Annotated in this window: 46 protein-coding genes and 1 pseudogene (1 of these 47 running past the window's edge); 21 read left to right on the top strand and 26 right to left on the bottom strand. The window is 59.8% G+C overall.

Annotated features, from left to right (window positions below; all coding sequences use genetic code 11):
• The 4 genes in view from NKI41_RS12230 to NKI41_RS12215 are tightly spaced (at most 49 nt apart) and all read right to left on the bottom strand, a layout consistent with a single transcriptional unit that may run on beyond the window.
• Window positions 1-992, bottom strand: the 5' portion of a protein-coding gene (locus NKI41_RS12230; protein WP_352449658.1) for an ABC transporter ATP-binding protein. Its footprint begins 100 nt before the window's first position; only the first 992 of its 1,092 coding nucleotides appear in the window; its start codon is at window positions 990-992; its stop codon lies beyond the left edge, outside the window.
• A 49-nt stretch (window positions 993-1,041) separates the two neighbouring features.
• The gene (gene arfA / locus NKI41_RS12225) at window positions 1,042-2,553 is read right to left on the bottom strand and encodes an arabinosylfuranosidase ArfA (RefSeq protein WP_352683184.1); all 1,512 of its coding nucleotides are present in this window, start codon (window positions 2,551-2,553) and stop codon (window positions 1,042-1,044) included.
• An 18-nt stretch (window positions 2,554-2,571) separates the two neighbouring features.
• Window positions 2,572-2,733 (bottom strand): hypothetical protein, encoded by a 162-nt coding sequence (locus NKI41_RS12220; protein WP_352541706.1) that lies wholly within the window; start codon window positions 2,731-2,733, stop codon window positions 2,572-2,574.
• 4 nt (window positions 2,734-2,737) lie between these two features.
• Entirely contained in the window at window positions 2,738-3,664 is a 927-nt protein-coding gene (locus tag NKI41_RS12215; protein WP_352683182.1) for an ArsR/SmtB family transcription factor, read from the bottom strand.
• Between the two features lie 249 nt (window positions 3,665-3,913).
• Between NKI41_RS12215 and NKI41_RS12210 the strand changes: the two genes are divergently transcribed.
• Genes NKI41_RS12210 through NKI41_RS12195 form a run of 4 tightly spaced genes read left to right on the top strand, consistent with a single transcriptional unit; the run spans window position 3,914 to window position 7,943 of the window.
• Window positions 3,914-4,792, top strand: a complete 879-nt coding sequence (locus tag NKI41_RS12210; protein ID WP_352501364.1) for an ABC transporter permease — start codon at window positions 3,914-3,916, stop codon at window positions 4,790-4,792.
• On the top strand, window positions 4,789-5,610 hold the full coding sequence (locus tag NKI41_RS12205) for an ABC transporter permease (RefSeq protein WP_352683180.1): 822 nt from the start codon (window positions 4,789-4,791) through the stop codon (window positions 5,608-5,610). Before NKI41_RS12210 ends, NKI41_RS12205 begins: the two co-directional genes overlap by 4 nt.
• A gap of 22 nt (window positions 5,611-5,632) precedes the next feature.
• Window positions 5,633-6,775 (top strand): extracellular solute-binding protein, encoded by a 1,143-nt coding sequence (locus NKI41_RS12200; RefSeq protein WP_352683178.1) that lies wholly within the window; start codon window positions 5,633-5,635, stop codon window positions 6,773-6,775.
• On the top strand, window positions 6,768-7,943 hold the full coding sequence (locus NKI41_RS12195; protein WP_352683176.1) for an ABC transporter ATP-binding protein: 1,176 nt from the start codon (window positions 6,768-6,770) through the stop codon (window positions 7,941-7,943). Before NKI41_RS12200 ends, NKI41_RS12195 begins: the two co-directional genes overlap by 8 nt.
• A gap of 19 nt (window positions 7,944-7,962) precedes the next feature.
• On the opposite strand, the gene NKI41_RS12190 is transcribed toward NKI41_RS12195, so the two are convergent.
• The 10 genes from NKI41_RS12190 to NKI41_RS12145 all read right to left on the bottom strand — a co-directional run bounded on the left by NKI41_RS12190 (window position 7,963) and on the right by NKI41_RS12145 (window position 18,632).
• Window positions 7,963-8,940 (bottom strand): branched-chain amino acid ABC transporter permease, encoded by a 978-nt coding sequence (locus NKI41_RS12190; RefSeq protein ID WP_352683173.1) that lies wholly within the window; start codon window positions 8,938-8,940, stop codon window positions 7,963-7,965.
• 1 nt (window position 8,941) lies between these two features.
• The gene (locus NKI41_RS12185) at window positions 8,942-9,829 is read right to left on the bottom strand and encodes a branched-chain amino acid ABC transporter permease (protein WP_352501369.1); all 888 of its coding nucleotides are present in this window, start codon (window positions 9,827-9,829) and stop codon (window positions 8,942-8,944) included.
• A 7-nt stretch (window positions 9,830-9,836) separates the two neighbouring features.
• Window positions 9,837-10,547, bottom strand: coding sequence for an ABC transporter ATP-binding protein (locus NKI41_RS12180; protein WP_352472486.1), 711 nt, complete (start codon window positions 10,545-10,547; stop codon window positions 9,837-9,839).
• Window positions 10,540-11,313 carry an ABC transporter ATP-binding protein gene (locus NKI41_RS12175; protein WP_352683171.1) on the bottom strand — a complete coding sequence of 258 codons (774 nt, stop codon included), beginning with the start codon at window positions 11,311-11,313 and terminating at the stop codon, window positions 10,540-10,542. The genes NKI41_RS12180 and NKI41_RS12175 overlap by 8 nt, the downstream gene beginning before the upstream one ends.
• 11 nt (window positions 11,314-11,324) lie before the next feature.
• The gene (locus NKI41_RS12170; RefSeq protein WP_352683169.1) at window positions 11,325-12,533 is read right to left on the bottom strand and encodes an ABC transporter substrate-binding protein; all 1,209 of its coding nucleotides are present in this window, start codon (window positions 12,531-12,533) and stop codon (window positions 11,325-11,327) included.
• Between the two features lie 311 nt (window positions 12,534-12,844).
• Entirely contained in the window at window positions 12,845-13,837 is a 993-nt protein-coding gene (locus NKI41_RS12165) for an ABC transporter ATP-binding protein (protein WP_352472483.1), read from the bottom strand.
• Window positions 13,834-14,859: an ABC transporter ATP-binding protein gene (locus NKI41_RS12160; protein WP_352472482.1), complete on the bottom strand. Its 1,026-nt coding sequence runs from the start codon at window positions 14,857-14,859 to the stop codon at window positions 13,834-13,836. Before NKI41_RS12160 ends, NKI41_RS12165 begins: the two co-directional genes overlap by 4 nt.
• Entirely contained in the window at window positions 14,849-15,823 is a 975-nt protein-coding gene (locus NKI41_RS12155; RefSeq protein WP_352541714.1) for an ABC transporter permease, read from the bottom strand. Before NKI41_RS12155 ends, NKI41_RS12160 begins: the two co-directional genes overlap by 11 nt.
• Window positions 15,823-16,851: an ABC transporter permease gene (locus tag NKI41_RS12150; RefSeq protein WP_352449667.1), complete on the bottom strand. Its 1,029-nt coding sequence runs from the start codon at window positions 16,849-16,851 to the stop codon at window positions 15,823-15,825. Before NKI41_RS12150 ends, NKI41_RS12155 begins: the two co-directional genes overlap by 1 nt.
• 107 nt (window positions 16,852-16,958) lie before the next feature.
• Entirely contained in the window at window positions 16,959-18,632 is a 1,674-nt protein-coding gene (locus tag NKI41_RS12145) for an ABC transporter substrate-binding protein (RefSeq protein ID WP_352683167.1), read from the bottom strand.
• 299 nt (window positions 18,633-18,931) lie between these two features.
• Between NKI41_RS12145 and NKI41_RS12140 the strand changes: the two genes are divergently transcribed.
• The 8 genes from NKI41_RS12140 (at window position 18,932) to NKI41_RS12105 (ending at window position 29,338) form a co-directional block, all read left to right on the top strand.
• Complete coding sequence (locus tag NKI41_RS12140; RefSeq protein ID WP_352683165.1) at window positions 18,932-19,657, top strand: LuxR family transcriptional regulator; 726 nt, start codon at window positions 18,932-18,934, stop codon at window positions 19,655-19,657.
• Between the two features lie 173 nt (window positions 19,658-19,830).
• Complete coding sequence (locus tag NKI41_RS12135) at window positions 19,831-20,730, top strand: proline iminopeptidase-family hydrolase (RefSeq protein WP_352683164.1); 900 nt, start codon at window positions 19,831-19,833, stop codon at window positions 20,728-20,730.
• A 486-nt stretch (window positions 20,731-21,216) separates the two neighbouring features.
• A complete protein-coding gene (locus NKI41_RS12130) occupies window positions 21,217-21,465 on the top strand; it encodes a hypothetical protein (protein WP_352683162.1) in 249 nt (82 codons plus the stop codon).
• Between the two features lie 253 nt (window positions 21,466-21,718).
• On the top strand, window positions 21,719-24,457 hold the full coding sequence (locus NKI41_RS12125; RefSeq protein WP_502901205.1) for an AMP-binding protein: 2,739 nt from the start codon (window positions 21,719-21,721) through the stop codon (window positions 24,455-24,457).
• Window positions 24,454-25,437, top strand: coding sequence for an NAD(+) synthase (gene nadE / locus NKI41_RS12120; RefSeq protein ID WP_352472523.1), 984 nt, complete (start codon window positions 24,454-24,456; stop codon window positions 25,435-25,437). The genes NKI41_RS12125 and nadE overlap by 4 nt, the downstream gene beginning before the upstream one ends.
• A gap of 3 nt (window positions 25,438-25,440) precedes the next feature.
• Complete coding sequence (gene asnB, locus NKI41_RS12115) at window positions 25,441-27,462, top strand: asparagine synthase (glutamine-hydrolyzing) (RefSeq protein ID WP_352683158.1); 2,022 nt, start codon at window positions 25,441-25,443, stop codon at window positions 27,460-27,462.
• A complete protein-coding gene (locus NKI41_RS12110; protein WP_352683156.1) occupies window positions 27,459-29,015 on the top strand; it encodes a class I adenylate-forming enzyme family protein in 1,557 nt (518 codons plus the stop codon). The genes asnB (NKI41_RS12115) and NKI41_RS12110 overlap by 4 nt, the downstream gene beginning before the upstream one ends.
• A 56-nt stretch (window positions 29,016-29,071) precedes the next feature.
• The gene (locus NKI41_RS12105) at window positions 29,072-29,338 is read left to right on the top strand and encodes an acyl carrier protein (RefSeq protein WP_023675628.1); all 267 of its coding nucleotides are present in this window, start codon (window positions 29,072-29,074) and stop codon (window positions 29,336-29,338) included.
• A gap of 99 nt (window positions 29,339-29,437) precedes the next feature.
• On the opposite strand, the gene NKI41_RS12100 is transcribed toward NKI41_RS12105, so the two are convergent.
• Window positions 29,438-30,130 carry a N5-glutamine methyltransferase family protein gene (locus tag NKI41_RS12100; RefSeq protein ID WP_352683154.1) on the bottom strand — a complete coding sequence of 231 codons (693 nt, stop codon included), beginning with the start codon at window positions 30,128-30,130 and terminating at the stop codon, window positions 29,438-29,440.
• Window positions 30,131-30,529: 399 nt separating this feature from the next.
• On the opposite strand from NKI41_RS12100, the gene NKI41_RS12095 reads away from it, so the two are divergent.
• Window positions 30,530-32,281, top strand: a complete 1,752-nt coding sequence (locus tag NKI41_RS12095) for a type I secretion system permease/ATPase (RefSeq protein ID WP_352472473.1) — start codon at window positions 30,530-30,532, stop codon at window positions 32,279-32,281.
• A gap of 239 nt (window positions 32,282-32,520) precedes the next feature.
• Window positions 32,521-33,819 (top strand): HlyD family type I secretion periplasmic adaptor subunit, encoded by a 1,299-nt coding sequence (locus tag NKI41_RS12090; RefSeq protein WP_352472472.1) that lies wholly within the window; start codon window positions 32,521-32,523, stop codon window positions 33,817-33,819.
• A 58-nt stretch (window positions 33,820-33,877) separates the two neighbouring features.
• On the opposite strand, the gene NKI41_RS12085 is transcribed toward NKI41_RS12090, so the two are convergent.
• The 6 genes from NKI41_RS12085 to NKI41_RS12060 form a co-directional block, all read right to left on the bottom strand.
• Window positions 33,878-35,140 carry a polysaccharide biosynthesis/export family protein gene (locus NKI41_RS12085; protein WP_352541721.1) on the bottom strand — a complete coding sequence of 421 codons (1,263 nt, stop codon included), beginning with the start codon at window positions 35,138-35,140 and terminating at the stop codon, window positions 33,878-33,880.
• On the bottom strand, window positions 35,127-36,398 hold the full coding sequence (locus NKI41_RS12080; protein WP_352683152.1) for a hypothetical protein: 1,272 nt from the start codon (window positions 36,396-36,398) through the stop codon (window positions 35,127-35,129). The genes NKI41_RS12085 and NKI41_RS12080 overlap by 14 nt, the downstream gene beginning before the upstream one ends.
• A complete protein-coding gene (locus tag NKI41_RS12075) occupies window positions 36,395-37,399 on the bottom strand; it encodes an SDR family NAD(P)-dependent oxidoreductase (RefSeq protein WP_352472469.1) in 1,005 nt (334 codons plus the stop codon). The genes NKI41_RS12080 and NKI41_RS12075 overlap by 4 nt, the downstream gene beginning before the upstream one ends.
• A gap of 74 nt (window positions 37,400-37,473) precedes the next feature.
• Window positions 37,474-38,148, bottom strand: a complete 675-nt coding sequence (locus tag NKI41_RS12070) for a sugar transferase (protein WP_352472468.1) — start codon at window positions 38,146-38,148, stop codon at window positions 37,474-37,476.
• The gene (locus NKI41_RS12065) at window positions 38,145-39,281 is read right to left on the bottom strand and encodes a DegT/DnrJ/EryC1/StrS family aminotransferase (RefSeq protein WP_352683150.1); all 1,137 of its coding nucleotides are present in this window, start codon (window positions 39,279-39,281) and stop codon (window positions 38,145-38,147) included. Before NKI41_RS12065 ends, NKI41_RS12070 begins: the two co-directional genes overlap by 4 nt.
• Window positions 39,282-39,334: 53 nt before the next feature.
• Complete coding sequence (locus tag NKI41_RS12060; RefSeq protein ID WP_023675619.1) at window positions 39,335-40,057, bottom strand: nucleotidyltransferase family protein; 723 nt, start codon at window positions 40,055-40,057, stop codon at window positions 39,335-39,337.
• A 511-nt stretch (window positions 40,058-40,568) separates the two neighbouring features.
• On the opposite strand from NKI41_RS12060, the gene NKI41_RS12055 reads away from it, so the two are divergent.
• Complete coding sequence (locus NKI41_RS12055; protein ID WP_023675618.1) at window positions 40,569-41,246, top strand: LuxR C-terminal-related transcriptional regulator; 678 nt, start codon at window positions 40,569-40,571, stop codon at window positions 41,244-41,246.
• Between the two features lie 181 nt (window positions 41,247-41,427).
• On the opposite strand, the gene NKI41_RS12050 is transcribed toward NKI41_RS12055, so the two are convergent.
• On the bottom strand, window positions 41,428-43,167 hold the full coding sequence (locus tag NKI41_RS12050) for a PAS domain S-box protein (protein WP_352683148.1): 1,740 nt from the start codon (window positions 43,165-43,167) through the stop codon (window positions 41,428-41,430).
• A 286-nt stretch (window positions 43,168-43,453) separates the two neighbouring features.
• Here NKI41_RS12050 and NKI41_RS12045 point away from each other — a divergent pair, with 286 nt between their 5' ends.
• The 5 genes from NKI41_RS12045 to NKI41_RS12025 all read left to right on the top strand — a co-directional run bounded on the left by NKI41_RS12045 (window position 43,454) and on the right by NKI41_RS12025 (window position 49,452).
• The gene (locus tag NKI41_RS12045) at window positions 43,454-44,164 is read left to right on the top strand and encodes a helix-turn-helix transcriptional regulator (protein WP_352683146.1); all 711 of its coding nucleotides are present in this window, start codon (window positions 43,454-43,456) and stop codon (window positions 44,162-44,164) included.
• 279 nt (window positions 44,165-44,443) lie between these two features.
• On the top strand, window positions 44,444-45,547 hold the full coding sequence (locus NKI41_RS12040; RefSeq protein WP_352683283.1) for an NAD-dependent epimerase: 1,104 nt from the start codon (window positions 44,444-44,446) through the stop codon (window positions 45,545-45,547).
• A gap of 459 nt (window positions 45,548-46,006) precedes the next feature.
• The gene (locus tag NKI41_RS12035; RefSeq protein WP_352472465.1) at window positions 46,007-47,257 is read left to right on the top strand and encodes an oligosaccharide flippase family protein; all 1,251 of its coding nucleotides are present in this window, start codon (window positions 46,007-46,009) and stop codon (window positions 47,255-47,257) included.
• Window positions 47,254-48,303, top strand: a complete 1,050-nt coding sequence (locus NKI41_RS12030; RefSeq protein ID WP_352472464.1) for a glycosyltransferase family 2 protein — start codon at window positions 47,254-47,256, stop codon at window positions 48,301-48,303. Before NKI41_RS12035 ends, NKI41_RS12030 begins: the two co-directional genes overlap by 4 nt.
• 99 nt (window positions 48,304-48,402) lie before the next feature.
• The gene (locus NKI41_RS12025) at window positions 48,403-49,452 is read left to right on the top strand and encodes a class I SAM-dependent methyltransferase (RefSeq protein WP_352501387.1); all 1,050 of its coding nucleotides are present in this window, start codon (window positions 48,403-48,405) and stop codon (window positions 49,450-49,452) included.
• A gap of 295 nt (window positions 49,453-49,747) precedes the next feature.
• On the opposite strand, the gene NKI41_RS12020 is transcribed toward NKI41_RS12025, so the two are convergent.
• From NKI41_RS12020 to NKI41_RS12005, 4 genes are read right to left on the bottom strand one after another with little or no spacing between them, the layout of a single operon-like run.
• Window positions 49,748-51,964 (bottom strand): GumC family protein, encoded by a 2,217-nt coding sequence (locus NKI41_RS12020; protein ID WP_352683144.1) that lies wholly within the window; start codon window positions 51,962-51,964, stop codon window positions 49,748-49,750.
• 1 nt (window position 51,965) lies between these two features.
• Complete coding sequence (gene asnB / locus NKI41_RS12015; protein ID WP_352683281.1) at window positions 51,966-53,960, bottom strand: asparagine synthase (glutamine-hydrolyzing); 1,995 nt, start codon at window positions 53,958-53,960, stop codon at window positions 51,966-51,968.
• 4 nt (window positions 53,961-53,964) lie between these two features.
• On the bottom strand, window positions 53,965-55,221 hold the full coding sequence (locus NKI41_RS12010; RefSeq protein WP_352472460.1) for an O-antigen ligase family protein: 1,257 nt from the start codon (window positions 55,219-55,221) through the stop codon (window positions 53,965-53,967).
• Window positions 55,218-56,438 carry a glycosyltransferase gene (locus NKI41_RS12005; RefSeq protein WP_352501390.1) on the bottom strand — a complete coding sequence of 407 codons (1,221 nt, stop codon included), beginning with the start codon at window positions 56,436-56,438 and terminating at the stop codon, window positions 55,218-55,220. The genes NKI41_RS12010 and NKI41_RS12005 overlap by 4 nt, the downstream gene beginning before the upstream one ends.
• Window positions 56,439-57,379: 941 nt before the next feature.
• On the opposite strand from NKI41_RS12005, the pseudogene NKI41_RS12000 reads away from it, so the two are divergent.
• Window positions 57,380-57,671, top strand: a pseudogene (locus NKI41_RS12000) (calcium-binding protein); the annotation flags it as partial.

The raw sequence follows: 57,671 nt of genomic DNA, 5'->3' as shown, positions 1-57,671 counted from the left end.
CTGTTGCCGGCATCCGAGCCGACGATCTGCTGGCCATCGCCCAGCCGCGCGTAGATCAGGGTGCGTTCGCCGAGCCGCTCGAGCACATCGACCACGCCGCCGGCATTGCCCTGTCCGGCGGCAACGATGCGCACGTCTTCAGAACGGATGCCGAAAGTGTACTTGCCATCGGTCAGTTGGCTGGAGGCGATCTCGGTCTGCACCGAGACGCCGTCCGCAAACCTGGCCGTGGCGTTCTCGCCGGATCTGTCAAGCGTCGCATCGACGAAGTTCATCGCCGGCGCGCCGACGAAACCCGCGACGAATTTGGTCGCCGGGCGTTCGTAGATCTCCATCGGGGTACCGATCTGGTCGATCTTGCGATTGTTCATGACGACGATGCGGTCGGCCAGCGTCATTGCCTCGACCTGGTCATGGGTGACGAAGATCATCGTCGATTGCAGCCGCTGGTGAAGCTGGGCAAGCTCGATGCGGGTGCGGGTGCGCAACGCCGCATCGAGATTGGAAAGCGGCTCGTCGAACAGAAAGGCCTTCGGCTCCTTGACGATCGCACGGCCGATGGCGACGCGCTGGCGCTGACCACCGGAGAGCTGGCCCGGCTTGCGATCGAGCAGATGCGGCATTTCGAGGATGCGGGCGGCTTCGTTGATGCGCGCCTCGATGACCTTGCCTGGAACGCCGATATTCGCAAGCCCGAAGGCCATGTTGTCGCGCACCGTCATGTGCGGATAAAGCGCATAGGACTGGAACACCATGGCAATGCCGCGCTTGCCCGGTGGCAGATGATCGATGCGCTCGTTGTTGATGGCAATCTCGCCGCTATCGACAGCTTCGAGCCCGGCAATCATTCGAAGAAGCGTCGATTTTCCGCAGCCGGACGGGCCCAGGAACACGATGAATTCGCGTGCCCTTATGGAGAGCGACAGATGATCCAGCACCGTCATGGCACCGAACTGCTTGCTCACGTTCCTGATCTCGATATCGGCCGTCACGTCGACGCTCCTCCTCAGCGTTTGCGCTTTCTCGATGATCCGCCTGAACTCAGAGCCTCAGGCGTATGACCTGGTAGGAATAGGCCGGCAGTGACAGGCTCAGCTTGCCGCTGGCGAGCGAGGCGCCCTCACCCTTCCTGGGGCCGACATTGCCAGGGTTTTCGGCCGAATTGACGGCTTTCAGATCGGCGTGTGCCATCACCTGGTGATCGACGATCTCCGCCGCGCCGAAGCCGGTGAGGTCGACCACTGTTTCGATTGCCTCGCTCGAATGGCGGTTGACCGCGAAGAAGGTGACGTGGCCGGTTTGCCTGTCGTGCACGCCGGCAACATCGACATAAGCGACGTCGCCCGCAACGCTGGATTTGTAGGTCGGGCTTTCCACCTTGAGATCCAGCGCATTGCCGCGACCATAGTTAGAAGCAAACAGATAGGGATAAAAAATCGTCTGCCGCCATGCCGGGCCATTCGGAACGGTCATGATCGGCGCGATGACATTGACCAGTTGTGCCAGGCAGGCGATCTTGACGACATCGGAACGGCGGATGAAGGTGTTGAGGATCAGGCCGACCTGCAGCACATCCTCGAAATTATAGATGTCTTCGAGCAACGGCGGGGCGAACGGCCAGCCGTTGCTGCCGCCGAGTATCTTCCTGTCCTGCTCCTTGGAATGGTACCAGACGTTCCACTCGTCGAACGAGATGTAGACCTGCTTGTTGGAGCGCTTCTTGGCCTTGATATACTCGATGACGCCGGCGACCGAGACAATGTAGTCGTCGAGCTTTTCGCTCATGGCGAGATAGTTCGGAGCGTCGTTGGCTTCGTTGTCGAAATACATGTGCAGCGAGATGTAGTCGACCTCGTTGTAGGTATGGTCGAGAACCGTCGCTTCCCATTCAGGGTAGGTCGGCATCCTGGCATTCGAAGAGCCGCAGACCACCAGCTCGAGTGACTTGGAGAAGGCACGCATGGCCTTGGCCGTCTCATGCGCCAGCCGGCCATACTCGTCCGCGGTCTTGTGGCCGATCTGCCAGGGGCCATCCATTTCATTGCCGAGGCACCAGAGCTTGACGTCGAACGGCTCCTTGCGGCCGTTGGCGATGCGCTTGTCGCTCCATTTGCTGCCGCCGGGATGGTTGGCGTACTCCAGCAGGTTGCGGGCTTCATCGAGGCCGCGCGAGCCGAGATTGACGGCAAGCATCATCTCGGTGTTGGCGGAGGTGCACCAATCGGCAAATTCATGCAGGCCGACTTCGTTGCTTTCCGACGTGTGCCACGCGAGGTCGAGGCGCACTGGACGCTGTTCCTTGGGGCCAATGCCGTCTTCCCAATTGTAGGCCGAGACGAAATTGCCGCCGGGGTAGCGGACGATCGGAACATTGAGTTCCCTGACGAGATCGATGACGTCCTGACGCATGCCGTTGGCATCCGCTGTCGGATGGCCGGGCTCATAGATGCCAGTGTAAACTGCCCGCCCCAGATGCTCGATGAAGGATCCGTAGAGCCTCGGATCGATTTCCGAGACAACATAGTGCGGATGAGCCGTAACGGCTGCCTTCATGCATTCCTCCCATCGATATCACAAACGATGATTTAAATCATCTTGCCCGATATCAAAGAGGAATTGGCAGCCCTTCGTCAAGCCAAAATAGCCAAATGTAGGACAATTAGACGAACGCTTTGGAACAGCAGAAAGCCAGATAGTTGAAATTGCTGCGTTATCTTCAGAACCCGGTTTCATGATATCAACCAGTTTTGATCCTGAGCAGGATGTCCTGATCGTAATTTCCAAAGCCCTTGCCGAAAATATTGATCCCGCCGGGGCGCTTGGCGTCGTCCTTGACGCCGATACGGACGCGGATTGAATGATGGCTCTTCAGATCGAGTGCGGCGAGCCCGGTTTCGGACATCCTGAGGCCGTCGACATAGGTGCCGTCATTGGCAATTCGCCAGTTCTTCAGCTTACCGTATTGCGAGCCCTTGAGCTTCCACCAGGAGGGCGTGAAGACGCCGCGCTTGTCGCCGAAATCCCCCGGCGACGTCCAGGTGCCGACATCGACGCCATTGATCGTCAGCGTGATGTCCGAGGGCCAATCGGCGCTGGTGCCCGGCACTTCCGAAGACAGTTCTATCGCAACTTCGAGTCCGGTGATCTCGGCATTGGCGAGCTTGGCATTGTTGGGGAACTGGTATTCGACAAAACCGCGCGTGAACCATAGCAGACCGGCTTTCATGCGGTCCGGATCGAGGAAAGTGTTCGGCACATCGAGTAGACCGATGATGCCGTCCGGCGAACAAAGGCCGCAGGGCGCGGTAACCTCGAAGCCGGTATAAAGCCCGATCGGCATCGACACTTCGATCGCGTCGTTCTTGACCGCACGATATTCGCTCTTGAACACGACGAGCACTTCTTCCGCCGTCGGATAACAGATTTTCTGACTGCCTTTCTTCGCTTTCAGGTTCTCGGTGCGGATCAGCCCCGCATCCTCCAGCACCTGGATGTTGGTCGAGACGGTCGACTGCGGAAGCGACAGCACGGCGGCGATTTCGTTGACATTCATCGGCCCCTTCTCATGCAGCAGTTTCAGCATCGAGATCCGCGCCGAGGAGGCAAGCCCCTTGAGCACGGCAATGCCTTCCTCAGGTTCAATCACCAGAAAATTGCGACTCATGAAATTGCCCGGCCCATGTAAAATCCATATCCGAAATTACCCTGTATATCGGGATATCTGATTTAATCAATGTGCAGGCGGAACGTCGGGCAATTTGTTGAATCCGGCAGGGCGAGGGTCGCGCGGGGGCCCTGCACAGAATTTGTGCAGGAGCCATATGCAGAGTGGACACCTGAACGCCGATCGCCCAATCTAGTCCGGAGCCGAGCCCGGTGATGGCGGCTTGCACATAAAGCGGTTGGACGGGTCGTGACCAAAGGGTGGAAATTATACGATCAGCGACTGGCCTGGGTCCTCGTCGCGCCTGTGCTTTTACTGCTTACCCTGCTTCTGCTGCTGCCGATCGCGATGATGACGGTCTACACGTTTTTCACCTTCGTCACCGCGGGGGTGGAGTCGGCGGTGCTGACCTTCGACAACTGGAAGGAATTCCTCACCGACAGCTACTATCACGGTTTTCTTTGGAAGACCGTTCGCGTCGGCGCCATCACCGCTGTGATCTGCGCGATCCTTGGCTATTTCCCCGCCTATTTCATCTGGGCCACGACCTTCAGGCACAAATGGCTGTTGTTGCTGCTGCTCATTGTGCCGTTCTGGATCAGCTTCACCATCCGGACATTCTCGTGGATCCATATTCTCGGCGAACAGGGGCTGATCAACGTCGTGCTCATCGGGCTGGGGATTATCAACGAGCCGTTGCCGATGCTCTACACCGAGGGCGCCGTCATCATGGGGCTGCTGCATTTTCTGCTGCCCTATATGATCCTGAACGTCTATGTCAGCCTGGAAAGCATCGACCGCACGCTGATCGCCGCCGCCCGCTCGATGGGCTGTACCAGCGCGCAGGCGTTTCGCGAAGTGACCCTGCCGCTATCGATGCCCGGGCTGGGCGCCGGGCTGCTGCTCTGCTTCGTGCTGGCGGCCGGCTCCTATGTGACGCCGCAGCTGCTCGGTGGCAGCCGCGATGCGCTGTTCGGCAACTTGATCTACGACACCATCATGGGGCAGCTCAATTGGCCGATGGGCGCCACGCTTTCCATCGTCCTGTTCGTCCTGCTCGGCGCGGCCGCGGCCGCCTATAGCCGCTATATGGGCCTATCGCAGATCATGAAGGGCCTCAGTGCATGAGAGCGGATCATCCCGATCGCGAAGGCAGATGGGTGTGGCGGCTGACCGGCGCGATCACGGTGTGCGTCTACGTCTTCATGTTTGCGCCGATCCTCGCCACGGTCGTGCTTTCCTTCAATGCCTCGATGTTCGGCGGCTTTCCCCTCACCGGCTTCAGCCTGCGATGGTACGAAAAGCTGCTCACCAACGAGCCGGTTCTCGACGCCTTCCGGACATCGATGTGGATTGCCCTGGTGACGGCAACGGTGACGACGCTGCTCGGCATCATGGCGGCATTGGCGCTGGTGCGCTTCGAGTTCCGTGGCAAGCAGGCGATCAACACGCTTGTCATTCTTCCCGCGCTGGTCCCCGAAACGATACTCGGCGTCGGCCTGCTGGTCATGATCAAAGCCGTCGACCAGCCGCGCAGCATGACGCTGCTGGTGCTCGGCCACATTCTGCTCACGCTCCCCTATGTGGTGCTGATCGTCCAGGCGCGCATGGTCGGCATAAAACGTTCCTATGAGGAGGCGGCGCTTTCGCTCGGGGCGCCGCGCGTGTCGACATTCCGCGAAATCACGCTGCCGCTGCTCATTCCCGCAGTGCTTGCCAGTGTTCTGCTCGCTTTCACCATTTCGTTCGACAACACCTCGGCCAGCCTGTTCTGGCGGCCGGCGGGCGTCGAGACCATGCCGACGCAAATCCTTTCGATGCTGAAGATCTCGATCAGCCCTGAGGTGAACGCGCTCGGAACCGTCATGATCCTTTTGACGGTCGGCATTCCCTTGGCAGGTGGGCTCATCCTGCAAAGCCTCACCTGGTTCAAGGCAGGCAAGTGAAATTGAAAATGGGAGAATGGAAATGAAACTGACAACCACTAAACGACTGGAACGGCTCAACGAACGCTATGCCAATGGCGACATCAGCCGGCGATCATTCCTGACGCTGACGGCCGCCGCTGCTGCCGCCACCGGGCTTTCCATGCCCTGGATGGGACGGGCGCTGGCCGCGGTTTCGGAAGTGCGCTTCGACGGATGGGGCGGCGTGGTGCAGGAGGCGATCGATAAGTACGCGTTCCAGCCTTATACCGCCAAGTCCAAGGTCAAGGTCGTCCAGGGCACCTTTGGCGACGAGAACGAGATCATCACCAAGATCAAGACGTCGAAACCAGGCGACTTCCAGATCGTCCATTCTTCCGGCGTCAACTACTACATCAAATACGTCAATGGCGGTTTCAATTCGGAGATCAACGAGGCAAACATTCCGAACATGGCGAATGTCCTGACCGCCATGATCGAGCCGTTCCGCAAGATCACGCCGAAGCTGTCGGCAGTGCCATATGATTACGGCACCACCGGCATCGCCTACAACAACAAGGTCATCTCGCCGGAGGAAGCCAAGGAAAAGGGCGCCAACCTGCTTACCGACAAGAAATATGCCGGCAAGATCGGCGGCTACGCCGATATGACGACGCGCGTCTGGTATGCGGCGCTGCAGACGAAACAGGACCCCAACAACATCCAGGACATGGACGTCGTCTGGGCCAAGGTTCGCGAGACCCGCGATCTGGCCAAGAAATTCTGGAGTTCCGGCGCGGAACTGATGGACCTCCTGTCGCGCAACGAGATCGTCGTCACCGACGCCTGGTCAGGACGTGTCGCCGCCCTGCAGCAGCAGGGCCAGCCGATCGGCTATCTCGACCCTGCCGGCTCATACGCGTGGATGGAGGACATGCTGGTGCTCAAGGGTTCGCCGATGGCCGAATGCGAGGAACTGATCAACTTCATGCTGGATCCTGCCACCTCGATCGCCGTCGCCGAGGGCCAGAACTATCCGCCATCGCTTGACCCCACCAAGGTGAAGCTGACCGACAAGATCGCGGCGCTTCCGGCCTTCGACCCGACTGGATCGATGAAATCGCTGACCTTCGCCGATCCGCTCTACTGGGCGAAGAACGAAGACGCCTGGACCAAGCAATGGGACAGGGTGTCGAAAGGTGCATGACGACAACAGCCACGACCAGCAGCCCCGGCCGGCTTCGGCCGGGGCTGATGGCGACCCGCTCGCCCAGAGCGAGCGGCAGCCGATAGGAAAGCCTGCGGTCGAGTTTCGCGACATCGATATTTTCTACGGCAAGTTCGCCGCTGTGCGCGATTTTTCACTGGCAATCCGCAAAGGTAGTTTCGTCACCTTGCTGGGGCCGTCCGGGTGCGGCAAAACGACGATCCTGCGCTCGATCGCGGGCCTGGTCGACCTCTCCAGTGGCCAGATCTCGATCGGCGGAAAGCGGGTCGACGACATCCCGATCTATAAGCGCAACATTGGTCTGGTGTTCCAGAACTACGCGCTCTTTCCGCACAAGAACGTCTTCGACAACGTCGCATTCGGCCTGAAATACCGGAACGTGCCGAAACCGGAAATCGTGCGCCGGGTCAAGAAGGCGCTGGATATGGTGCGGCTGCCCGGCAGTGAGACAAAGCTGCCGTCGCAGCTCTCGGGCGGCCAGCAGCAACGCATCGCACTGGCCCGCGCCATCGTCTTCGAGCCGGAAGTGCTGCTGCTGGACGAGCCCTTGTCGGCGCTCGACGCCAATATGCGCGAGGACATGCGCGTCGAGATCAAGAAAATCCAGAGGGAGACGGGCATCACCGCTATCTTCGTGACGCACGACCAGGAAGAAGCCTTGTCGATGTCCGACCACATCGTCGTGATGAACGCCGGCCTGATCGAGCAGATCGGCTCCCCCGCGCAGGTCTATGACCAGCCGGCCACCGCATTCGTCGCCAATTTCCTGGGCAAGGCCAACATGCTGCCCGGCAGCGTGACAGTGATGGACGGCAAGATGGCGACGATCGCGCTGGCCACCGGCCATGTCGTAAAGGCGGCCGCGCCGAAGGCGCTCGCGACCGGCAGCGCGGTCACCGTCGTCGTTCGCCCGCAGAAGCTTACCGTCGGTACCGCCGGTGCTGCCAACAGGCTGGCGGGACGGATCGTCTCGACCTCCTATCTCGGCGGCAATGCGGTCTACGAGATCGACATCGGCGCCGGCACGCTGGTGCGCGCCAACACGTTGATCGACGGACAGCCGCTGCGCGAAGGCGAAACGGTCGATGTCTGCTTCGACCCGCTGGGTTGCGTACTTCTCGACGCGCAAGGTGTACGCATCGCCTAGCGAGGCGGCGCTGACCCGTTCAGTCTTTCGCGTCACCCTTTGGCCCGAGAAATCGCGCATAGATCTCACCGACAATACCGCGCCGGAAAACCAGCACGCAGACCATGAAGGTCAGGCCCGTGGCGATGGTCACTGGAAAATTCGAGGTGGCGAGCGTGTTCTCCAGGCCGACGACCAGACTGGCGCCGATGATCGGCCCGACCATGGTGCCGATGCCGCCGAGGAGCGTCATCAGGATCACCTCGCCGGACATCTGCCAGGTGACGTCGGTGAGTGTGGCAAACTGGAAAACGATCGCCTTGAGCGCGCCGGCCAGCCCGGCCAATGTTGCCGACATGACGAAAGCCGCCAGCTTGTAGTTGGCGACGGAATAGCCAAGCGAAATGGCCCGGCTCTCGTTTTCCCGGATGGAACGCAGGATCATGCCGAAAGGCGAGTTGATGATGCGCCAGATGGCGAACACGCCGATCAGGAAGACCGCCAGCACGAAATAATAGATGTTCATCGAGACGTTCAGGTCGAGCATTCCAAGCAGCCTGCCGCGCGGCACGCCCTGGATGCCGTCCTCACCTCCGGTGAACGGCGCCTGCACGCAGAAGAAGAAGAACATCTGCGACAGCGCCAGCGTGATCATGGCGAAATAGATGCCTTGCCGGCGGATGGCAAAGAAGCCCATCACAAGGCCGAGCAGCGCGGCACCTAGGACACCGAGCAGGATGCCCGCTTCCGGTGGCCAGCCCCAGACCTTGACCGCGTATGCGGTGAAATAGGCCGCCCCGCCGAAGAATGTCGCATGGCCGAAGGACAACAGCCCGGTGTAGCCGAGCAGAAGGTTGAACGCGCAGGCAAACAGCGCAAAGCACAGCATCTTCATCAGGAAGATCGGATAGACGAAGAAAGGCGCCACCAGCAGCGCCAGGATGCCGAGCCCGACCAGCGCCCATTCAAGCCGTGCCGAATTCTTGGCACGCGTCTCGCGAAGTGTCAGTTCGGCCATCTCAGGCATCCCTTCCGAACAGGCCGGCTGGCCGGACCAGAAGCACGATTGCCATGATGACGAAGACCACCAGATTGGAGGCTTCGGGATAGAAGACCTTGGTCAGGCCTTCGGCGAGGCCAAGCATGTAACCGGTGACGATCGCCCCGAGGATCGATCCCATGCCGCCGACCACGACGACGGCGAAGACGACGATGATGAGGTCAGATCCCATCAGCGGGCTCACCTGATAGATCGGCGCGGCGAGAACCCCTGCAAGTCCGGCAAGAGCGGCGCCGAGGCCGTAGGTGAGGGTCAGCAGCAACGGCACGTTGACGCCGAAAGCCTGCACCAGGCCGGGGTTCTCCGTCGCCGCGCGCAGATAGGAGCCCAGCCTGGTCTTCTCGATCAGCGCCCAGGTGCCGAAACAGACGATCATCGAGGCGACCACCACCCAGCCGCGATAATTGGGCAGGAACATGAAGCCGAGATTGGTTCCCCCGGAGAGCAGCGGCGGCACGGAATAAGGACTTCCCGATACGCCATAGTAGTAACGGAACACCCCTTCGAGCACGAGCGCGAGGCCAAAGGTGAAAAGCAGCCCGTAAAGCGGGTCGATGTCGTAAAGCCTCGACAGCGCCAGGCGCTCGACCACGACGCCGAAGCCGCCGACGATCAGCGGCGACAGGATCAGAGCCGGCCAGTAGCCGATGCCGAAGCGGGTGAGAAGCAGGTACCCGACGAAGGCGCCGAGCATATAGAGCGCGCCGTGGGCAAAATTGATGACGCGCAACAGGCCGAATATGACAGCCAGGCCCAGGCTCAACATTGCGTAGAACGAGCCGTTGATGAGGCCGACCAGCAATTGGCCGAGGAATGCCTGAACGGGTATCCCGAAGATCATCGTCATGGCGCCATCATACACCCAGCACTTCATGCAGCAGCGTCATGCGATCCGGCAGTTCGCCGACCGGAAAGCCCGCCACGACCTTGCCGTGCTCCATCAGGTAGAAACGGTCGGTGACGCGGCTGGCAAAGCGGAAATTCTGCTCGACCAGCAGGATCGTCATGCCGCGCTTTTTCATCGTCGCCAGCAGATCGCCGATGCGCTGCACAATGACCGGAGCCAGGCCCTCGGTCGGCTCATCGAGAAGCAGCATTTTCACGCCGGTTCTGAGCATGCGCGCGATCGCCAGCATCTGCTGCTCGCCGCCCGACAGCCTGGTGCCCGGGCTGTTGCGGCGCTCCTTCAGATTGGGGAAAAGATCGAATATTTCCTGCACGCTCATGCCGCCCTCGGCGACGATCGGCGGCAGAACCAGATTCTCGTCCACGGTCAGCGTCGCAAAGATGCCGCGTTCCTCTGGCACCAGGCCGATGCCTTGATGCGCGGTCCGGTGCAATGGCAGGCGCATCAGATCCTTGCCGTCGAAAAAAATCTGGCCGGTCCGCTGGCGGATCAGCCCGATAATGGCGCGCAATGTCGTAGTCTTGCCGACGCCGTTGCGGCCCAGCAACGTCACAGTTTCACCTGGAAAGACCTCAAGATCGACGCCGTGCAGCGCATGGCTCTCGCCATACCAGGCGTTGAGGCCGCGGACTGCGAGAAGCGGCGCGGCGTCACTCATCGGCGGTGCCCATATAGGCGATCCTCACCCGCTCGTCGCGGCTGACCGTGGCGTAGTCGCCGGCGGCAAGGATTTCGCCGCGCTGCATGACGGTTATCCAGTCGCAAAGATCGGCTACAACAGTCAGATTGTGCTCGACCATCAGCACCGCACGCTCCCTGGCGACCGAGCGGATGATGTCGGAAACCGTGCGCACATCCTCATGCCCCATGCCGGCCATCGGCTCGTCGAGCAGCAGCACTTTCGGGTCGAGCGCCAGCGTCGTGGCGATCTCGAGCACGCGTTTCCTGCCATAGGAGAGATCGGCGGCGGGCCTGTTCTTGGCATCGTCGAGGCCGACAGACCGTAAAAGCTCCTCGGCGCGCGGCGTCAACCGATCGAGCACAGACAGCGAGCGCCAGAACTGAACGCTGAGTCCGGCCGGTCGCTGCAATGCAACGCGCACATTGTCGAGCACGCTGAGATGCGGAAACACCGCCGAGATCTGGAACGAGCGCACCAGGCCCATCCGCGCGACCTTGGCCGGCGAGGTGCGGGTGATGTCGTGGCCGAGCAGTTCGATCCTGCCGCCGGTCGGCGGCAGGAACTTGGTGAGCAGGTTGAAGACGGTGGTCTTGCCAGCGCCGTTGGGTCCGATCAGCGCGTGGATGTTGCCGTGGTAGAGGTCGAGATCGACATTCCTGACCGCAACAAAGCCGGCGAAGTCACGCCGCAAACCGCGGGCGGAAAGCACTACCCGCGGCCCATCCGGTCCAGGCGGCGCCATCGGTCCGCCAATCACTCGCCTGCCGTGGGACAGCCGCTCTCCTTGGGGCTCAGAAACGCCTCGTTACCGGGGATCGTGGCGAGCGGTTTGTAATAGTCCCACTCCTTGGTGCTCTCGCTCGGCGACTTGACCTGATAAAGATACATGTCGTGAACCATGTTGCCGTCGGCCTGCACTTTGCCGTTCGCCGTAAAGACATCGTTCACCGGCATCGCATGCAATTCCTTGGCGACCGCCTCGGTTCCATCGGTGCCGGCTTTGTCGATCGCCTTCAAATACTGGGTCACCGCTGAATAGGTGGCGGCCTGGATCATATTCGGCATGCGGTTGGTGCGCTTGAAGAAGCGCTGGGCGAACTCGCGACTCTTGTCGTCGCGATCCCAGTAGAAACCTTCGGTCAGCACCACGCCTTGCGCCGCCTCGAGACCGAGCCCATGCACCTCGGCCAGCGTGAACAGAAGTGCTGCAAGCCGCTGACCGCCCTGCACGATACCGAATTCGGCCGCTTGCTTGATCGAGTTGGAGGTGTCGAGGCCGGCATTCGCCAGGCCGATAACCTTGGCGCCCGACGATTGCGCCTGCAGCAGGAAGGATGAATAGTCGGTCGAGCCGAGCGGGTAACGCACCTCGCCAACCACCTTGCCGCCATGGCTCTCGACGAACTTTGCGGTCTGCTCCTTCAGCGAATAGCCGAATGCATAATCGACTGTGACGAAGAACCAGCTGTCGCCGCCTTGCTGGACGAGAGCGCCACCAGTCCCCACTGCCTGCGAATGCGTGTCGTAGGCCCAGTGGAAGCCATAGGGCGAGCACTGTTTACCGGTTAGCTCGGTGGTCGCGGCGCCGGTGACGATGTCAATTTTTTTCTTTTCCTTGGAAATTCCCTGGACGGCGAGCGCCACCGAGGAGGTGGTCAGTTCCATGATGGAATCGACCTGTTCGGTGTCATACCACTGCCGCGCAATGTTGGAGGCGATGTCCGGCTTGTTCTGGTGGTCGGCGCTGACGACCTCGATCGGCGAGCCTTGTACCTTGCCGCCGAAATCCTCGACCGCCATCTTGGCGGCCTCGACCGACCACTTGCCGCCGAAATCGGCATAGACGCCCGACTGGTCGTTGAGAATGCCGATCTTGATCTTGCCGTCGGAAATCTCGGCGGCTGCGGCAGGCATCGCGGTCGCTGCCAGAAGCGCGGCCGAGACCAGGTACGATATCTTCATTGGTGACTTCCTCCCTTATGGTCGACAACCGAGCAACATGTCGGCGGCAGCCTGCTGCAGCACGAAGAGTGGCCTCCCACATTCCGTCCTCGCCGGCGCAAAATCACGCAGCGCTGTACGGCCGCCGTCCTTCAAATCGTAGCATCGCTCGGCAACGCGAGAACAGTTACTTTAGTATTAGGCATCCGCGATGCCCGGCCGCCGAAGCGCAACATAGCGCCGGATCGTGCGGCGTCCAGATCGGCCTCTATTCTCGCCGAAGCAATGATTACGGCTGACGGTCCGGATATCGTTGAACGAGAATTCCCTCGTCAACCGCCGGCTGGATGATGGCAAGCAACCAGGCGGCCCTCGCCAATGCTTTGGAGAAGCGGGCGCTCGCTGCGGCAGATCGGGGTGGCAGCTGGGCAACGGGTGTGGAACCGGCACCCCGAGGGTGGGTTCATCGGGCTGGGCAGATCACCCTTGAGCACCAGCCGGCCGCGCCGCGCCCGGTCAATGCTGGGTATCGGCACGGCGGAACGCAGCGCCGCGGTGTAATGATGTCTGGGCGCCGCAAAGACCTCGTCGGTCGGCCCGCTCTCCACGATTGACCCCAGATACATCACCGCCACACGGCTCGAGATTTGACGCACCACGGAAAGATCGTGGGCGATGAACACATAGGTCAAGTTGAACTCCTCGCGCAGGTCGGCGAGCAGATTGACGATCTGCGCCTGGATCGACACGTCGAGCGCCGAGACCGGCTCGTCGGCCACGATCAGCCGTGGCCGCAGCGCCAGCGCGCGGGCGATGCCGATACGCTGGCGCTGGCCGCCGGAGAATTCGTGCGGGTAGCGCGATGCGTGCTGGGGCGACAAGTCGACCCGGCGCAGGAGCTCGGCCACGCGGTCCGCCATTTCCGATGCCGAGAGGCGTTCATGGATGCGGAACGGATCGGCCAGCAGATCGCCGACCCGCCGGCGCGGATTGAGCGAAGCGCTGGGATCCTGAAAGACCATCTGCATCTGCCGCCGCAACGGACGAAGCTGGCGCTGGGAGGCGTCGCTGATGTCGCGGCCCTCGAATTCCAGCGACCCCGAGCTGATTTCGGTCAGACGCACCAGACACCGGCCAAGCGTGGATTTGCCGCAACCGGACTCGCCGACGATGCCGAGGGTCTCCCCGGGCCAGATGTCAAGCGACACCGTATCAACCGCATGCACGGTCCGGCGCTGCGCCGGGAAGATCGAGCGGCCGACGCTATAGCGCTTCGACAGGTCGCCGGCACGAAGCAGCGGACGTTCGCGTGGCATGGCATTCATCGTTGCATCTCCACCACGCCGCCAGGCCTCTGGGCAGCGAATTGTCTGCGCGTAGGCTCCGGCAACAGGCACGCGGCGCGATGGCTCTCGCCTTGCATGATCGGCAGTTGAACCAGACAGGCGTCGTGGCGAAAGGCGCAGCGGGGGCTGAAGGCGCAGCCTTTCGGCAGGTTGGAGAGCGACGGCGGAATTCCCGGAATGGCAGCGAGCCGGGCTGGACGTGGTCCCTCCATCGGCGGGATCGAGCCGAACAAGCCCCATGTGTAGGGATGCAGCGGCGCCCGGAACACGCTGCTCTTGCCGCCCTCCTCGACAAAGCGTCCGCCATACATAACCAGTACCCGGTCCGCGACTTCGGCGACGACGCCAAGATCATGCGTGACCAGGATCACAGCGGAACCGAACTGGTCGCGCAATCGTCCGATCAGTTCGAGGATCTGCGCCTGCACGGTAACATCGAGGGCTGTAGTCGGTTCATCCGCGACGAGCAGCGCCGGGTTGCACGAGAGCGCCATGGCAATCACCGCGCGCTGGCGCATACCGCCGGAAAGCTGGTGCGGGTAGCTGTCGATGACCCGATCCGGATTTGCGATGCCGACCGCATCCAGCAATTGCACGGCCCTCGCCCGTGCCGCTTTCGCCGACACCTTTTCATGCGCGCGGACCTGCTCGCCGATCTGGTTGCCGATCGTATGCACCGGGGTGAGCGCAGACATCGGATCCTGGAAGATCATCGCGATTTGGCGGCCGCGGATGGCATCGAGCGCACGCCGCTTGAGCCCGATCAGCTCCTGTCCCATGAAACGGATGGAACCGGAGACGATAGCGTTGGGGCTGTCGATCAACCCCATAATGGCGAGCAAGGTCTGGCTTTTGCCCGAACCGGATTCGCCGACCACACCGACGATCTCGCGCTGCTCGACGGAGAACGAAACACCTCCCACCGCCCGCACCAGGCCTTCGTCGCTGCGGAAGGAGACAGTGAGGTCCTTGACCACCAGAAGGGGAGCATCAGCCGACATTGCGCGCCCTCGGGTCGATTATGACGAAGACGACGTCGACGACGAAGTTTGCCATCACCACGAAGAAGGCGGCGTAAATCACCGTGGCCAGGATCATCGGCAGATCGAGGGTCTGCAGCGCCTCATACGTCAGTTTTCCGACACCCTGCAATCCGAAGACCACTTCGGTCAACAGCGCGCCGCCGCCGACCAAGGCACCGAAATCGAGGCCGAACATGGTGACGAATGCGACCAAAGAGGTCCTGAGGCCATGATGCAGCAGCACCCGGCGTTCGCCGATCCCCTTGGCCCGGGCGGTGCGGATGAAATCCTCCTGCATCATTTCGATCAGGCTTGCCCGCAGCACCCGGCCGTAGAGGCCGACATAAAGGGTTGCCAGCGTGAACCACGGAATGACGAGCGCCTTGAACCAGCCCCAGGGATTCTCGGTCAGGGGGATGTAGCCGAGCGGAGGAACCCAGGAAAACAGCCAGTTGTCGTGCCAGCGGCTTTGCGTCAGCAGGTTGGCGACCTCGCCCAGCCAGAAGACCGGGATCGACACACCTACCAGGCTCAGGATCATCAGCGCGCGATCAATGAATGTACCGCGCGTTGCGCCTGCGATCACACCGACGATCAATCCGCCGAGCACCCACAGCACTGCCGCGCCGCCGACCAGCGACAGCGTCACGGGAATGGCGCTTATCACGGTCGGAATGACGCGCTGCCCGCGATTGACGAAGGAGGTGAGATCGCGGCTGACGAAGAGCCGGTTCATCATCAGCCCATATTGCACCGGCAATGGCCGGTCGAGACCGAAATCGTGGCGCACCTGGATCAGCGTCTCTTGCGAAGCATTGCGGCCAGCAATGCGCGCCGATGGATCAGCGCCAGGCGTCGCAAAGAAGATCAGGAAAGCGACGACGCTGATACCGAACATAACCAGCACCATCTGGCCAAGCCGGAAGCCGAGCGCGGCAACCACTAGACGCCCCTCGGCGAGGATTTCGGATCGAGCGCGTCGCGCACGCCGTCGCCCAGAATGTTTAGAGCCAGCACCGTGATCACAATGGCTAGCCCCGGCGCCAGTGCCACGACCGGCCGCGAATAGAGCAGGCCCTGGCCGTCCTGGATGATCGTGCCCCAGCTGGCATCCGGCGGCTGCACGCCGATCGACAGGAACGACAGCGAGGATTCCGTCATCATGTTGAGCGCCAGGATCAACGGCACGAAAACGATGATGCGGGTCACCACATTGGGCATGATGTCGCGCAAAAGGATGCGCCAGGGCGATGCGCCAAGGCCGATCGCAGCGGTGACGAATTCGGCATGCATTAAGGTCAGGACATGGCCGCGGATCGGCCGCGCCACATAGGGCACATAGACGATGCCGATGATGAAGACCGGTAGCCACAGGCTGCCGGAGCGGATTTCGAACGGACCGATCTGGATACTCTGCGCAATCAGCACGATCGACAATGAAATTGCCAACAGGAAAATCGGAAAAGCCCAGAGCACGTCGAGAATGCGCGACAGGCCGATGTCGACGATGCCGCCGAAGAAGCCGGAAACGACCCCAAGGAATGTCGCGAGGACAAGGCACAGCACGGCTGCAGCACCCGAGATCAACAGCGAATCCCGTCCGCCGTAAAGCAGCCGCGCCGCGACGTCACGGCCCTGGTTGTCGGCACCCAGCATATAGGGTCCGATGCGCCAGGTCGGCCCGACCGGCGTCATGCCGAGGCCAAGGCCTTCGGTGGAGGGCTGCAGCACCGGCTGGGTCACCCCATCGACGACGATCTCGCCATTGAGATTGGTCACAAATGGATCGGTGCCGGAGACGTACCGCGCATAAAGCGGCGCCGCGAGCGAGGCGATCACGATGACGACGAGCACGGCGAAGGCAGATATTGCCGAACGATCGCCTTTCAGCTTGCGCCATGCGGTGCGCCACGGGCCATCGGTGGCCCGGCGAACCGGGATGGCAGGCTGGTCCGCAATGACATTGACCATGAACAGGATTGCCTGGGAAAAATCGCGGCCTGGAAGATGCGCTGATCCGCCGGAAAAGGAAATGCGACGGAGAGCCAGCGGCACTCCGTCGCATTGGCTCCGGTCGGCTATTCCACCCAGGACTGGCTGACAATCCAGTAGAATTGCGGGCTGAAGGTGAAGTTCTTCAGCCTGGAAGAGATCACATCGACGCGCTTTGGCGTGAACAGGACAGCGACCGGAGCCTTGTCCGTCACAGCCTTGTCGATGGCGGTCCAGAGTGTCGCGCCCTTGGCCGGATCGGCGATGGTGGCTGCCTCTGCCTCGTCCATCGATGCGTCGATCGACTTGTCGCAGAACCCCGAAATATTGACCGAGGCGTCGGAGCCCGGCGTAAACGAGGCACAGCTGAACAAGACCTGCAGGAAATTCGATGGCGCCGGGTAATCCTGGAACCATTGCGAGATCGAAATCTGCACCTTGTTATTGGTGTTCTGGATGTAGGTGAACTGTATGTTCTGCGAGATCGGCTTGACCGACGTCTTGTAGCCAAGCTGGTTGAGCACATCCTGCAGGTAGACGCCGATCGCTTTGGAGACCGTGGTGTCCTCGGTGATGATCGTCACCTCCTGACCTGCGGTTCCCGATTCAGCGACCAATTGCTTGGCCTTGTCCATATCCGGTGCTGACCACTTCTCGCCCGGATTGGCGGTGAACGGGCAATAGGCCACAAATGACGGGAAGCCCGGTGGCAGGATCTGGCAGGCCGGTTGCGCCAGATTGCTGCCGCCGAACAGCTTGACGATCGCGGCGCGGTCGATCGCGAAGTTCACTGCCTGGCGAACGCGGATGTCGTTGAACGGCGCCAGATTGGTGTTCATCGGCGCGTACCACATCGCTGTCAGCGGATGAACCGTGACCTGCTTGGCATATTTGGTGCCGAGTTCGGCGAGACGGTCGGACGGCGGCGGGTCGAACATCCAGTCCGCCTGGCCGTTCTCGACAGCGGTCACCGCCGCCTCGTCGGTTAGGCCGAATTCGTAGTCGATCTCGTCCGGATATCCGGCCGGCTGCGCTTCCTTGCTCCATTCCTTGAAATGAGGGTTGCGCACAATCTTCATCAGCTTGTTGGGATCGTAACTGGCGATCATGTAGGGTCCGGTGCCCGGGATCGGATCGGTGCCGGCGTCCTTCAGCGGCGCGCTCGCCGGCAGGATCGACGCGTGCGGAACAGCCAGTTTCTGCAGGAACTCGGCATCCGGCTGGACCAGATTGAAGGTAATGTTTCCGGCGGCGTCGTCGACCGACAGGCCACCTTCGAGGGTACACGTCGCAGGCGTCTTCAAGCACGCATCCGCGCCGACGATGCCTTTGTAGAAGGTCCCGGCCGTCGGCCCGCTGATCTTGAAGATGCGTTGGAACGAAGCCACCACGTCCTTCGTGGTGACATCCGAGCCATCCGCGAATTTGATGCCCTTGCGCAGCTTGAAGACGTAGGTCTTGCCGCCGTTCTCGACCTGCGGGAGGCTTTCCGCCAGGTCCGCGACGACTTCGAAGCCGGTCTTGTCCCCGGCCTTCTTGTAGGTCACCAAGCCATCGTAGAGGACATAATTGATCTGGAAATACTGCAGCGTGTAGTTGATGTGCGGATCGGCGGTGCCTGCCGCGGCATTGGCCAGCAGTCGGAGTGTGCCGCCTGGCTTGCCCTCGGTGGCCAAGGCACTGTTTGCCGGCGACATCATGAACACGCCGAGCAGAGCCAGGCAGGGCATCAACGCTGCAAATGCTTTTTGGGGTCGCATATTTGTTCCCTCATGGAGGCGTGTCGGCTTTTGCCGCGCTGAACCCGGTCGATCGACCATTGCGCGGCTGAAACAGTCTGGGTTTGCGAACGGTGTCCGCTACTTGGCCCAATCGCAAAAGACTACGGCGAGCGAAGCCGGACGGGATAGCTATTAAGATAGATAGGGTCGGACAGGCTTATCCCCGCCTATTTGTTGAGCAGCCGGCCGACATGGCTATTTGACAAGCAATCATCAGCGGGTAAGCTTGCCCGATGCAAAGCCTTCCAGGCGATCTAGAGAGCCGGTTCCAAACCGGAATGAGCATCGACGCTGCCATGGCGGTGGCAACGGAGGTGCTGGAGCCTATCGGTTTCACCGCATTCATCTACGACTATACGCCCGTGCCGGTCAGTCACAAGGGCGAGCTTATCACGCCCTCGTTGATGGCTCTGCGCAACGTGCCGCGCGACATGCAGGATCTCTGGTGCAAGGGCGGATATTATCAGCTTGACCCGGTGCAGGAGGCCGCGCTCACCGTATCGAGACCGTTTCTCTGGTCGCACAGCGGCGTTCAGAGCACCGTCATGCAGCGCGTGCTCCAGTCCAAGCACGATCCTGTGGTCAGCTATTTGCTTGACACCAGAATGACCTGCGGCGTCACCGTTCCCATTCGCCTTGCCGGCGGCGATCTCGCCACCTTCACCGCGATCCGTACCGATCCGGAGGCCGGGTTCGAGCTCGAAGCCAGACCCTTGATCGCCGAGATCGGAGATCTGGGTCATCTGCTGCATGACTCCGCCTACGCCGGTTTCGACGCCGGAATCCGCACCTGCCAACATGTCCATCTGACGTCGCGCGAACGTCAGTGCCTGCGCCTGGCCGCTGCCGGACTGACGGCCAAGCAGGTTGCGCGTGAGATTGGCCGCGCGGTGCCTACTGCAACGCTGCACCTCAACGCGGCGACGCGAAAGCTTGGCGCGCGCAACCGCTTCCATGCCATCGCGCTCGCCGCCCATTACCGGCTGCTCGAACCGGAGCATTGAGGCTCGCGACCTGCAGGCGATCGGCCTTGCCTCGGGCCAACCCATAACCGGCGAACCTATAAATAGTGCTAGCTGTAAATGCGCTGGGCCGCTTAGTACCGTCGGCCGCAAACAAGGCTTGGGAGGGGTGCACCAAAGTGGCTCCTGCCGCGCCATGATGCGGAGCTTGGACTGTGACGGCACATGCGATCACCGAAGGATTTAGCGACTACAAGGGCTATCGCACCTGGTACCGTGTGACCGGGGACATCGGGTCGGGCAAGGTGCCCCTGGTCGTCGCTCATGGTGGACCGGGCTGCACCCACGACTATGTGGACTCATTCAAGGAGCTTGCCGGAACCGGGCGAGCCGTCATCCACTACGATCAGATCGGCAACGGCAAATCGACCCATCTGCCGGACAAGGGCGGCGACTTTTGGACAGTCGATTTCTTCCTGGGCGAACTCGATGCGTTGCTCGCCCATCTCAGCATTGCCGGCCATTATGCCCTGCTCGGCCAGTCCTGGGGCGGCATACTCTCGGCCGAGCACGCCGTGCGCCGCCCTGAGGGGCTGAAGGCATTGATCCTGGCCAATTCGCTGGCCTCGATGGCGCTGTGGGTGGAAGGAGCCCGGCAATTGCGCGCCGAGTTGCCAGCCGATGTGCAAAGTGCGCTCGACCGGCACGAAGCGGCGGGAACCACCGATCAGCCCGAATATGTTGCGGCGACGAAGGCTTTCTACGACCGTCATGTCTGTCGCGTCGTTCCGATGCCGCCAGAGGTCGCCCGGACATTTGCGGCAATCGAGGAAGATCCGACCGTCTATCACACCATGAACGGTCCCAATGAGTTCCACGTCATCGGCACGATGCGGAACTGGACCATCGTCGACCGCCTGCATCGGATCGAGGCGCCGACCCTGGTTTTCCGCGGCCTCTACGACGAAGCGACCGAGGCCTGCGTCCAGCCCTTTCTGGATCTTATCCCGTACGTTGAAGGCCTGGTCTTCCCGAATTCCAGCCACATGCCGCATGTGGAGGAAAAGCACGACTGCCTCAGCGCCGTCGGGCGTTTCCTGGCCAAATACGATTGACGTTCCAGCACCAGGCCTTCTGTTCCAACGGATCGTCGACACGACGCAGTCGTCGTGAGGCAGGTTCAGAAAACCTCGAACCGTCCCATTTCTCCGCCGACGCACATTGCTATGCCTCGGTGATGGCGACGCCACGCTATGTGGATGTCCCGCAAAGGCCTGCAGGGTCGTCCGATGAGGCCAAATCACGGGCAGAATGCCAGATCACGGACAGCATAAAGGAGCCCATTCGAGCGCCTTTTCCATTGCCCGCGGAGGCGGAGGCCTAACGTTGCGGCGCAGATTGGCATGTCGCCGGCATGGCCGCAATCAGCCTGCCTTCCCCTGAACTGGCATCCCGTCGCTGAAAAACCTGACGGATACGGAGGACCAAGTTGCCGGTGGGTACGGAAAGTATCGGACCCAAAGTTTCGCCAAGCAGTTGCAACCGAATTCATTAGCCGGCGTTAAAGTGCGGGTGATCTAGCGGGGCATGGGGAGGCTTTCATGCAGACGTATCTCGTCGAGCGTATGGACGGCGACGATGTTATCTCGGTGCGCGTTGTCAACGCGCCGAGTCCGTTCAGAGCCGCAGCTATGATGACGGGCGGGCGTATTACCTTCCGAACGTGGGAAAAGGATTGGATCCGCGTGACCGACGAAAATCGGGGACAGATCTATGCCTATTGTTTCGTCCCCGGCAGCTATTCCGATACCGAAGCATCGGCGGTATCGTCCGGAAGAACCACCGAATAGGCAATATGCCTGAATAGCGGCAATTCCATCTTCGACCCCACCTTGGTCTTCGAGCCCGCCTTGGCATGTGTCCGTGTCATGCGCACCACAACAGCCAGCGAGCCCGGCATGATTGGCTCTGCCGGCGGCTTGCGAAACAGGCGAAGTGACTAACCAAGCGTCATTGAGCGAAGATCGGGGCATCATCAGAATGATCGATGAAAAGATTGGGGCGGGGGGCGATAAGTGACCCTAATCTTAGCGTAGGCAACTCATGTCTTCGGCATATTTGGGATCAGAAGTCGCGGATCAGGATCTAGCGGTGGATTGTCAGACAACGACCTCGGATAATTGGTCAAGTGTCCCACAATACGCACTGGATCAGGGTGGTCCCGTACTGCGCCCATTTCAAAGATTGGGCGTCGATTTTACCAACATTGCGGCCTTCGATCACCTGAGAAATGTCGTCCGCCAGTACCCCGACAAGCTTGCAATCAGCGACGGCGCCAATCGTCTGACCTATTCCCAGCTCCTCCGGTCAGTCGAGACGCTGTCCCACCAGATCGCGGCGGCCGTCCCAGACGGACAGGCGATAGGGATTCTTCAGGCCAACTCGGCCTGGTATCCCATTGCCATGCTGGCAAGCATGACGGCTGGGCGGCCTTCGGTGCCACTCAACACGCGAGATCCTAGCTCGCGTATCCTTGAAATCGTGGCCGGGGCGCGGCTCTCAGCTGTCCTGGGCGAGGGCAATGTCCGACCCGATGGTTTGCCTCACCTGGTCAGTTGGATCGATGTGTCGACCAGTGCGGCCTCGCAGGCTGGGCAAGTGCCTCGTTCTTATTCCGTCTCGGTCGATGCGCCCGCCATCGTGCTTTATACGTCAGGGAGTACGGGCCGGCCCAAAGGCATCGTTAACAGCCAGCGCAGCTTGCTGTGCCGGGTCCAGCAATATGTCGATGCGTGCCACATCAACTCGGATGACGTTTTCCTGCCATTGACCGGACCGGCCACAATCGCCGGGTGCCGGGAGATTCTTGCTGCTCTTCTCACCGGCGCCACCTTGCATCTGGTCGAAGTCGAAGCGGTCGGCTTGCGCGCCGTTCAACGCCTGGTGCGATCCGAAGACGTGACAATCACCTATCTGGTGCCGGCACTGCTTCGCGCGCTTATGGCAGACGGACCTGCAGAAGCGTTCCATTCACTCAGAGTCGCCCGGATCGGTGGCGAGAAGGTGCCCTGGACCGACATCGCCCTGCTGCGCAAGGCCGTCTCTGATACGTGCCTTATCCAGATCGGTTATTCGTCAACCGAGACCACCGGCTCGCAATGGTTCCTGCCGCGAGACTGGCCAGAGCATGGAGATTCGGTTCCAGTTGGCTGGCTGCTGCCTGGAATCGCCTTCGCAATTGTCGACGAAGCGGGCCGCCGCGTTCAACCGGGCCGCAGCGGAGAGCTTCTGATCAGGAGCCCGTATGTCCTGCTTGGCCATTGGGAGGAGGGGGCGGTTGTGCCGGCAACATCAGACCCGCACGATCCAGGCCTTCGGATTTTCGCGACAGGTGACCTCGTTCGACTTGATGATCAAGGCCTACTGCACATCGTCGGTCGCAAGGGGCGCCAGGTAAAAATCAACGGTCGACGCGTCGAGCCAGCCGAACTCGAACGGGTGCTGCGTTGTGCACCCTCTGTCGCGGATGCCGTGGCAATCGTCACGGCCGCGAATGAGCTTGTCGCCTTTGCTATTCCTCGGCGCTCGGCCGAAGCGACCTTTTCGGACGAGCTTCGCCAGCTTGTCAGGACCAATCTGCCGCCGCCGCTGCGTCCCTTGCGGTTGCACACGATCGCCGAGATTCCGCGTCTGCCGAGCGGCAAAGTCGACATCACGACACTTGCAGAGATGGATCTTTCAGCCAGAGAGACAGCGGCGACCGCGCGTCCGCTCGAGCCGCAAGGCAAGCTGACCGCGCAGCAGGTCGTCCAGCGGGCATGGACCAGCATTCTCAATACGCGCGTAGCGGCAGGACGCTGGGATGACGCCGGAGGAGATTCGCTAAAGCTGCTGCACTGCGTCATGGAAATCGAAAGCGCCATCGGGCAGGAACTCGGCCTTGAGGCCTTCACCGTCGGGATGAGCCTGGAGCAAATGATCAAGGCGGTCGTGTCCGCCCAGGCAGGCGATCAAAGCGCGCGCGCCCAGAAGCACGACCCTCCCATTCTTTTTCTGTTCCCCGGGTCCGTCGGCTATGGCCCGAGCCTTGCTGCCTTTGCAGCAGCGATGGGCAAGGTGACCCGTGTTGCCCCGATCAGGTATCCGGCCTTGGCTATGATACTGCGCGGACAAGACAGCCTCGCCGATATGGCCGACGCCGCCGTCGACCAGATCCGCCGCGCCCAACCCTCGGGCCATGTACGACTTCTCGGCCATTCGCTCGGCGGCGCTGTTGCCTTCGAAGTTGCGGCGCGGCTGCTGGCAGCGGGGCGAACCGTAAAGTTCCTCGGCATCCTCGACACCAGCCTCGTCGGGGAGCGAAGCGCCCGCTGGGAGACGTTTACGCGCACAGTCAATCGAATTCGAACCAACCGCGTGTCCGCTTACCGGATGGCTTGCCGCGCCCTCGCGAAAGTTGCCGTGGCAATGAAGCGCGAGGCACAACTGGTCCAGTTTCTCGACCGCTTCGCTCAAGGACAGTTCAACGCGACGAGCTTTAGAACCAAACTAGAACTGCAAGAGGTTTTGCGCGCGCAAGCCTTCTTCCAGTGGGTGGCCGAGCCAAAGCCGGCTCTGCCGATCACAGGCACCCTGTTCCGCTGTGCTCGACCCGGAATGCCTCTGGCAATCGGCTGGGATAACGTCTTCGCCCATCTGGACGTGATTCCGATCGTCGGCAGCCACATCGATCTGGTTGTAGAGCCTCACCTTACCACCAATCGTCCCCTTATCGAGAAAGCGGTGGCGAAAACCTATTCGCCAATCGAGTCTCGCAAACTGGAGTACAAGCCATCGACCTGATCTCATCATTCGGCAAAGACGCCCTGGTGCTCGACGCTGGCGCGGAAGTCGATCGCATCGTCCAGATCTTGCGCCAGCAGGTCCTTGGCACGCTGCGACGTCGAGGCGTGGTTGTCGGCCTCTCAGGCGGCATCGACAGCTCCGTCGTTGCGGCGTTGTGTGTTCGCGCCTTTGGGAAAGGCAAGGTCCTCGGGATATTCATGCCGGAGCGCCATTCCTCCGGCGACTCACTGAGGCTCGGCCGCATTGTCGCCGCACACCTTGGTATCGAAACGATCCTGGAGGATATAACGCCGGCCCTGGAAGCGACCGGCGCCTATAGACGGCAGACCGAAGCAATCCAGACCGTCGTTCCCGAATATGGGGACGGCTGGAAATGCAAGCTGGTGCTCGCCTCGGTTCTCGAGAGCAACGGTCTCAACATCACGCGCCTCACGGTTCAGGACCCCGAGGGCAGGACCGACACAGTGCGCCTGCCGTCGGCAGCCTATCTGCAGATCGTCGCTGCAACCAACTACAAGCAGCGCCTGCGCAAGATGACCGAATACTACCATGCCGACCGCCTCAACTACGCGGTAGCGGGCACGCCGAACCGCCTGGAGTACGACCAGGGCTTCTTCGTCAAGCAGGGCGACGGAATTGCCGACCTGATGCCAATCGTCCACCTCTACAAGACCCAGGTCTACCAATTGGCCGAATATCTCGGGGTGGACGAAGAGGTCCGGCGCAGACCGCCCACCACGGACACCTTCTCGATGGCGCAGAGTCAGGAGGAGTTCTACTTCGCGCTTCCTTATTATCTGATGGATCTGTGCCTCTACGGCTTGAACCATGGGATCGCCGACGAAGACGTCGCTGAGGCAACCAGCCTCACGGTGATGCAGGTCCAGAAGGTTTTCAAGGATATCGACAGCAAGCGGCGCGCCGCACGTTATCTTCACGCGCGGCCGTTGGTGTCCTCTTCAATGGGCGAGGGCTAGGCGATGTGCGGCATCGCCGGAATTGTGTCGCTGAGCGCCGCAGCGGCGCCCCCTTCCCGGGATGCGCTGATACGTATGGCGGGGGCGCTGGCGCATCGCGGCCCGGACGAGCGCGGGCTTTACCGGGACAGACGTGCAGGATTGGCGCATGCCCGCCTGTCCGTCATCGATCTCGCAAGCGGCCAGCAGCCACTCGCCGGCGCGGGCGACACGATGTGGATCGTCTTCAACGGCGAAATCTTCAATTACGTCGAGCTGCGACAAGATCTGGTCGCGCTCGGTTATCGCTTCCGCACACGCAGTGACACCGAGGTCATCGTCCATGCCTATCATGCCTGGGGCGAGGCCGCCTTCGAGCGAATGAATGGGCAGTGGGCAGTCGCCATCTGGGACTCCGTGGCAGGTCGTCTCGTCTTGTCTCGGGATCGGTTCGGCATCTGCCCGCTGCACTTTTGCGAGCATGGCGGGCGGCTTTACTTCGCCAGCGAGGTGAAGGCCATTTTCGCGGCCGATGCGGATATACCCCGCGCCTTCGATCCAGCCGGCATCGATCAGACTTTCACACTCTGGACTGTCGCGCCGCCACAAGGCGTGTTTGGAGGAGTAAGCGAACTCACGCCGGGGCATGTCCGCATTTATGACAGCGGCGTCGTCCGGGAGCGGGCTTTTTGGAAGCCTGACTATCCAGAGGTTGACGGACCCGGCGATGATGAATTCACCGGCTCGCTTGATGACGCGGTGGAGGAAGTGCGCAGCGCCCTGGAAGCCGCGACGGCGCTCAGGATAGTACGCGCCGACGTGCCGGTCGGCTGCTATTTGTCCGGCGGGCTCGACAGCTCGCTGGTCGCCACACTGGGGAGACGCTTCGCGGGCGAGCGCTTCCAGACTTTCTCGCTGCGTTTTGCCGACGCCGAGTATGATGAGACGCATTTCCAGCGCCTGGTTGCCGGCATGGCTGGCAGTGACCATCATGAGGTGGTTGTTTCGCGCAGCGATATCGCTGGCATCTTCCCTGAGGTGATCTACCACACCGAGCGGCCAATCCTCAGGACCGCGCCGGCGCCGCTGTTCCTGCTCTCGAGACTGGTGCGCCAGCACGGCATCAAGGTCGTGCTTACCGGCGAAGGGGCCGACGAAATGTTCGCCGGCTACGATTTGTTCCGCGAGGGCAAGGTCCGCCGCTTCTGGGGACGCCAGCCCGCCTCGACGCGACGCTCGCGGCTGCTGGAGCGCCTCTATCCCTATCTCAGCCGCTCGCCGGTGCAGCAGCAGGCAATGGCACGCCAGTTCTTCGGGCGCGACATTCACGCCTGTGACGCGCCTGGTTTTGCGCATGGCACGCGCTGGCGTACCACAAGCGCCATCAAGCGGCTGTTTTCGGCAGACATGCGCGCCCAAACGGAGCGCCGCAACGCCGTGTCCGAGCTGCTTGCCCGCCTGCCGCCGGAGTTTTCGCGATGGGGCTCTCTTGCGCAGGACCAGTACATAGAGATTCAGACGCTGATGTCGGGATACCTGCTTTCCTCACAAGGGGACAGAATGCTGATGGCTCATTCCGTCGAGGGGCGCTTCCCGTTCCTCGATCATGAACTCGTGAGACTCGCGAATTCGCTTCCGGCCGCCTACAAGCTGCGCGTGCTCGATGAAAAGCATGTGCTGAAGCGCGTAGCGCAACCGATCGTGCCGTCGGAAATCGTCACCCGCAAGAAGCAGCCTTACCGGGCTCCCAACGCGCTTTGCTTTGTCGCAGATGGCGCTCCGGCCTACATTCGCGAAGCACTTTCGGAGGCGGCGCTGCGCGAAGCGAACGTCTTCGATCCCAAGTCGGTTACCCGGCTGCTGAGCAAGTGCCAGGCCAGCGCCGGCGGCGGCGACCTGTCCAACTCCGACAATATGGCGCTGGTCGGAGTGCTGTCGACGCAGCTTCTCCATCGGCAATTTATCGCGAGCCGTCCAAGTGGGGCCCGCACGCTCAAGCTCAGCATCGATATCGACCGCGAACACCGCGAAGAGGTGCTCGCATGATGCATGGCGCCGTACCGCTCCTGCACGACTATCTCACCCACTCTGCCAGCCGGCTCGGCGACAAGGTGGCCCTAGTGTGCGGCAATCAACGCGTCACTTATGGCGATCTCGATATGCGTTCGAACGCCATAGCGCACCATTTGACCGATGCCGGAATTGCGCGTGGCGATCGCGTGGTGGTCTTCGCCGACAACACTGTCGAGGCCGTCATTGCGTTCTGGGCGGTGCTCAAGGCCAACGCCGTGGTGTGCATCGTCAATCCGCTCACCAAAAGCGACAAGCTTGATTATCTGCTCAACGATTGCCGCCCGACGGCACTGATCACCGACAAACACCTGCACTCGATTTTCAGGGAGCCGGCGCGGAATTGCCCATCGTTGCGCCGCATGATCGTCTCCGGGCCGATCGAACACAGCGACCTGCAAGAATTGCCGCATGCTGTGCGCTGGGACGCCGCGGTCGCGGCAGCCCGCAGCACGCCGCCCTGGCGCCGCTGCATCGACATCGATCTCGCTGCGATCATTTATACGTCCGGCTCGACGGGCGAGCCCAAGGGCGTGATGCTGACGCATCGAAACATGATCGCCGCGTGCGCCTCGATTTCCTCATACCTGGCGCTTGCCGAAGACGAGGTGATCCTCAATGTCCTGCCGCTCGCCTTCGACTACGGTCTTTACCAGATGATCATGACATTCGGCGCGGGCGCCCGGCTGGTGCTTGAGCGCTCATTCGCCTTCCCGGCGCAGATCCTTGGGCTGATCAAGCAAGAAAGGGTGACGGGTTTTCCCGGCGTACCGACCATCTTCGCCGCACTCGGGGAGCTCAGGTCTCTCAGGGATCAGGATTTTTCGAGTATTCGCTACGTCACGAACACTGCGGCCGCCCTGCCGCTCAAGCACATTCTCCTGCTGCAGGAACTGTTTTCTGGCGCCCGCATCTATTCGATGTACGGCCTTACCGAATGCAAGCGCTGCACCTACCTGCCGCCGGAGGATCTGGAGCGAAAGCCGTCGAGCGTCGGGATCGCCATCCCCAATACGGAAATGTGGATTGTCGACGAGCATGACAGGCGGGTCGGCCCCGGCATCGTTGGTCAGCTCGTCATCCGCGGAGCGACGGTGATGAAGGGCTATTGGGGCAAACCGGAGGCGACAGCCAGGAAGCTCAAGCCCGGCCTGCTGCCGGGTGAGCAGGTCCTATACACCGGCGACTACTGCCGGATGGACGCCGAGGGCTACCTCTACTTCGTCGGTCGCGGCGACGAGATCATAAAATCGCGCGGAGAGAAGATAGCGCCGAAGGAGGTGGAAAACGTGTTGATGAACATTGCGGGCGTACGGGAAGCCGCGGTCATCGGCGTTCCGGACGAACTGCTCGGGCAAGCAGTGAAGGCATTTGTCGTGATGGAGCAGGGAAGCATGATCGGTGAAAAGCAGTTGCAGAAAGAGTGCCAGAGACGGCTGGAAAACTTCATGGTTCCGAAGTCCATCGTCATCGTACCCAGTCTGCCGATGACCGACACGGGTAAGCTCAAAAAAACGGCCCTGTCATGAGTCGGTACCAGGGCGAAGTTGATCAGCATTCATCTTTTGTACCGGAGGCGAAATAAATGTTATCTACCAAGGATAGAACCGATACCTGCAGCGAACAAATTCGCGCTTTCCTGGCCTCGAATTTCTATATAGCCGATCCCGAGAGCCTGGAGAGCGACACCTCGCTCCTCGACCAGGGCATCGTGGACTCGACGGGTGTGCTCGAGGTTATCGGCTTCATCGAGGAGACCTTCGGCATCACGGTCGAAGACAGCGAGCTGCTGCCGGAGAATCTCGATTCCATCGAGGGAATTGCGCAATACGTCATGCGCAAGAGAAACTGACGCAAGAGAAACTGATTTCCGAAATCTCGCGCAACTCTGTTTCAACTTCCCGGCCGTTTCTAGCCGCGACAGCGCGTCTACCTGCCGCGGCTGCGATGCTTACGCCTGCGCCCTCGTACGTCCCACAACCACCCTGACCTCACCGGCCTGGTTGGTGACTGCCCGGATACTCTCATAGGCCTTGGAACGCTCGAGCAAACTCATGACCTGCCGATCCTGGCCAAGCCCCACTTCGAAAAGCAGGATGCCTCCGCGCCGCAAATAGCGCGGCGCCTCCTTGAGCACCCGCATGTGGATGCTCAGGCCGTAGGGGCCGGCTGCGAATGCTTCACGCGGCTCGAGCTCGACCAGATGCGAACGGTCGCCCTCGAGCCGTTTTTCCGAAATGTAGGGCGGGTTGCAAACGATCACGTCGATCGTGCCGTCGAGCTCCAAGCCTGAGAAGGCGCTGAACAAGTCGCCCTGAAGCACCGTTACCCGGTCCTCGATTTTAAGATGGGTGACGTTGCGGCGCGCGACCTCCACGCATCCGTCGGTAAGATCGCTTGCCCACACGCGCGCGGTGGGAGCGTGGTGCGCGATGGCGCACGCCAGATTGCCCGCCCCACAGCACATGTCGACAACGCGAGGCACCGGCAGGTTCAGTTGGCTCAGGACATCGAGAGCGGCCTTGCCGAGCAGTTCCGTTTCCGGCCGAGGAACAAGCGCACCGGGCGAGACCAGCAACTGCAATCCCATGAAGGTGCTGCGCCCCCTGCCGTAGGCATCGGCAACATTGATCTCTTCGCTCACGACACTCGCCTCCCCGATTTAGCCGGCGTTGGTGGCCGACGTACCGATGAAGTGTATCTCAAAACCGTTTAACTCTCGATCGACAAAATCAAAACCCATCCGTCGCCAGACGCTTTGAAGCCTTGATGCTACAAAGATGATCATAAGCTTCTGCCGGGTGTCATGATTAGGAATATCTCCTTACCTGACCCGGTTATCCCCAGCCTGGCGAGCCAGTTGCCGAATTCTCAGCCTGGCGTCACGATTTTGCTACATTTTAATCAAAGAAGGCACGTATGTAAGCAATTCGTAATGTTCAGCAGCGGGGCGGGGCTGCTGCTTCCCGGAAGGTTAAAGTTTGTCCCTCATCGAAAGAATCGACGAGATTGCGCGGCAATTTCGCGTCAACGAGCGCACATCATGAAGTCGACCAAAGGGCGCTCGCTCGATCTCCGCTCCGCAATGTTCGGCTGTGTGCACGGCCTCGTCGGCGTAGGCGTTTTCTCGGCATTGATAAATATCCTCGCCTTGACCGGCTCCGTCTACATGCTCCAGGTCTATGACCGCGTGCTGCCTTCGCAGAGCGTGCCGACTCTTATCGGATTTACCGTCGGGATGCTGGGACTTTACGCGGCCTATGGGCTCCTCGATTTCGTGAGGCTTCGCCTGTTGGTCCGCATCGGCAGCCGCCTGCATAGAAATCTGCAGCAAAAAGCGTTCGCAGCCTCGCTTTCCCTGCCCCTCGTCGCCGGGCCGGATGCGAACCGGGTACACCCGCTTCGTGATCTGGACCAGCTACGTGGCTTTCTTTCCGGGCTCGGGCCGACAGTCTTGTTCGACGCTCCCTGGATACCATTTTATATGGTGGTCATCTATCTGCTGCACCCCGCGCTTGGCGTGCTGGCAACGCTCGGCGCATGTGCCGTTGTGTTTTTGACGGTGGTTGCCGAGATCATCGGCCGCAAACCAGCGGCTCGTGCATCTGAGACACTCGTAGCGCAGCGGCTTCTGGCCGACTCCGGCCGCCGCAACGCAGAGGTTGTTCAGGCGATGGGCCTTTCCGCCCCGCTTAGCCGGCGCTGGAACGAGGTCAGTCATCTTTATCTGAAGAACCAGGAACGGCTCTCCGACGTCGTCGGCGCAGCAAGCTCACTGTCGAAGACGCTCCGAATGGCCCTGCAATCATGTGTGCTGGGGCTTGGTGCCTACCTTGTGATCGGCGGCGAGGCCTCGCCCGGCGTGATCATTGCATCGTCCATATTGCTGGGCCGCTCGCTGGCACCGGTCGATGTGGCGATCGCAAACTGGAGAGGGTTTCTGGCAACCCGCAAAAGCTATTCCGAGCTGGCGGCAGCCCTGGATGCTTTTGATAGCCAGCAAGAGCCAATGGAACTGCCCGGCCCGAAGGCTGAGCTTGCGGTCGAGGAATTGACCGTCGCGCCACCAAGCCTGCAGAAGCCCACCATCTTCAATGTAAGCTTCCGCTTGGCGAGAGGCGCAGGGTTGGCGGTCGTCGGCCCGAGCGGCTCCGGCAAGACCACGCTCGTGCGCGCTTTGGTCGGCGCATGGAAGCCGCTTCGTGGCACGGTAAGATTGGACGGCGCCTCGCTCGATCAGTGGAACTCAGAACTGCTCGGCATTCATATTGGCTACCTGCCGCAGGACGTTGAGCTGTTCGACGGGACGATCGCCGACAACATTTCGAGGTTCGGCGGTAAAAGCGACGCAAAAGGCGTGCTGGCAGCTGCCAAGGCTGCGGGCGTGGACAAGATGATCATGCGTCTTCCGCAGGGTTTTCAAACACGCATCGGAGAAGGCGGCGCGGCCCTTTCGGCTGGGCAGAGGCAGCTCGTCGGGCTTGCCAGGGCACTTTACGGCGATCCATTCCTCGTCGTTCTTGACGAACCAAATTCCAATCTGGATGCAGACGGTGATGCTGCTTTGGCCGGCGCAATCCTGGCAGTGCGTCGGCGCGGCGGTATCGTGATCGTCGTTGCGCATCGCCCCTCCGCTCTCGTCAACATCGATCAGGTACTCGTCCTGTCGAACGGGATGCTCCATTCGTTCGGCTCGCGCGAAGACGTTCTGGCAAATGTGGTCCGGCCCTTCCCGCGCCCGGACAAGCCAAACATTGTCGTTCCGCTGCAGCACGGTGCAAGCGGGCATGCGTGAGGTATTGCTTAGTGTCTAACGTGACCATGTCGTCATATGCTGCGGTTGGCGGCGAAGGCCCGCCGACCGGGCAGAAGCCGCAGCCGGATGGGATTCGAGCCAATCTACCCTGGGGTACTCTGGTCCGGAGCCTAGCAGCACATTGTCGTTCCGCCGCACAAGGGTGCAGCCGGGCATATGCGAGGTATCGCTCTGCTGTTGCCGTGTCATACGTCGCAGCCGGTGGCGAAGGCCGTTCGTTGGAGACGAAGCCAGAGCCGGATGGCATCCGGGCCAATCTGCTCTTGGGCCTGGCAACCAGCTTGCTGTTGATCTTTGGCGGAGGGCTCTGGTTGGGATTGACCAAGATTGCCGGCGCGGTGATTGCGCCCGCAACCGTGGTGGTCGAAAGCAACATTAAAAAAGTCCAGCATCAAACCGGCGGCACCATCGGCGGAATCTTCGCTCAGGACGGCGATCATGTGAAGGCCGGCGATGTGTTGGTCAGGCTGGACAACACATTGACCCGAGCAAACCTGCAGATAGTCACCGAGGACCTCAATCGCGCCACCATTCGTCTGGCCCGACTGGAGGCCGAGCGCCAGGGTCTGCCGGAAATGCAGACCCCGCCCGACCTTCGCGCTCAAATGGGCGACCCGCAAGTGGCGGCACTTGTCAGTGGCGAGCGTGCCTTGTTTGAAAGCCGTGCTGCGGCGCTGGCTGGCCAGAAGGCACAATTACAAAGCCGCGCGAAGCAGCTGGAACGTCAGATCGATGGCCTCAAATCGCAGCAGTCTGCAACGGACGAGTCTCTGGATCTGCTGACCAAGAACCTTGCGGATGTCGAATCTCTCTACGCAAAGAAGTTGGTGTCCAAGGAGAGGTTGAGCAATGTCAGCCTGGACAAGACCCGGGCTCGCGGCGAATCGGGACGCCTTGTCGCAGCGATAGCAGAGGTCCAAGCTCACATCAGTGAAACGGACCTGCAGGTGCTTCAGCTCGACGAACAAATGCGGAGCGACGTGACCAACGAACTTCGCGAAACGGAAGCCAAGCAGACCGAGCTCAGTGAGCGCAAGGTGGTGGCCGAAGACGAACTCAGCAGGACAGATATTCGTGCCCCGCAATCGGGCACAGTACAAGAATCCTCGGTCCATACCGTAGGAGGCGTGATTGGCGCGGGAGAGGTGCTCATGATGATTGTGCCCGATTCCGACAACCTTGTCGTCGACGCTTCCATTCCTCCGTCGCGTATCGACGAGATTCATCCCGGACAGCAGGTGTCGATCCGCTTTCCAGCGTTCGACGCCGGCACCACACCTGCTTGCGAAGGCTCGGTCAAGCGCGTCTCAGCGGATCTGATCAAGGATCAGCAACGCCAGCTTTCCTTTTTTTCGGCGCGTATCGACGTCGAGAATGAAGCGACGTGCCTGACAGGAGAGAAAATCCTCAAACCGGGCATGCCCGCCGAAGTCCACATAAGAACCGACGAGCGCAGTGTCTGGTCCTACTTGATGAAGCCCCTCACCGACCAGTTTTCCAGAGCTTTCAGGCAGTAAAGCGGTTGCCACACTCAACCGACAGTGCGGCGGCCGATTGGATCGGGGCGCAGCCGATCTATCGGGTCGCCGCATTTTCGAGAGCGCTGCTGAATCTGACCTCGATCGTGTCTCCCGGCATGACCTCGGTGTCTTCTTGGGCAAGCTGTTTTCGCCATTCTTCGCCGACCTTGCGAATGATCGTGACCTCGGCCTGGATCGTTTCGCCGGCAACCGGCAACGGCAGAGCGGCCGCTCCCGTGGGCTGCAACTTCTGGCTGGCGGCGCGAAGTCTTGCGCCAACGTCGGCAAGACGCACGTTGGTATCCTTCAACTCAGTCAGCAGACCCATTCTTCTTTGGTTGACATTGCGTTCGTGCTGTCTGGTAAAATCGTCCTGCTGACGTCGTGCTCTCATAAGCTCAACCGACGTTTCGAGTGCCCGGCTGGAAGAAAGAACCAAAGCGCGCCGGACATCGGCAAGCCGGGTATTGGTTAGATTTCCGGACTCAAACGCTTTCCTTACGCGCGCCAGCTCGTCTTCGTCCGCCTTCACTCCATCCGCTTCGGCCTGCTCGCGCTTGAGCAGGGTCTCGGTTTGTGCAGCAGCATCCTTGCCACTTTTTTCGAGAAAGCCCTGCTCTTGCCGGAAGTTGTCCAACGAGAGCTTCAGCCCTTCCGCTTCAGCCTGCGCGATCGCCGACGCAAAACTTGCCGGCAAGGGAGATCCTTGTGGTGGCTGCATGTCGAAAGTCGGTTTGTCCTGAAGTTCGGCGCGGATGCGGGCGCTATGAAAATAATCTCTCGTATATTCCCCCCAAAGCGACTCGTAATCGCGCCGCAGATCCACCGGATCCGGGCCAACCTGGTTTGCCCGGGACCGCAAAAGGCTGAAACCGCCTGACACGGCAATCGCCTGCCGCACGGTCATCAGCGGGCGGTAGGCCTGCTGTCCGGGAGTGAGCACGTCGCCGGTCACATAGATCGGCCTGTACTCCGCAACCACGGCGGTCACGTCTGTCGGCTTGATGACGATCATTTGCTCCCGCCCATCAGGCAGACGCTGGTGGAATATCTTGGTCGGCAAGATCGTCTGCATGCGCGTTTGCAGTTCAGCCGGAGTTAAGCCCCCCACCGAAACCATCCCGACTTCGGGAAGCGCGATCGTGCCGTCCATCTGGACCACCGCACGTTGCGTTCGCTCCGGGATGGAGGCAATTCCAATCTCGACGGTGTCGCCGGCAGAAAGTCGATAGGCGACCCGCGGTTCCGCTGCAGCAGCCGTATTCATGGCAGCCAGCATACCGAACACGACAAGAAGCATTCGATCAACGAGGACCATTGGCGGCAATCTCCTTCTGGTTCGACCGCGGCTCTTCCGGCCAATCGAGACGGGTGACGAATTCGTAGACCGGCCCGCCAGGCACGCCCCAGTTGCTCGACCAGATTACCTGTGAGCCGTCCGGGGATGGCGAGGCATGGGTCTCGCTCCAGTAATCGGACGGGACGTTGTGAGTTTGCGTGACGCGTCGAACCTCCCCGCTGCCGTCGAGGCGAAGCGCGATCACCTCTCGCGCATATGGCGCCCAGTCGGGATTGGCAGATATCTCTTCCGGCTTGCCGCCATAGCTTACGAACACCCAACCGCGCCTGTCCAATGCCCGCAGGGATGCATGCTCGGCTTCGCCAAACTTCATAAGTGAGGTGACCTTTCCGTCGGCCAGCCTCCTTTTGATGACGTGATATTTGTCAGGGTCGGACTTGCTGATGCCCACGAAAACTTCGCTGCCATCTTTATCCACCGTCATATCGCCATGGCCGGGGCGATGATGGTCAGTCCACCTCTGCCGCAACGTCCCGTCGACGGAGAAAATAGCCCGCTGCTCTGTGTCCTCGTTCACATTCTGAAAGCACAGGATGTTCGCTCCGAGCGGGGAGATCGAGCAGGCGCTGACGGTTCCGGCAAGCTGAGCAAGATCGATGTCCGGAAATTTCCGGCGCTGCTTGAGATCATAGGCAAATACAACCATCGCGCCATCCCAACGGATTGCGCGCACTGCTATGCGATCGCCGTCACGGCTGGGATTTCCTTTGGACGGCCCGAACTGAAGATCACGATAATTCGATGAAACGAACAGGACGTCTTCGCGATTGGTCCGCGGCGCCCAGGTCGAAATTTTCCGGTCCTGAACGCAGATCATCAGATCGGCATTTTGCGGATGCCATTCGCATTCAGCCGATCGAGCACGACGGAAGAGCGGGACATAGGTCTGCCCGTCGAAAAAGCACATGCCATTGCAGCCGTTGGTGATGACGAGGAGAGTCTGGTCCGAATTCCAGGCCTGGGCGCTGGAATAACGGTGGCTGCAGAATTTTTTCTCGCATACGACTCCATTCCCAAGGGCCCCAGGCTTGGTAATGCGCATGAAAATTGTCCCGAAGGCTGGGTCGGTCGCGGGTTGGAGATAATCGGGCAAGTCCATCGTCACTGGCGCAACAAATTGTCTCGACGCGCTGCTTTGCCGACTGCCTGCCACGGTCAAATCCAACGACAAGGCAGCCGCAATCAACAGAGCCAATCCTCCCGGGCGAAAGCTCATGTCATGTAGCCCATCTCGTGTCGCACCCGGCCTTCGCTGAGGCGCCCTTGCCACCATCCGATGGTCCGCTCCAGGCCTTCGCGCAGGCTGGTCTGGGCACGCCATCCAGTCTTGCTTTCGAGGAGCGAAGAATCGGCCAGCAAGGCACGCACCTCGGAATTCTGCGGCCGCAGGCGGCGCTCGTCCCGGTGGATTGGTTTCTTGCAGCCACTCAACTCGATCACCAGATCCAATATGTCCGAGATCGTCACGGCGCGCTGGCTTCCGGCATTGTAGGCATGGCCAAATTCGAGCTCGGCGGAACCTGCGGTCAAAAACGCCGCCGCGGTGTCTTCCACGAAAGTAAGATCGCGGATCGGGCTTGTGTCTCCCACCATGATCGCCGGGCATTTCTTGTCGAGAGCCTGGCGTATAATGGTCGGTACTATGGCCCGCTCACTCTGGCGCGGGCCGTACGTATTGAAGGGCCGCATGATAACCACAGGGATGTCGAACGATCTGGCGTAGGACTCCGCCATCATGTCCGCGCCGATCTTGGATGCCGAATATGGTGACTGTCCCTGCAACGGGTGCGATTCGCTGATAGGCATTGTCAGCGCGGTGCCATAAACCTCGCTTGTCGAGGTGTGCACCACACGCTCCGTATCCCATTGGCGCGCCGCTTCGAGGACGTTGACCGTGCCCAGGATGTTCGTTTCTACATAGGACTGGGCCGCGGCGTACGAATATGGGATAGCTATCAGTGCGGCGAGATGAAACACGACCGCCTGGCCACGCACGATCCGGTTAAGGAAGGCGCTGTCACGAACATCGCCGCGGATGAGGTTCAACTGGCTTCGAATGGTGTCCGGCAAATCGTCCAGCCAGCCGTGGCTGTCGAAGGAATTGTAGAGAGCCAGCGCAGTGACGTCCGCGCCGCTACGGACGAGTGCTTCGGTGAGATGCGACCCGATGAATCCGTCGGCACCGGTAACCAGAACTTTCCTGCCCTTGTATGCCATGACCCAAGCGTTCCCCCTATGACGTGAGGCACTGACTTTGCAAATCCACGAGAGTGCGGGTGTTCCACCTGCTCTCAAGTTCCGATCGGCGACGGCGAAACCACCCCAAGCACCGCCAGCAAGCCGCGCACCATCCACACAACATCGGACCCGATCGTGCGCTGCGGATAATAGGAAAGGTCGAGCCTGGCTTTGGCAGGAAACAGAACCTGGCGATAGAACAGTAGCGGGTCCATCGATCGCGGATAGAAACGGGCTTCATGCCGGAAGAGAACCTGGGCTGGACCCAGCAAGCCTGGCTTGTATTGTAAAATGTCTTCGAAGCCCCCGCGAAAACAATCGGCGAAGGCAAGGCTCTCCGGGCGTGGCCCGATGATTGCCATCTCGCCTCTGAAGACGTTCCAAAGCTGTGGCAGTTCGTCGAACTTGGTGACCGCGAGGAACCGTCCTATCGGCGTCATGCGGCTGTCATCGGCCATGGTCAGAGCCAAGCCACCGGGGTCACATTGCACGCTGAACTTGCGAAACTTGTACATGCGGAATGGGCGAGCACCGGCCCCGACGCGGGTCTGTGTGAAGAAGATGGGCCGACCGCCTTCCAGCAGCAGCGCCACGGCAATCAGCAGCATCAGCGGGGCGAAGACGATCGCCGCGGCTGCAGCAATGACGAGATCGATTGCTCGTCTCGCAGACCCATGGGCGGCGCTCGAGCCGTTAGGCCTGTGAATGGCTAGGTCCAGGGCATTCATGCGGCTGTTCCTGTCTGAGCGCAGTTATTGACCGCCGCGGCAAGAGCGACCACCACCGTTTCGACCAAAGGTGCGGTGATCTGCGGATGCAGCGGTACAGTCAGTTCGCGCTGGGCGAAATCTTCAGTGCGCGGTAAGTGAGTACCGGGAATGAGCTCACAATAGAGCGTCATCTGGTGCACCGGCGGGTAGTGGATAGTGGTTTGTATCCCTTGCCCGCGCAGTGCGTCGATGACGTCTTGCCTGTCGGCGTAACGTGGCAAAAGGATAGGCATGATGTGGTAGGCCGACGTCCGCGGCTCGTGGAACGGGATGGTCACGGCTGGGCAATGCTTCGCTATGAGACGACGATACAGCATGACCAGGATACGCCTGATCTCATTCCACTCCTGCAGATTTTGCAGCTGGACCAGTCCGATCGCAGCCCGCAATTCATCCATGCGATAGTTGAATCCGAGCATGGTGACATCATACTGAGGGGTGCGGCTGTTCAGCCTTTGACGTGTCCCGGTGGTCATCCCATGTCCACGCGCCTGGCGGATTGTCTCGAGCAGACCGGCATCCCTGGCGATCACAGCCCCGCCTTCCGCCGTGGTCATGTTCTTGTTGCCGTAGAAGCTGAAGGCGGCCGCGGCACCAAATGTCCCCACCTCCTTCAAGCCCGGCGCATGCGCGGCGTCCTCGACGATGTGCAGCCCCCGGGCACGGGCGAACCTCTGCCATTGTTCCCGATCGGCGAGGTAGCCGGCGAAATGAACGAGAATGATTGCCTTGGTGCGGGCCGTGCATTTCGCTTCGGCTTCCACGATCGACATCAGCGGCACGTCGGCTGACTCGATGTCGACGAAAACCGGCGTCGCACCGACATAGAGGACCGCATTTGCGGTCGCCACGAACGTCAAGGATGGCACCAGCACCTCGTCGCCCGGTCCGATGCCAAGTGCGTGCAAAATGAGATGAAGCGCTGCGGTGCAGGAACTGACCGCGACGCAATCCTCCGCATCATGAACGTCGGCAAAAGCTTGTTCGAAGGCTCGTACCTGCTCCCCCATGGTCAGCCAGCCGCTGTCGATGACCCTGGTCAAAGCAGTCTTCTCCGGCACACCCAAGATCGGGGCACTGACCAAGAGCATCACAACCTCCTAGACTGATAACTGTGGGAACCGGGCTCGTGACTTCATCATCATCATGCAGCCGTCGCAGTGACCTCGATCGAGGCCGACTGGTCTTCCCAGGAAATGGTCTGTGCGTTCTGAAAATCGTCGACGCGCCCGATATCGAGCCAGAGACCCTCATGCTTGTACACGTGCACGGTTGTGCCGTTCTGCATCATCTGCAGCATCAGGTCGTCGAACCCAAAGGGTATGCCGGATGGGATAAACTGCAGAACATCCGGGTTCATGCAGTAAATTCCCATGCTGACCAGATGCGAAAGCGTCGGCTTCTCGCGAAAGACCTGCACGGTATTGTCGACTTCGTCGATGACGCCGAAATCCATCTTGATCAGGCGACAGGCTGTTGCGATCGTCACTGGATCGGTGTGCTTACGGTGCGCTGCTACAAATCGACTGAGGCTTAGATCCGTGAGGACATCGCCATTGAGAACGATGAATGGCTCCGTCAGTTCATCCCTGATCAAAGACAGTGGCCCGATGGTGCCAAGCGGCTCCATCTCCTGCGTATATCGAATTTTCAGGTTCCACTGCGAGCCATCTCCACACACGGTGCGGATCAAGTGGCCGAGATACCCGGTTGTAATATAAACTTCCTGAATGCCGTTGCGTCGCAACCATTTCAGAAGCATCTCGAGAACCGGCCGTGCGCCGATCGGCATGAGCGGCTTCGGCAAGACCGAAGTGAAGGGGCGGAGGCGTGTTCCCATTCCTCCACATTGAATAACCGCTTTCATCCTGGTCCTCCCTTGTTCATTCGGCCTGAACGCCATCGTCACGGGCCGGCTATCCTGCCCTGGTCAGCACCCGGGAAACGCGTTCTTGTCCCCTCAGAAGAACCGGTGAGATTTCCCGTAGAAGACCGGTGAGATTACTCCACTGTCCGCTGATCCGGACATTGCATCTGGATGGTATGTGGCCGTCAGGGTGGATGTCGTCGTGCATTCGAATGGTAACAATTCAGCCGTTTTGCTGTTCTATATCTTTAGACCTATAGCACTGCTGAACGACCGGCCGGTCTGTCAGCTGTCCAAAAGGTCAGAACGTATGTTCGACGACGTTCGGCGGGTTTCGCTCACAAGGGGCAAAAAAAGAGGAGCGTTTCCCGTCATTTAAGATTATATTAGAAATCTGGCGTTTGCGGTGTTGGGGGTGCCGCAGCGTCGGCTGGATGAATCGACGAGTGGATGGCCACGATTTTCAGGCCATTACCGTTCAATCCATTCAGATAGGCGTTGGGGTAGTTCAATGTATCGAATCGTCATCGCCGACGATCACGGCTTGTATCGTCGCGGCTTGCGATTGGCACTGACCGCAGGCATTCCAGGTGTGGAGATCTTTGAAGCGTCCTGTTTCGACGCGGTGCTCAGTTTGCTGGCAGAGCAGTCGTTCGTGGATCTTGCGATCCTGGATCTGAATATGCCGGGCCTGTTCAATCAAGAAGTGCTCGGCGGGATCCTGTCTGCCTATCCGGACACGCGATTTGCGATCGTTTCCGGAAACGATTCACGCTCGGAAATACTCACGGCTCTGTCGATCGGGCTTCACGGCTACATCGTAAAATCGCAGACGGACGAAGAGGTTGTTCTGGCCGTCAATGAAATCCTCTCCGGCCGCATCTATGTTCCTGCACTTCTGTCACGCCCGGGAGCGACGCAAACAACCCACGCGCATACCCATTCCGACGACAAAGGCCCACAGAGGCGTACCGCTGGCGTCAACCTTGGCAGGCTGACTTCGAGGCAAAAGGAAGTCCTCAAGCTGATGGCGGAAGGCTATTCAAACAAGGAAATTGCGCGCGATCTGGAAATCGCGGAGGCGACCACGAAAATCCACGCTGCTGCGGTTCTGCGTGAATTGGGGGTACGCAATCGGACCGAGGCTGCCGTTATGCTGAAGACTTGGCTTTCGAGACATGCCAGCTAGAGCGCCGCGTCCTTTTGGACGTGCAAACGGCGTCGCAAGACTCCTCATGCATTTTACTGCATATCCCAAAGCCGCGGCGCAGCTTTGGGCCGACGACATTCTTGGAAGGAACCCTGCGCATCTCAAAGGCCGCTCAGCGCGACCCGCCTTTAGATATCTGCTTTGCGATTGGAGCACTGCACTACAATCCGATTTCCTTGCGTGACAGCCGCAGCGAATACCGTAACCCTTGGTCCGATATTTCCAGCCTGGGAGAGTGACCGACAAGCGGCGCTCCATCCACTCCGATTATCATGGAACCGAAGCCATGACGGACTACGCTCGAGGTCCGCCGCCGCCCCGATTCCACCCACTCGAACGCGATCTCGCTGCCTGTGTCTTCAGGTGCGAACGTCCAGCTTACGTCGATCCGGCCTTTTGGATCGCCAAGCGCTCCATACTTCATGGAATTGGTGGCAAGCTCGTGAACGATCATCGCAAAACTCTCGGCGGCGCCTCCCGACATCGTCACGGAAGGACCGCCGACCGATATGGCGCGTGTTCCGATATATGGTTGCAATTCTTGCGCAACGAGATCGTTTAGCGTCCCCGATACGCTGCCGTTGCGTGAAAGAAGCAGATGGGTTGCCTCAAGCGCGCGTATCCGGTCGATCAGCATTTCCTTGTATTTGGCAACATTGTTTCCAGGAGCATCGACCATTTTCACGAGCGCCGTGATCACCGCGAAAACGTTGCCGAATCTGTGACGCTGTTCGAGCATAATGCGCTCCCGCTTCTTTGCCGCGGCGCGCAGCAGCGTGGTTTGTCGTCTCTCGCTCAGGTCGGCGGCCACTCCAAGCCGCTGTCCACCATCATCATGTCTTTCCTCCCTTCCGCGCAGGGCAACCCAGCGGATATGTCCGTCCGGTCGGCGGACGCGTATCTCGACATCGTAATTCGTGACCGATGGTGCGGCCTTTCTCGATGCCGCCAGCTTTGGCCAGTCCGCCGGATGAACGACAGCTGACAGCTCCTCCAAACTGCGGCTATTGGCCTGGGCCAGGCCGAGAATGTCCCAGAACGTGTCCGAGCCCGTGACTACCCCGTCTTTAAGGTCTATGCGCCACGTGGCCAAGCGTCCAGCAGACAGAGCGAGGTCCAGCCATTCCTTCTGGGCCCGAAGCGCTTCGTGAACAGCGCGTCGTTCCGAAATATCGTCGACCACCACGAAGATGCTCTCCGAGAGGCCACCCTCGGGTACGGACGAAGAAAGCGTTAGCCTGGCCCAGAATGCCGTACCGTCCTTTCGTGACAGACGCACCTCCGAAACGAACGAAGAAATGTCATTGCCCAGCCTCGCCAGCAATTGCGCCAAGGTGTCCCGGTCGTTCGGATGGGCGAGCGTATCAAGCTGTAATTGGGCAAGCTCCTCCTCCCTGTACCCGGTCATCTCACAAAGGCGTCTGTTGGACTGCAGCAACTCACCTTTCTTGTTGGTGTTCGCGAATCCCATGGCAGCACGTTCGAAGGCCCAACGATAGCGGCTTTCGGTCGCCTCGACGGCAGCGAGCCTGGCCTCCGCGACTTCCAGCAACTCACGCAAGTCCTGCCGCAGACGATGGAAGGTCATGGCAATCACGCCACCCGAAACCAGAAGCAGGATTGCGCGTGCCCAGTCTCCACTTGAAATCTGATCGTGTCCTCGTGCCCACAGCCCGACAGCAACCATCAGAATGGTCGCAGCGAGCGCAGGTACGCGGTCTTCGAGATAAGCGATAATAATAATAGCCGGAATAAATTCCAGAAAACTGGCGCCTTGCCCAATATAGGCTGACGATTTTATTTCAAATATCAGTGTGGCAGCTAACACCGATGCAGACGCAATATGAGTTAGCAATCTGCCCGACGGGTTCGAATTCGACCTGCGCGACTGCGAGCTCATGGACACAGACTACAACCTTCTGACTAGCCCGTCGAGACTAGAGCAAAAAACGTACAGCTTAGTACCACTGCCGGATTGCCATACCGCTATCATAGCGCGCATTTTATCGGACGCAGCGGGGCCTAAGAGCTGCCTTAGAACTGTCGGATCATATTAAGTTTTCAAGGTGATGATGAACGTATTATCCGTCAGCGCATAGAAGACTATAATCCAGCTACACATAGAAGACTACATGAATCCCGAATACTTATTTCGGGCGTGTGAAACTTTGGGTTAGGGGTAGAAAATGAATCTGATCGATAGACAGGTCGATGCTTCTTCGAACAATCGGTATATTGTTACGAGGACCAAGTATGATTTTGAAGCGCGGAATGCGCGGCCCTCTTCTGGTCACCTTCCCGATCGCGCATCGGATCCATTGGACGCAAGGTTCGGCGAACCAAAAGGCCGCAGTCTGGAATCCATAACCGGCGTGCTTGATCGCATTGGCTGTGGCTATCTCGTGCTGAATCGCGAAAGAAAAGTAGTCGAGTGGAACGCAGCCGCCCAAACCACGCTTGAGCGCCAGGGCGAAGCGGCCGACACGGCGAGCGGACTTACGGCCGCCCTAAGGCGGCTGATCGCGAATGTTCCGGGCCAATTCCTGCCGGGCTCGTTGTCTTGGGTGGTGATCCGCAGCAGGGGCGACCGACCGGTGATACTGAACGAGAACGGCGTTATCGCTCCCGACGGAACGAGCATTGTGGCGCTGCTGGATCGCGACAACAGGTCGGGGCCAAATCCTCGGACGCTGCAAAGAATGTTTGGCTTGACGAGCGCAGAAACGCACCTCGCCTTGCGCTTGGCCCAGGGCGACGCACCTTTGGAGATCGCTCGCAGCTGGCGTCTCAGCCGCACCACGATCCGTTCCCAGCTTGCCTCGCTGTTCGCCAAGACCGAAACAAAACGCCAGGCGGAACTGGTGGCCCTTCTTGGGCGTATTTCGGTCCTGCCGTAAGGGCCGCGCAGTTGTTGGGGTCTAGTTGGCGGCATCCACATGCGACGGGGCTTGGTCGACCGGTGCTGGAGGCCGTTCCAACCTAGCTTGGCAGGTCACGTTGCGCAGCGCATGGCCGGCGCCTGCTCATCTGTGCCAACGCCGACGCCCCGGCACATAACATCCCGGCACAATTGGCCGGGATCTCGGAATAGGCAATTCGACACTGTCGAGTGACGTCGAAGGGGCAAAAAATTGGATCATGATTTAAACGGTGGTTCCGTTCTTTCTGCGGAAAATATGGAAACCGCCCGATCCCGGTCAGACCGCGCCGTGAAGGAACTCGCCCCGATAGGACCGATCGTCGTCACCGGTGCTGCAGGCTTCATTGGTTTTCACGTCGCCTTGCGGCTTTTGCGTCTGGGTGTCGAAGTCATCGGCGTCGACAATTTCACCCCCTACTACGATCCACGACTCAAGGAAGCGCGGTTTGCACGTCTCTGTGCCGAGCCGGGCTTCACTTCGATGCGAATTGATCTGGCGGATGCCGCCCGCGTTCAGTTGCTGTTTTCAGAATTTCGCCCCTCACACTTTGTCCATCTCGCGGCTCAGGCCGGCGTGCGTCATTCACTTGCTGACCCGCATTGCTATGTGCAATCGAACATAGTGGCGTTTCTCAACGTCCTTGAGGGCTGCCGGCATTTCGGCGTTAGTCATCTCGTCTACGCTTCGTCGAGCTCCGTCTACGGCTCAAATCGAACCACACCGTTTTCTGAGCATCACGGCGCAGACCATCCTGTCAGTCTGTACGCCGCAACCAAGCGTTCAAACGAATTCATGGCGCATTCATACAGTCATTTATTCTGCTTGCCCGTGACCGGACTGCGCTTCTTCACCGTTTATGGCCCCTGGGGCAGGCCCGACATGGCAGTCTACATGTTCACGCGTTTGATTATCGAGGGGAAACCAATCGAAGTAGCCAATGCCGGCCGCGTGTGGCGAGACTTCACCTATATCGACGACGTCGCTGAGGGGGTGGTTCGAGCACTCGCTGCACCGCCGCGACCCGACCCGGGTTGGGATTTTCTTACCGCAGATCCCGCCACAAGTTCTGCACCGTACCGCGTCTATAATATTGGCAACGACCGGCCGGAGGAGATTAACCGGCTGATTTCGCTCATCGAGACCGCCCTTGGCTGCCGGGCGATTCGCGTGGAAGTGCCTCTACCACCGGGCGACGTTCTGGAGACTCGCGCCGACGTGAGTGATCTTCGTAACGCTGTCGGCTTCGCCCCGGCGACAACGCTCGAGGACGGAGTGCAACGCTTTGTCGAATGGTACCGGGACTTTCATGGAACGAACATCGCAGCCAGCACACAGCAACAAACGTTAATGCATGTGTAAGCCCACCGTGTAATCCGCGCCTTGTCGGAGCGACGAATCCACGCGTCGGCCATCCTTGTCGCGGCTGCTGGTCTGGTCAAAAGATCCAGTTGGTACCGCATAACGTGACGACGACATTCCCGAGCATCGATGCCCGCGCGATCCCGCAGAAATCAGTTCATCGCGGGCAAGTCCAACGAGCGGTCTCAATTTCAGAGCTGCAGTTGTGCCCCGCCCGGAGCACAAAGAATTCGCTACATCGCCGCTCCGCCGAACGATGTCATTCAGATGGATGATGGTGACGTTCAGGCCCCATCGTAAGCTCCGGTCAACCGCATTTTGCCTCCTCGGAATCGCGAGCTCATGTCCCAAAGCTACTTTCTGAGATCCAGGACGGTTCCTACGGTCGAGAAAATAATCACCCGTGTTCCTCCAAGCCCGATCGGCAGGATTCTGCGCGCGGCAGGAGGCGTTTCGGCCATGGCGATTGCCGGTCAGTTGACTCTCGTCGCCGCTATTCCCGTTTTGGCCCGGCTCTATTCCCCGGCAGATTTCGGGATCTTCACGATTTATCTTTCGATCGTAAACATCCTCGGCGCGATCGCAGCACTGCGTTTCGAGGCCTCTCTCTATGGTGTCAAGGACAATGCGCGGGCGTATGTGACTGTTAAGCTCATTCTCCTGGCTGTGTCGGTGACGAGTGTCCTCGCCTTTGCGGCAGGACTGCTGTGGGCGAGCATCGCTCCAGCGCGGGTCGGCCACCTCGCCTGGCTCGTTCCACTTGGGATGGCGGGCGCAGGTCTCGTCGAAGCCATGAACTGCTGGAGCCTGCGCGCAGGCCTGCTACGAGACTTCGCCCTCGGCCGCCTGATCTTGCCGGCGACCATGGCCCTGCTGCAATTGATTTTTGGGCTCGCCCATTTCGGAGGTGAGTCGATGGTACATGCCCATATCCTGAGCCAATTCATTTTTATCGGACTCCTCGGCTCTCGGATTCTGAGCTGGAAGGACTTACACGGCGTCGCCCGAGCGCCGTGGCGTACCGTCTTTGCCGTCGCCAGGCGAGAATACAAGTTTCCGTTATTTGACATTCCCTCAGCTCTCGCGAGTTTCGCCATTATCAATCTTCCCGCAATACTTGTTGGTTCGCTGTTTGGCGCCGCTTTTGCGGGTTACCTGGGCGTGGCAGCGCGGCTGGTGACTGCGCCGGTCACGCTGATCGCCACCCCGCTCAGCAATGTTTTTGTCTCCGAGGCGAACAAAAACAGTGATCGCAGACATCTGCTCGGCACCGCACGCGGCCTCTTGATGCTTTCAGCCTGCCTCACTGCATTGCCAATATTGGCGCTTGGCCTGGCTGCGCCATATATTGTCGTCCCCCTGCTGGGCCCGCCCTGGGTTCCCGCCGCAGACATTATGACCGCGCTGGCGTTCATGGGGGCTGCGCAGGCGTTGGCGACGCCGCTTCAAGATGTCCCAGCTCTCCTGCGCCGGCAGGAGCTACGGCTTCTCGTCGACGGCGCGCGGACGGCGCTGGTGTTTGGTCCGCTTCTTGCCGGTGCTGAGGCAGGTTGGGAACCACTCAAGGTCATTTATCTGATGGCGGCCGGCGGCGGCGTCGGGTTTGCACTGAAAACGGCGGCCTCTCTGTATATTTTGAGCCATGCCATTAAACCAGCGGGAGCTGCCATACCAAAACAAGGTCATCATCTCGAGGGAAAAGCACCATGAAACAATCGCAGCTTGATCAGCTCCAAACGACCGCTGTGGTTGACCAACATCATCGCGCTGATGCTTCGCGACTGCGCCCTTTCATTTCAGTTGCAATCCCAACCTTTCGCCGACCGGACACGATCCGTCGGGCAATGGATAGCATTCTGAGTCAGAATTTTTCCAGTTGGGAGTTGGTCGTCAGCGACGACGAGGGCCGGGACGGACCGACCTGGGCAATCGTGGCCGAGTATGCGCGGACCGAGCCTCGCATCCGAATTGTCGAAAACTGCCGGGGCCGCGGTCAGGTAGAGAATACCAACAATGCCATGCTCGCTTGCGCCGGAAAATGGATCAAGCTGCTCCATGACGATGACTGGCTCGCCCCGGGCGCACTCAAGACCTTTGCCGAGGTTTCCACCAAGCATCCCTCAGCTGCATTCATGACCTGTGCAGCCAATATAATTGAGGACGATCGGATGAAATTCCGATTGCCACCGCAGGGGCGGCAACGAATTTCCGTCTACTCAAGCCAGCAATGCCTGACGGACCTCTATCTGGTCCGCACGACGCGGAGCCTTGGGATCATCCCATCGACGCTTTTGATCAACCGCGACGTCATTCACGCGGGTTGCCTGATGCGCGCCCATAATTCAATCCCAGCTGGAGTCGACCAGCTGTTCTTTGTCGATCTGGCCTGCCACGGAGACATGGTCGCGATAAACGATGGCTTGATCTTCTACGACGCGACGAACCACCCGAGCATCACTACAACCAAGAGTTTCGATGAGGTCGATCAGGTAACGCTTGCCGTCAAAGAGCTTAACTGGAACCTCATCGAGGATCGTAAACATCTTCCCTGCCCTGAGACTCTGTTACGGGCGCTGCGGGTTGCTCGTCTTCCCAGCAGATTCCACCAGCAACCCTGGCGGGCGACGATCCGAGATGCGATGCAAATTCTTCGCCCGTCAGTTATGAAAATAGCGAGCCAGCACATTCTTACTTACGTGTTCGCGATCCGCCCGAGACTGGGTCGATTGCGTAGCCTGAGACGATTTAGCTTCTGAGCATGGCGGCATCGTCGAGCGCGACGGCGGGCGGGCTGGGGCGCATCATATACCGTCGAAGGCGGCTTTCCTTCGGTCTGGCCTTTAGGGGTAAGCGAGATGACCATTTGTCCGGCGTGTGCCAGTGTATCAACCGCGAAATTGTTCGAAGTGACAGCAGATGAGGCCTCTCGACATTTCATCAATCCGCGTCAGGACCCCGATCGCTCTCGAAAATTAACAAGCCACCTGTCGGATCTCTGGGGCAGCAACACATGCGATATCCGCAAATGCGCAGATTGCGGATTCGGTTTTGCAGATCCCTTCGTCGCTGGCGGCGTTGAATTTTATAACTTAGCCTGGGCGTACCCTTCCTATCCGACCATGAAATGGGAATATTCAAGGACTATCGAAGAGCTCGCGGGCCTGAAGACTGGCGGAAAAACTGCCCTCGAAGTGGGGTCTGGGTTCGGATATTTTCTCGATCGCATCAAGAATAAATTCTTCCATGTTTCCGACATCTCTGCGGTCGACTACAACGAAACGGCGAGGTCTGTACTGGCGTCGAAAGGCTTTAAGACCTATTCAGGCGATTTTCGGATGAACAGCTTCGATTCTATGAAAGAGTCCTTCGACTTTATTTTCATGTTTCAAGTCTTCGAGCATATGGACCAAGTGGACGACGTTTTTGCTCGATTGAAATATCTTCTGAAGGCGCAAGGATCTGCCTTTATCGCCGTGCCAAATGAAAACAGAACTTACTACATGGAGTCCCATGGCTCGCTCATAGACATGCCACCAAACCACATCGGCCGATGGACGAAAGAAGCCTTCGATGCCATATGTCAGCGGCACGGCTTGCAATTGAGCAAGTGCGAGCGGGAGCCGTTCAATCTCGCCAAATTCCTGAAACAAGACATCGTCCACAGCTTTTTCCGAAAGGGAGAGAAACCAGGTAGCGTGAGTGAGTTCGTGCGCGCCCTGCCGCGAAGCAAAGCGCAACGGATTGCGCAAGGTTTGACTGCCCTTGCGATTTCACCATCGCGGTTGCCGGCATGGGCATACGCGGTCAGGAATGCATCGACGATGGGGGGGAGCGCACTCTGGGCAAAGATCGACAAAGTCTCGTCACCTGCGCTACGGATTCATCGCCAAGCCAAGCAGCGATGAGCGGGTCCGCGTGAAGGGTGATTTCGACACCACTAGGCGCGCGGTGAACGCCAAGCAGACGAAGGACGGCGTCAGGCGCGTTGCCTCAGATGGGGTCCGGAATTCATGAATGCCCGTCCGGCGGCTCCTGGCCGTAGGTTCCGTTGTGACACTTCGGACCCACGCTCCGGATGGATCTCTCCGCGACAACCCCAGCTACTGCCGGATGGCCCGCGCCCAGCAGCCGATCGGCGCAGCGCCTAGCGCGGTGATTTTCAACCAAGCGGGAAGTGCGCAACAACAAGAGCCGCGCTCGTCATGTCCTCTCCAGCAAGAGGTCAGCGCTGTCCCCGAACCGGTAACCAGCGTGCTTCCTGAGATTAACCTTCGTGAGAACGCTTGCGACGGGGACCGAAGCTGGTGCATCGCCCGCAAGCAGGTCCAAAACGCCTCGCGCGATGCTGCGTCGCGTTTTCGCCCAGCGAACGGCGAAAAGAACCACGTCACCCCAGCCTGTCAGGAGCCTGGCCTCTGGTCCCTCAAGCCCCAGCGGTCCATTTATGATGACGACCCGATAGATCGAGTGCAGTTCATCTTTGAAAGGGGAGCCGTCGACACTGGACAGCAAGGGCAGCAGATCCTCCGACGGTGCGAGCGCCATGAAGTCGATCCCGATCGCCGACATTCCTGCTATCGCATCGTGCAGTGCACAACGGTCACTCACATAGTCTCCGAAAAAATTGTGCGGCTTACGTGCGCTGAATTCCTTCACAAACTCGCCCGTAAGGCGGTGGTCCGTGCGGTCCAGATCAATGAAGAGTACTCGCCCTCCAAGTCTGGTGGCCGCCAAGGCCATGCTCCATGCGAGCTCGGTCTTGCCATCATCCTCACCGCAGGATGTTATCAAGATTATGTTCGAGTAATCCCTTGCCTGTTGGGGCGCCGCGGCGACAAGCAGGGACGTCACGGCGCGGCTGTATCTGCACCCCTGCTGGCCTGAAACCAGCTGCTGCAGTCGCTTCGCGTGCGTTGTGGGAGCCTGGGGTATTAGCCCGAGGCACGGAACCTTGAGCGCTGCTTCAGCTTCGGCCTCTCCGCGCAAAGTGCGATCGAAGCGTTGGCGGACAAGTATGAAAATCCCTCCAATCAGGCCAAACACGACCATGCCAGGCGGAATAAGAAAAATTGGCGAAAGAGTCGTTGGATTGGTAGGGGGCCACGCCGCTGAGAGAAGCCTGACTCCGGGGGATGGACTTGCAATACGCCGCATCAAGTCCTGTTGCCGGGTCAAAAGGTCGTTGTAGCGCTGCGTCAGGATGCTGACCTGCGGCTCGAGAGCACGCAGTCCGGAAAGCCGGCCGGCTGTATCGGCCACAACCGCATCTAGGACATCCTTACGCTTTTGCAGCGCCGCAATCTGGGAGCGATAGATGTTTGCCTCAGCAGCGACGCGGGCGATTTCTTGTTCGATCTCACGATCGATCGCATTTGTGACATTCTCATCTGCCGTGCCGTTGGCCTGGCCTGCCAAGAGATCGGCCAGCAAGGGTGATTCGATGGCTTCGGCTACCGAGGCAACGGGCGCGCCCCCCTTTCGCAAGTCCTGAATGTGTTGGAGTCGAGATTCCGTTGCGGAGAGGTCCGCTTTCGACAAGGAAATTTGCTGAGTGAGTTCGGCTGTCTCCTTGGCAGCATTGTCCGCCGCACCTTGATCGACCGCGCCATGGCTCAACCGATATCTCTCCAGACGATCGGTCGCTTCTGCCAGACTGCTTTGTATAGTCGGCAGCCCGGAGACTATCGAGTCGAGTTCCAGCCTGTCCGACGCTTGGCTTTTCCTTGCCAGATCGCCAATATACACTTCGACGAACGTGTTGGCGATCAGAGCGGCTCGCGCCGGATCGTGATCTGTGAAGCCGACACTGATAACTCTCGATCGCAGCTCCTGGCCGATCCTCATACCTTCACGCAGCACCTTGAGTTCAGCCGCATCTGGCTCCGCCGGCGTGCTTCGCGGCCAAATTTTGGCCAGCAAATCGGCTGGAACCGAGCGCAAATTCAGCGGCTCGACGCCAACAGGCTTCGGAGGATGGTTTCCGGTTCGAGCACCAGCCTGTTTAGCACCATTGGCAGCATCCGTTTTGCGCAGCGCTGCCACTACGCTTCGCAGGTGGCTTTGCGATGAGAGCATGGTGATATGGTCGTCAATGCTGGAATCCAGCTGATCCTGAGCAGAGATCAAGCCGCCGGCAGGGGCTGCTCTACTAGGTGCGTCGACGATTACCTGCGTGGTGGCCTCGTATAGGGCAGGCCGTGCAAGCCCTCCAAGCGCGGCCAAGACACCGCCTGCAACGACCATGGCCAGGAGGAACCACTTTTTTCTTGAGAGGGTAACGAGGAGCTGATGGAGCGGGGTTTGCGTGTCCATCTGCTCACGCAACGGCCGTTTCATGCGCGGAGTGATTTCGCGCGCAGGCAAGTGCATTTCGGTAACGTGCGGAAGGTGGATGCGGCTAACTATGGACCCTTCCATCTTAATCTCCTGTAAGTTCGGGCACGCGAGAACCCGTTGCTGGCGGCGATGGCCGCCTTGCCTCGTTGTGCCAGGCCTGGAACATCAAAGCCGGCCACAATTCGCGAGAATGGTCGTGCCTGCCATCGACGTGACCGCGCCAGCACGCATCCACCTTCGCAAGGTCGAAAATTCCGTCTCCGGAGATGCGCATATCGGCGACAAGATCGTTTGCCCAACTGAGCAGCGGGCCCCTCAGCCAGACTGCTATAGGAACATCGAAACCTTGCTTTGGCCGCTCGATCAGTCGCTGCGGAACGTACCGGCGCAACAACTGACGAAGGATCCACTTACCTTTGCCATTACGAACCTTGGTATTCGTCGGCAGGCGCCAGGCGAATTCGACAACCCGATGATCGAGTAGCGGGCACCGCCCCTCGAGGCTGTTGGCCATGCTGGCGCGGTCCAGCTTCACCAATATATCGCCGGGCAGGTAGCCGTGCATATCGTCATACAAAAGACGGGACAGCAGCCCATCAAGCCGGTGCTCGACGTGGATTGATGAGGGGGGCTGGTGCAGGCTGAGGTTCTCCGTCGACGATCTCGTCAGTCGCCGAAACAACTCGTCCTCATCGGCTGCAGCGAGTAGCTGAGCGAGGCGATCCAGCCGGTCGCCCCGCAGCGCATGCCGTGCACCCTCCGAAAGCGGCAGCTTCCCGACGAGATCGTGACGGGCTGCACGGGCCAGTAACCCAGTGCCTGCCGCGAGCGCCCGACGCAGTGCCGACGGCAGAGTATGCTGTCGTCGCAGGCGGGCAGCCATGAAGTGGCGGGCGTAGCCGGCGAAGCATTCGTCGCCACCGTCACCCGACAGAGCCACCGTAACGTGCCGGCGGGCGAGCCGCGCCACCAGCAGAGTTGGTATCTGCGATTCGTCAGCGAAAGGCTCGTCCCAGATCTGCGGCAATTCTGGAATGACTTCGCGCGCTACGGCAGCCGAAAGGTGGAGTTCGGTATGGTCGGTGCCCAGATGCCGCGCGACTTCCGCCGCGTGGGGAGCCTCATCGAACCCGCCCTCTCCGAAAGCGATCGTGAACGTGCGCACCGGCTTGTCCGATTGAGCCTGCATCAGGGCTACAACCGTCGAGCTGTCTATTCCGCCCGACAGGAAGGCCCCGAGCGGAACGTCAGCGATCATGCGCTCCCGAACGGCAAGTCGAAGCAGGCCATCCAGTTCAGTGGTAAGTTCTTCGTCACTGCCGACGACCTGCTCCGCCCGCCCTTTGGCGGCGGTTTCGGCTAGCGACCACCAGTATCGAATACGATGCGCTAGCGAGGCGGCACTTCGCGACGCGGCGAAGTCAGCTGCCGTCACCGACAGGACCGAACCCGGCGGTAATTTGAACACGCCTCGCCAGATGCAGCTGTCATCCGGTACCCATCCGTTCGAAAGCATCGCCGCGGCCGCATTGATATCGAGCTCCTGACAAAAACCTGGAAAACGGGTGATCGCCTTCAACTCAGAGGCAAAAACAAGCGCATCACGTGTTGAGGCGACATAAAGCGGCTTTTTGCCCATTCGGTCGCGGGCGAGATGGAGCGTCCTCGTCTTCAGATCCCATAGTCCTAGCGCGAACATGCCGGCGAAGCGTGTGAGTGCTTTTTCGAGGCCCCAATTCTCAATAGCGGCAAGCATGACCTCGGTATCGCTGGTGCCCCTGAAATGACGACCTGTACTTTCCAGTTCGCAGCGCAGATCGCGGAAATTGTATATTTCGCCGTTAAACGTAATGACGTATCTGCCGCTTTCGGAATGCATTGGCTGGCAGCCCGCCTCCGACAGATCAACAATGGCCAAACGCCTGTGACCGAAGGCAAGCCCGGCTTCGCTATGTATCCAGAATGCCTCGCCATCCGGTCCGCGGTGACGAAGCGCGGCCGTCATTTGCTCTATTGCCTTGAGCGGCTTCGTGTCGGCTGAATCGGGGGCAAGAAGAATTCCGGCAATACCACACATGCCATTAACCCGGATTGTTGGAGATTGCAGAAACTGCTTTCGGAGCACCGGCGACAAGGCAGATGGTCAGCGCAAACCACACGATCGGGTGACGGATGATCAGGTGCGGCATTCCGAAAATAGCGATTGACACCACGAGCGCTAACAGCGCGTCGAGCTTCGCACGCCATACCGACACGATGGCGGCGCTGACGATCCAGACCAGCGCCAGAACCGCAATAAGTCCACCTTGAGTGTACAGGTCGAGGATCGTGTTGTGAGCCTCGAAGGGTCGTTCCAGAAATTGCGATTCGAACACTGATGGGCGCTCGAGATGCGGACCTGGACCAAGGCCCAACGACCCGGATTCCGCGCCCTTCTCTATTGCTTCGTCCCAGAGATGCACGCGGAGTGCGGCGGTTTCGGCAGTGGCCTCGCCGCCCTTGTCCTTGGTCAGGCCCTTGGCGAAGTTTTCGAGGACGCTCGCCTCCGTCACGGCGTAGGGGGTTATCGCGATCGCCAACGGAAGGATACCGACGAGCAACAGGAGGACGGCTTGCCGTGAAAAGCTGCCCCTGTTGCCACCGGTCTTGAGCCATGTCCTGATCCGCAGCCCGAGGAACGTCAGGCAAGTCAGGATACTGGTATACAAATAGGTATCGCTCTTTGTCAGCCTCCCGACATAGAAGGTTAGGAACAGGCTGGCGATCCCAAGAAACCTGCCCCATCGATTGCTGGTGGTGGTCGCAAGATGCAAGGCTAGCGGGCCAAAGATTGCGCAGTAGAGCGCGAGCTGATTTGGATTGTGCGACCAGCCGCGAAAGCGGTCCCAGTACCAGGGATCGACGCCAGCTCGGGGGATCCAGCCCCAGCCCTGTCCCAGCTGAATGGCAAGGGCCATATTCGCGATACCCACGACCCACCAGCCAGTACGACGGAGATGGCGGTCGGCGTCGGGTTCTGCAGCGGCAAGGCAGGTGACGCTGACCAACAGCAGGTAGGCCATCGTATCGTGCATCAGGCCCGTCAGGTATAGAACTGTGGTCAGATAGCCGACAACGGTGCCGACCCCCAGAGCCAGCGCCATGATCGTCCAGTAACTTGCAAGGAGTGTCAGCGCCGGCCTGGTCTCCAGGCGACCGCCGGCAAGGACGCGCGCGATCGACAGCATGATCCAAAGCACGAGGAACAGTTCGCCAATCCCCAAGGGCGACCCGGGAATGTCGAGTTGCTCCGCATAGGTCGTTGCGAGCCCGCAGGCCAGGATCGCGTCCCGGATCATCGGCGCACATCCAATCTACCGCTGACAGCATCGTCTCTAATTAAGATCGGATACGCCGGTCGGGCGAGGCCACCGTGGGATTTGGCGCCAAGGATATTTTCGTACAGATCGCAATACTGAGCGACCACCCGCGGCAGCGCGAACTGCTCACGGACGAGTTCGACAGAACGACCGCCCATGATTTTTCCGTGACTGCGGTCGGACAGGATGTCGACTATTCGAGATGCAAGGCCATCGGCGTCGTAGGGTTGGACTAGGTAGCCGTTCCATCCATCCTCGACCACCTCATTGCAGCCGGGCATCTTTGAGGCGACCATGGGCAATCCCGCCAGCCCTGCCTCGAGCAGGACGCGCGGGATTCCTTCTCGATATTGTGTGGGGAAGGCGAACACGTCGGCCATGCCAAGAAGGGCTGGAACATCGCGTCGTGGGCCTAGCGCGATGATATGAGGAGCGTGTCTATCGATTTCCGACTTGTCGACTGCAAATGGACCTTCGGACTCCCAAGGGCCGACAAGCACGAAACGCGCATTAGGCCTTTTAGAAAGGACGCGGGGGACTGCTTGGAGCAGCGTCGGGATGCCCTTCTGGCGGGTTAGCCGGCCCACAAAAATTACGATCTCTGCTGACTGGAGCCCGAGTTCCTGGCGCATTTTCGCCGCCGGCGGAGCAAGATGCCTCGCCATAGCGAACGCATCGACATCGATGCCAGAACTGCGGATCACTCTTCCGCTGCCAGGTTCAATCAATCGAAAGCGCTTGAAGAAAGCCTCATCGTCCCGATTCTGAAATACCGTCGCTGCCGTCCAGAAGGAGGCAAGCCATTGTAGTCCGCAAAAAATTGGACGTAAGGCCAGAGCCCGCGGTTCCAACGATGAGAATGTCCAGCCCAGGCCGTTGATCGTGCGCACGACCGGGACCGTTCCGCGCACCGAAATGGGTGTCAGCAGGTTAGGCTTGGTATCGAAGCTTTGGACGATGTCAGGCCGGAGTTCCGCAAGCAATTTCCGAATCGCTCTTACAGCGGTCCACTCGCCAGTGCCGCTGGCAAATCGGTCGAAACCGTAGCGGCGATGCGGAATGCCATGCCGCAAAAACGCAGCCTCATCGCCGGTTGAAACTGCCGTGACCCGGAAGCCGCTTTCGCGCAGCGACATTAGGAACGGAATTCTCAGGGCGTGATCTTCGCCTCCCACACAAACGAGATGCGGATTCATCCCGAAGCTCCCGTCCGTGCGCCGTGTTCCGGTCGCGTGAAGTAACTGCCTTTCGCATCTGCTTTCATGGTTTTGCTTCGTTACTTCTGTGCGCGTGAAAGGATACGGTAGGAGGAGGCTTGCATACTGTCCTCGTCTGTTTGAATGAGGCAAACTGCATGGGGATCACGGCCTTACGGGTATCGCGAACCGCCTCGACGGCATCTGGTGGTGCATAGGAACGGGTACGGTGATGAATTGCGCCTCGAACTCTAGGGGTTCGGCCAAGCCGGACTTGCAACTGATAAGGCAACCGAAGAAAGCGCTTCCGACAGTCGTGCGTTGTACGGCTGCTCTACGCTGGGCGCGTCGGATTCCTAAGCTCCCGGTCCGGGTTCGCGCCTCAGCTTGTCCCGCTTGTGCTACCAGGCATGATAGTCGACCCCTCAGCCACAACTCCTGGCGCAACCTGCCTCCTTGCGACCAGCGGATAAGCCGATTCGGACCGTTCCGACGCCGGCGACCTGATCTGCCGACCGATTTCACGCGACGAACGCGCGGACACCTACGAATTATCCACAACTAATTGGTTGCGGGATTGAGACTGTGGAGGGGTCTGGCTCTTAGGTGAACGTCTGTCTGATCTCTCAATGCGCGGGTGAACAGTTAGATAGAAACATAATTTACAAGTTTATTTCAGCGATCTGCAAGATACGCTCTAGATATTTAACTATCTGTCTTTCAATCTAACCAGATGGGCTGGATAAAACACGGCCCTTTGATGGGATCATATTCTTGTTACTTATTTATTATGTCCATGGAAGTTACTCCTTCCGTGCAGCATTCCTATTGGCGATCAACCATTCTATCAGAGCCTGCAGGTATGTGATTTGGCGCTAATATACACCCTCTAGTAGGCAGACATCCGCGGGGCGCTATCGAATCAAAATGAGGGATTATGGATGGCAACTCTGCACTATGCATCGGGTGGTTCTGCCACCGAAATCGCAACCGCCGGCTTCAATCTGGCTGACGTTCAGTATGTTTCGCTGGTCGACGCATTGCCTGACGGCATGAAAGGCCTGGTGTACCTCAACGAGCATGAGGGCGTAACCGCATCCTTCATCGAGAAAATGACCCCCTTCCTCGGCAATCCGAATGTGTTTGGGTTCTATCTGGTTGACGAGCCCGATCCCACGGGCAGGTGGGGCACCTATGCAACCGCCGAGAACCTGAAGGCGGAATCCGACTGGA

This window comes from Mesorhizobium sp. M0601 (assembly GCF_040320845.1).
Taxonomy (GTDB): domain Bacteria; phylum Pseudomonadota; class Alphaproteobacteria; order Rhizobiales; family Rhizobiaceae; genus Mesorhizobium.
This window is presented reverse-complemented; position numbering and strand designations above follow the sequence as displayed.

What these genes read in the sequence shown, in the direction of transcription:
- arfA (WP_352683184.1), bottom strand. Translation starts at nt 2,553, where the DNA reads ATGAAGGCAGCCGTTACGGCTCATCCGCACTATGTTGTCTCGGAAATC.
- NKI41_RS12220 (WP_352541706.1), bottom strand. Translation starts at nt 2,733, where the DNA reads ATGAAACCGGGTTCTGAAGATAACGCAGCAATTTCAACTATCTGGCTT.
- NKI41_RS12215 (WP_352683182.1), bottom strand. Translation starts at nt 3,664, where the DNA reads ATGAGTCGCAATTTTCTGGTGATTGAACCTGAGGAAGGCATTGCCGTG.
- NKI41_RS12205 (WP_352683180.1), top strand. Translation starts at nt 4,789, where the DNA reads ATGAGAGCGGATCATCCCGATCGCGAAGGCAGATGGGTGTGGCGGCTG.
- NKI41_RS12200 (WP_352683178.1), top strand. Translation starts at nt 5,633, where the DNA reads ATGAAACTGACAACCACTAAACGACTGGAACGGCTCAACGAACGCTAT.
- NKI41_RS12190 (WP_352683173.1), bottom strand. Translation starts at nt 8,940, where the DNA reads ATGGCCGAACTGACACTTCGCGAGACGCGTGCCAAGAATTCGGCACGG.
- NKI41_RS12185 (WP_352501369.1), bottom strand. Translation starts at nt 9,829, where the DNA reads ATGACGATGATCTTCGGGATACCCGTTCAGGCATTCCTCGGCCAATTG.
- NKI41_RS12180 (WP_352472486.1), bottom strand. Translation starts at nt 10,547, where the DNA reads ATGAGTGACGCCGCGCCGCTTCTCGCAGTCCGCGGCCTCAACGCCTGG.
- NKI41_RS12175 (WP_352683171.1), bottom strand. Translation starts at nt 11,313, where the DNA reads ATGGCGCCGCCTGGACCGGATGGGCCGCGGGTAGTGCTTTCCGCCCGC.
- NKI41_RS12170 (WP_352683169.1), bottom strand. Translation starts at nt 12,533, where the DNA reads ATGAAGATATCGTACCTGGTCTCGGCCGCGCTTCTGGCAGCGACCGCG.
- NKI41_RS12165 (WP_352472483.1), bottom strand. Translation starts at nt 13,837, where the DNA reads ATGAATGCCATGCCACGCGAACGTCCGCTGCTTCGTGCCGGCGACCTG.
- NKI41_RS12160 (WP_352472482.1), bottom strand. Translation starts at nt 14,859, where the DNA reads ATGTCGGCTGATGCTCCCCTTCTGGTGGTCAAGGACCTCACTGTCTCC.
- NKI41_RS12150 (WP_352449667.1), bottom strand. Translation starts at nt 16,851, where the DNA reads ATGGTCAATGTCATTGCGGACCAGCCTGCCATCCCGGTTCGCCGGGCC.
- NKI41_RS12145 (WP_352683167.1), bottom strand. Translation starts at nt 18,632, where the DNA reads ATGCGACCCCAAAAAGCATTTGCAGCGTTGATGCCCTGCCTGGCTCTG.
- NKI41_RS12140 (WP_352683165.1), top strand. Translation starts at nt 18,932, where the DNA reads ATGAGCATCGACGCTGCCATGGCGGTGGCAACGGAGGTGCTGGAGCCT.
- NKI41_RS12130 (WP_352683162.1), top strand. Translation starts at nt 21,217, where the DNA reads ATGCAGACGTATCTCGTCGAGCGTATGGACGGCGACGATGTTATCTCG.
- NKI41_RS12125 (WP_502901205.1), top strand. Translation starts at nt 21,719, where the DNA reads ATGTCTTCGGCATATTTGGGATCAGAAGTCGCGGATCAGGATCTAGCG.
- asnB (WP_352683158.1), top strand. Translation starts at nt 25,441, where the DNA reads ATGTGCGGCATCGCCGGAATTGTGTCGCTGAGCGCCGCAGCGGCGCCC.
- NKI41_RS12110 (WP_352683156.1), top strand. Translation starts at nt 27,459, where the DNA reads ATGATGCATGGCGCCGTACCGCTCCTGCACGACTATCTCACCCACTCT.
- NKI41_RS12105 (WP_023675628.1), top strand. Translation starts at nt 29,072, where the DNA reads ATGTTATCTACCAAGGATAGAACCGATACCTGCAGCGAACAAATTCGC.
- NKI41_RS12095 (WP_352472473.1), top strand. Translation starts at nt 30,530, where the DNA reads ATGAAGTCGACCAAAGGGCGCTCGCTCGATCTCCGCTCCGCAATGTTC.
- NKI41_RS12085 (WP_352541721.1), bottom strand. Translation starts at nt 35,140, where the DNA reads ATGGTCCTCGTTGATCGAATGCTTCTTGTCGTGTTCGGTATGCTGGCT.
- NKI41_RS12080 (WP_352683152.1), bottom strand. Translation starts at nt 36,398, where the DNA reads ATGAGCTTTCGCCCGGGAGGATTGGCTCTGTTGATTGCGGCTGCCTTG.
- NKI41_RS12075 (WP_352472469.1), bottom strand. Translation starts at nt 37,399, where the DNA reads ATGGCATACAAGGGCAGGAAAGTTCTGGTTACCGGTGCCGACGGATTC.
- NKI41_RS12070 (WP_352472468.1), bottom strand. Translation starts at nt 38,148, where the DNA reads ATGAATGCCCTGGACCTAGCCATTCACAGGCCTAACGGCTCGAGCGCC.
- NKI41_RS12065 (WP_352683150.1), bottom strand. Translation starts at nt 39,281, where the DNA reads ATGCTCTTGGTCAGTGCCCCGATCTTGGGTGTGCCGGAGAAGACTGCT.
- NKI41_RS12060 (WP_023675619.1), bottom strand. Translation starts at nt 40,057, where the DNA reads ATGAAAGCGGTTATTCAATGTGGAGGAATGGGAACACGCCTCCGCCCC.
- NKI41_RS12055 (WP_023675618.1), top strand. Translation starts at nt 40,569, where the DNA reads ATGTATCGAATCGTCATCGCCGACGATCACGGCTTGTATCGTCGCGGC.
- NKI41_RS12050 (WP_352683148.1), bottom strand. Translation starts at nt 43,167, where the DNA reads ATGAGCTCGCAGTCGCGCAGGTCGAATTCGAACCCGTCGGGCAGATTG.
- NKI41_RS12045 (WP_352683146.1), top strand. Translation starts at nt 43,454, where the DNA reads ATGAATCTGATCGATAGACAGGTCGATGCTTCTTCGAACAATCGGTAT.
- NKI41_RS12040 (WP_352683283.1), top strand. Translation starts at nt 44,444, where the DNA reads ATGGAAACCGCCCGATCCCGGTCAGACCGCGCCGTGAAGGAACTCGCC.
- NKI41_RS12035 (WP_352472465.1), top strand. Translation starts at nt 46,007, where the DNA reads ATGGCGATTGCCGGTCAGTTGACTCTCGTCGCCGCTATTCCCGTTTTG.
- NKI41_RS12030 (WP_352472464.1), top strand. Translation starts at nt 47,254, where the DNA reads ATGAAACAATCGCAGCTTGATCAGCTCCAAACGACCGCTGTGGTTGAC.
- NKI41_RS12025 (WP_352501387.1), top strand. Translation starts at nt 48,403, where the DNA reads ATGACCATTTGTCCGGCGTGTGCCAGTGTATCAACCGCGAAATTGTTC.
- NKI41_RS12020 (WP_352683144.1), bottom strand. Translation starts at nt 51,964, where the DNA reads ATGGAAGGGTCCATAGTTAGCCGCATCCACCTTCCGCACGTTACCGAA.
- asnB (WP_352683281.1), bottom strand. Translation starts at nt 53,960, where the DNA reads ATGTGTGGTATTGCCGGAATTCTTCTTGCCCCCGATTCAGCCGACACG.
- NKI41_RS12010 (WP_352472460.1), bottom strand. Translation starts at nt 55,221, where the DNA reads ATGATCCGGGACGCGATCCTGGCCTGCGGGCTCGCAACGACCTATGCG.
- NKI41_RS12005 (WP_352501390.1), bottom strand. Translation starts at nt 56,438, where the DNA reads ATGAATCCGCATCTCGTTTGTGTGGGAGGCGAAGATCACGCCCTGAGA.